Annotated in this window: 55 protein-coding genes, 1 tRNA gene and 1 rRNA gene (1 of these 57 running past the window's edge); 30 read left to right on the top strand and 27 right to left on the bottom strand. The window is 33.0% G+C overall.

The genetic code is table 11. The features are described from left to right. Nucleotides 1-82: ribosomal RNA gene (gene rrf / locus BUC29_RS14965) — 5S ribosomal RNA — on the top strand; the annotation flags it as partial. A 190-nt stretch (nt 83-272) separates the two neighbouring features. Beyond that, nucleotides 273-1,892 (top strand): alkaline phosphatase PafA, encoded by a 1,620-nt coding sequence (pafA, locus tag BUC29_RS14970; protein WP_073416994.1) that lies wholly within the window; start codon nt 273-275, stop codon nt 1,890-1,892. Between the two features lie 113 nt (nt 1,893-2,005). On the opposite strand, the gene ald is transcribed toward pafA, so the two are convergent. Then, nucleotides 2,006-3,124, bottom strand: coding sequence for an alanine dehydrogenase (ald, locus tag BUC29_RS14975; RefSeq protein ID WP_073416995.1), 1,119 nt, complete (start codon nt 3,122-3,124; stop codon nt 2,006-2,008). A gap of 199 nt (nt 3,125-3,323) precedes the next feature. Here ald and BUC29_RS14980 point away from each other — a divergent pair, with 199 nt between their 5' ends. After that, entirely contained in the window at nt 3,324-3,782 is a 459-nt protein-coding gene (locus BUC29_RS14980) for an Lrp/AsnC family transcriptional regulator (protein WP_073416996.1), read from the top strand. A 59-nt stretch (nt 3,783-3,841) separates the two neighbouring features. Here the strand turns inward: BUC29_RS14980 and BUC29_RS14985 are convergent, their stop codons facing one another. Beyond that, a complete protein-coding gene (locus BUC29_RS14985) occupies nt 3,842-5,290 on the bottom strand; it encodes a glyceraldehyde-3-phosphate dehydrogenase (protein ID WP_073416997.1) in 1,449 nt (482 codons plus the stop codon). A 207-nt stretch (nt 5,291-5,497) separates the two neighbouring features. Then, nucleotides 5,498-6,898 (bottom strand): Do family serine endopeptidase, encoded by a 1,401-nt coding sequence (locus BUC29_RS14990; RefSeq protein ID WP_073416998.1) that lies wholly within the window; start codon nt 6,896-6,898, stop codon nt 5,498-5,500. 173 nt (nt 6,899-7,071) lie between these two features. Between BUC29_RS14990 and dapF the strand changes: the two genes are divergently transcribed. From dapF to BUC29_RS15015, 5 genes are all read left to right on the top strand, one after another. Beyond that, a complete protein-coding gene (gene dapF, locus BUC29_RS14995; protein WP_073416999.1) occupies nt 7,072-7,854 on the top strand; it encodes a diaminopimelate epimerase in 783 nt (260 codons plus the stop codon). 59 nt (nt 7,855-7,913) lie between these two features. Next, the gene (locus BUC29_RS15000; RefSeq protein WP_073417000.1) at nt 7,914-8,447 is read left to right on the top strand and encodes a GNAT family N-acetyltransferase; all 534 of its coding nucleotides are present in this window, start codon (nt 7,914-7,916) and stop codon (nt 8,445-8,447) included. A gap of 10 nt (nt 8,448-8,457) precedes the next feature. Further along, nucleotides 8,458-9,498, top strand: coding sequence for an endolytic transglycosylase MltG (mltG, locus tag BUC29_RS15005; protein WP_073417001.1), 1,041 nt, complete (start codon nt 8,458-8,460; stop codon nt 9,496-9,498). Between the two features lie 2 nt (nt 9,499-9,500). Beyond that, a complete protein-coding gene (locus BUC29_RS15010; protein ID WP_073417002.1) occupies nt 9,501-10,418 on the top strand; it encodes a DUF2279 domain-containing protein in 918 nt (305 codons plus the stop codon). Nucleotides 10,419-10,517: 99 nt separating this feature from the next. Next, entirely contained in the window at nt 10,518-11,162 is a 645-nt protein-coding gene (locus BUC29_RS15015; RefSeq protein ID WP_073417003.1) for a peptidoglycan-binding protein LysM, read from the top strand. A 52-nt stretch (nt 11,163-11,214) separates the two neighbouring features. Here BUC29_RS15015 and scpA read toward each other — a convergent pair whose 3' ends face one another. The 10 genes from scpA to dnaA form a co-directional block, all read right to left on the bottom strand. Continuing rightward, entirely contained in the window at nt 11,215-13,347 is a 2,133-nt protein-coding gene (gene scpA, locus BUC29_RS15020; protein WP_073417004.1) for a methylmalonyl-CoA mutase, read from the bottom strand. 222 nt (nt 13,348-13,569) lie between these two features. Beyond that, entirely contained in the window at nt 13,570-14,931 is a 1,362-nt protein-coding gene (locus BUC29_RS15025) for a methylmalonyl-CoA mutase subunit beta (RefSeq protein WP_073417005.1), read from the bottom strand. Nucleotides 14,932-14,948: 17 nt separating this feature from the next. Beyond that, entirely contained in the window at nt 14,949-15,281 is a 333-nt protein-coding gene (locus tag BUC29_RS15030; RefSeq protein ID WP_011921532.1) for an FtsB family cell division protein, read from the bottom strand. A gap of 107 nt (nt 15,282-15,388) precedes the next feature. Continuing rightward, the gene (gene udk, locus BUC29_RS15035) at nt 15,389-15,997 is read right to left on the bottom strand and encodes a uridine kinase (protein ID WP_011921531.1); all 609 of its coding nucleotides are present in this window, start codon (nt 15,995-15,997) and stop codon (nt 15,389-15,391) included. 252 nt (nt 15,998-16,249) lie between these two features. Further along, nucleotides 16,250-17,131, bottom strand: a complete 882-nt coding sequence (locus BUC29_RS15040) for an SDR family oxidoreductase (protein ID WP_073417006.1) — start codon at nt 17,129-17,131, stop codon at nt 16,250-16,252. 74 nt (nt 17,132-17,205) lie between these two features. Continuing rightward, nucleotides 17,206-18,333: a methionine aminotransferase gene (locus BUC29_RS15045; protein ID WP_073417007.1), complete on the bottom strand. Its 1,128-nt coding sequence runs from the start codon at nt 18,331-18,333 to the stop codon at nt 17,206-17,208. A 33-nt stretch (nt 18,334-18,366) separates the two neighbouring features. After that, on the bottom strand, nt 18,367-18,801 hold the full coding sequence (locus tag BUC29_RS15050; protein ID WP_073417008.1) for an energy transducer TonB: 435 nt from the start codon (nt 18,799-18,801) through the stop codon (nt 18,367-18,369). 23 nt (nt 18,802-18,824) lie between these two features. Next, on the bottom strand, nt 18,825-19,538 hold the full coding sequence (locus BUC29_RS15055; protein WP_073417009.1) for an SAM-dependent methyltransferase: 714 nt from the start codon (nt 19,536-19,538) through the stop codon (nt 18,825-18,827). 61 nt (nt 19,539-19,599) lie between these two features. Continuing rightward, nucleotides 19,600-20,067 (bottom strand): low molecular weight protein-tyrosine-phosphatase, encoded by a 468-nt coding sequence (locus BUC29_RS15060; RefSeq protein WP_073417010.1) that lies wholly within the window; start codon nt 20,065-20,067, stop codon nt 19,600-19,602. 8 nt (nt 20,068-20,075) lie between these two features. After that, a complete protein-coding gene (gene dnaA, locus BUC29_RS15065; protein WP_011921525.1) occupies nt 20,076-21,503 on the bottom strand; it encodes a chromosomal replication initiator protein DnaA in 1,428 nt (475 codons plus the stop codon). Nucleotides 21,504-21,689: 186 nt separating this feature from the next. Between dnaA and BUC29_RS15070 the strand changes: the two genes are divergently transcribed. Beyond that, a complete protein-coding gene (locus tag BUC29_RS15070) occupies nt 21,690-22,094 on the top strand; it encodes an acyl-CoA thioesterase (RefSeq protein WP_073417011.1) in 405 nt (134 codons plus the stop codon). Between the two features lie 31 nt (nt 22,095-22,125). On the opposite strand, the gene BUC29_RS15075 is transcribed toward BUC29_RS15070, so the two are convergent. The 3 genes from BUC29_RS15075 to ribD form a co-directional block, all read right to left on the bottom strand. Beyond that, nucleotides 22,126-22,758: an IMPACT family protein gene (locus tag BUC29_RS15075; RefSeq protein WP_073417012.1), complete on the bottom strand. Its 633-nt coding sequence runs from the start codon at nt 22,756-22,758 to the stop codon at nt 22,126-22,128. 100 nt (nt 22,759-22,858) lie between these two features. Continuing rightward, nucleotides 22,859-23,461 carry an HAD-IA family hydrolase gene (locus BUC29_RS15080; protein WP_073417013.1) on the bottom strand — a complete coding sequence of 201 codons (603 nt, stop codon included), beginning with the start codon at nt 23,459-23,461 and terminating at the stop codon, nt 22,859-22,861. After that, nucleotides 23,454-24,503, bottom strand: a complete 1,050-nt coding sequence (gene ribD, locus BUC29_RS15085) for a bifunctional diaminohydroxyphosphoribosylaminopyrimidine deaminase/5-amino-6-(5-phosphoribosylamino)uracil reductase RibD (RefSeq protein WP_073417014.1) — start codon at nt 24,501-24,503, stop codon at nt 23,454-23,456. The genes BUC29_RS15080 and ribD overlap by 8 nt, the downstream gene beginning before the upstream one ends. Before the next feature lie 126 nt (nt 24,504-24,629). Between ribD and BUC29_RS15090 the strand changes: the two genes are divergently transcribed. Together BUC29_RS15090 and prmC are read left to right on the top strand one after the other, a co-directional pair. Next, the gene (locus BUC29_RS15090) at nt 24,630-25,121 is read left to right on the top strand and encodes a GNAT family N-acetyltransferase (RefSeq protein ID WP_073417015.1); all 492 of its coding nucleotides are present in this window, start codon (nt 24,630-24,632) and stop codon (nt 25,119-25,121) included. A gap of 67 nt (nt 25,122-25,188) precedes the next feature. Next, nucleotides 25,189-26,052, top strand: a complete 864-nt coding sequence (gene prmC / locus BUC29_RS15095; protein ID WP_073417016.1) for a peptide chain release factor N(5)-glutamine methyltransferase — start codon at nt 25,189-25,191, stop codon at nt 26,050-26,052. 60 nt (nt 26,053-26,112) lie between these two features. On the opposite strand, the gene BUC29_RS15100 is transcribed toward prmC, so the two are convergent. After that, a complete protein-coding gene (locus BUC29_RS15100; RefSeq protein WP_073417017.1) occupies nt 26,113-27,357 on the bottom strand; it encodes an ABC transporter permease in 1,245 nt (414 codons plus the stop codon). Nucleotides 27,358-27,598: 241 nt separating this feature from the next. Between BUC29_RS15100 and hisS the strand changes: the two genes are divergently transcribed. The 11 genes from hisS to BUC29_RS15155 all read left to right on the top strand — a co-directional run bounded on the left by hisS (nt 27,599) and on the right by BUC29_RS15155 (nt 37,783). Next, complete coding sequence (gene hisS, locus BUC29_RS15105) at nt 27,599-29,023, top strand: histidine--tRNA ligase (protein ID WP_073417018.1); 1,425 nt, start codon at nt 27,599-27,601, stop codon at nt 29,021-29,023. Nucleotides 29,024-29,144: 121 nt separating this feature from the next. Continuing rightward, a tRNA-Trp gene (locus tag BUC29_RS15110) sits at nt 29,145-29,215 on the top strand. A gap of 314 nt (nt 29,216-29,529) precedes the next feature. Further along, nucleotides 29,530-30,108 (top strand): nucleotide exchange factor GrpE, encoded by a 579-nt coding sequence (locus tag BUC29_RS15115; protein WP_073417019.1) that lies wholly within the window; start codon nt 29,530-29,532, stop codon nt 30,106-30,108. Nucleotides 30,109-30,182: 74 nt separating this feature from the next. Next, nucleotides 30,183-31,289: a molecular chaperone DnaJ gene (gene dnaJ, locus BUC29_RS15120; protein WP_073417020.1), complete on the top strand. Its 1,107-nt coding sequence runs from the start codon at nt 30,183-30,185 to the stop codon at nt 31,287-31,289. 161 nt (nt 31,290-31,450) lie between these two features. After that, nucleotides 31,451-32,380 (top strand): ABC transporter ATP-binding protein, encoded by a 930-nt coding sequence (locus BUC29_RS15125; protein WP_073417021.1) that lies wholly within the window; start codon nt 31,451-31,453, stop codon nt 32,378-32,380. A gap of 79 nt (nt 32,381-32,459) precedes the next feature. Beyond that, the gene (locus BUC29_RS15130) at nt 32,460-33,776 is read left to right on the top strand and encodes an ABC transporter permease (RefSeq protein WP_073417022.1); all 1,317 of its coding nucleotides are present in this window, start codon (nt 32,460-32,462) and stop codon (nt 33,774-33,776) included. 110 nt (nt 33,777-33,886) lie between these two features. Beyond that, nucleotides 33,887-35,050 carry a sigma-54-dependent transcriptional regulator gene (locus BUC29_RS15135; protein WP_073417023.1) on the top strand — a complete coding sequence of 388 codons (1,164 nt, stop codon included), beginning with the start codon at nt 33,887-33,889 and terminating at the stop codon, nt 35,048-35,050. A gap of 98 nt (nt 35,051-35,148) precedes the next feature. Beyond that, nucleotides 35,149-35,811 (top strand): DEAD/DEAH box helicase, encoded by a 663-nt coding sequence (locus BUC29_RS15140; RefSeq protein WP_073417216.1) that lies wholly within the window; start codon nt 35,149-35,151, stop codon nt 35,809-35,811. Between the two features lie 82 nt (nt 35,812-35,893). After that, nucleotides 35,894-36,709 carry an alpha/beta hydrolase gene (locus BUC29_RS15145; protein WP_073417024.1) on the top strand — a complete coding sequence of 272 codons (816 nt, stop codon included), beginning with the start codon at nt 35,894-35,896 and terminating at the stop codon, nt 36,707-36,709. A 25-nt stretch (nt 36,710-36,734) separates the two neighbouring features. Beyond that, nucleotides 36,735-36,953 (top strand): putative signal transducing protein, encoded by a 219-nt coding sequence (locus tag BUC29_RS15150; RefSeq protein WP_073417025.1) that lies wholly within the window; start codon nt 36,735-36,737, stop codon nt 36,951-36,953. A 26-nt stretch (nt 36,954-36,979) separates the two neighbouring features. After that, complete coding sequence (locus tag BUC29_RS15155) at nt 36,980-37,783, top strand: Cof-type HAD-IIB family hydrolase (protein ID WP_073417026.1); 804 nt, start codon at nt 36,980-36,982, stop codon at nt 37,781-37,783. 83 nt (nt 37,784-37,866) lie between these two features. On the opposite strand, the gene BUC29_RS15160 is transcribed toward BUC29_RS15155, so the two are convergent. Beyond that, the gene (locus BUC29_RS15160) at nt 37,867-38,391 is read right to left on the bottom strand and encodes a hypothetical protein (protein ID WP_073417217.1); all 525 of its coding nucleotides are present in this window, start codon (nt 38,389-38,391) and stop codon (nt 37,867-37,869) included. A gap of 500 nt (nt 38,392-38,891) precedes the next feature. On the opposite strand from BUC29_RS15160, the gene mtaB reads away from it, so the two are divergent. Next, on the top strand, nt 38,892-40,226 hold the full coding sequence (mtaB, locus tag BUC29_RS15165; RefSeq protein WP_073417027.1) for a tRNA (N(6)-L-threonylcarbamoyladenosine(37)-C(2))-methylthiotransferase MtaB: 1,335 nt from the start codon (nt 38,892-38,894) through the stop codon (nt 40,224-40,226). Nucleotides 40,227-40,336: 110 nt separating this feature from the next. On the opposite strand, the gene BUC29_RS15170 is transcribed toward mtaB, so the two are convergent. From BUC29_RS15170 to BUC29_RS15200, 7 genes are all read right to left on the bottom strand, one after another. After that, the gene (locus BUC29_RS15170) at nt 40,337-40,846 is read right to left on the bottom strand and encodes a hypothetical protein (protein ID WP_073417028.1); all 510 of its coding nucleotides are present in this window, start codon (nt 40,844-40,846) and stop codon (nt 40,337-40,339) included. Between the two features lie 74 nt (nt 40,847-40,920). Beyond that, on the bottom strand, nt 40,921-41,637 hold the full coding sequence (locus tag BUC29_RS15175) for a 3-ketoacyl-ACP reductase (RefSeq protein ID WP_073417029.1): 717 nt from the start codon (nt 41,635-41,637) through the stop codon (nt 40,921-40,923). 110 nt (nt 41,638-41,747) lie between these two features. Next, a complete protein-coding gene (locus BUC29_RS15180) occupies nt 41,748-42,335 on the bottom strand; it encodes an LURP-one-related/scramblase family protein (RefSeq protein WP_073417030.1) in 588 nt (195 codons plus the stop codon). Nucleotides 42,336-42,387: 52 nt separating this feature from the next. Then, on the bottom strand, nt 42,388-44,559 hold the full coding sequence (locus BUC29_RS15185) for a VWA domain-containing protein (protein WP_073417031.1): 2,172 nt from the start codon (nt 44,557-44,559) through the stop codon (nt 42,388-42,390). 80 nt (nt 44,560-44,639) lie between these two features. Beyond that, nucleotides 44,640-45,614, bottom strand: a complete 975-nt coding sequence (locus BUC29_RS15190) for a hypothetical protein (protein WP_073417032.1) — start codon at nt 45,612-45,614, stop codon at nt 44,640-44,642. Between the two features lie 2 nt (nt 45,615-45,616). After that, entirely contained in the window at nt 45,617-46,117 is a 501-nt protein-coding gene (locus BUC29_RS15195) for an RNA polymerase sigma factor (RefSeq protein ID WP_073417218.1), read from the bottom strand. A 373-nt stretch (nt 46,118-46,490) separates the two neighbouring features. Next, nucleotides 46,491-47,327, bottom strand: coding sequence for a DUF6929 family protein (locus BUC29_RS15200; RefSeq protein WP_073417033.1), 837 nt, complete (start codon nt 47,325-47,327; stop codon nt 46,491-46,493). A gap of 89 nt (nt 47,328-47,416) precedes the next feature. Between BUC29_RS15200 and BUC29_RS15205 the strand changes: the two genes are divergently transcribed. From BUC29_RS15205 to BUC29_RS15215, 3 genes are all read left to right on the top strand, one after another. After that, nucleotides 47,417-48,295, top strand: coding sequence for a PPK2 family polyphosphate kinase (locus tag BUC29_RS15205; RefSeq protein WP_073417034.1), 879 nt, complete (start codon nt 47,417-47,419; stop codon nt 48,293-48,295). A gap of 287 nt (nt 48,296-48,582) precedes the next feature. After that, nucleotides 48,583-50,037, top strand: coding sequence for a PhoX family protein (locus BUC29_RS15210; protein WP_139260528.1), 1,455 nt, complete (start codon nt 48,583-48,585; stop codon nt 50,035-50,037). A 93-nt stretch (nt 50,038-50,130) separates the two neighbouring features. Further along, on the top strand, nt 50,131-51,903 hold the full coding sequence (locus BUC29_RS15215; RefSeq protein WP_073417035.1) for a cytochrome-c peroxidase: 1,773 nt from the start codon (nt 50,131-50,133) through the stop codon (nt 51,901-51,903). Between the two features lie 160 nt (nt 51,904-52,063). Here BUC29_RS15215 and BUC29_RS15220 read toward each other — a convergent pair whose 3' ends face one another. After that, the gene (locus BUC29_RS15220; protein WP_073417036.1) at nt 52,064-52,585 is read right to left on the bottom strand and encodes a hypothetical protein; all 522 of its coding nucleotides are present in this window, start codon (nt 52,583-52,585) and stop codon (nt 52,064-52,066) included. 189 nt (nt 52,586-52,774) lie between these two features. On the opposite strand from BUC29_RS15220, the gene BUC29_RS15225 reads away from it, so the two are divergent. The 4 genes from BUC29_RS15225 to BUC29_RS15240 all read left to right on the top strand — a co-directional run bounded on the left by BUC29_RS15225 (nt 52,775) and on the right by BUC29_RS15240 (nt 57,261). After that, complete coding sequence (locus BUC29_RS15225; protein WP_073417037.1) at nt 52,775-54,160, top strand: MATE family efflux transporter; 1,386 nt, start codon at nt 52,775-52,777, stop codon at nt 54,158-54,160. 118 nt (nt 54,161-54,278) lie between these two features. Beyond that, nucleotides 54,279-54,506 carry a hypothetical protein gene (locus tag BUC29_RS15230; RefSeq protein WP_026984926.1) on the top strand — a complete coding sequence of 76 codons (228 nt, stop codon included), beginning with the start codon at nt 54,279-54,281 and terminating at the stop codon, nt 54,504-54,506. 47 nt (nt 54,507-54,553) lie between these two features. Beyond that, entirely contained in the window at nt 54,554-56,497 is a 1,944-nt protein-coding gene (locus tag BUC29_RS15235) for an LTA synthase family protein (protein WP_073417038.1), read from the top strand. A 227-nt stretch (nt 56,498-56,724) separates the two neighbouring features. Further along, a complete protein-coding gene (locus BUC29_RS15240; protein ID WP_073417039.1) occupies nt 56,725-57,261 on the top strand; it encodes a hypothetical protein in 537 nt (178 codons plus the stop codon). Between the two features lie 14 nt (nt 57,262-57,275). Here BUC29_RS15240 and meaB read toward each other — a convergent pair whose 3' ends face one another. Continuing rightward, nucleotides 57,276-57,671 carry the 3' portion of a methylmalonyl Co-A mutase-associated GTPase MeaB gene (gene meaB, locus BUC29_RS15245; RefSeq protein WP_073417040.1) on the bottom strand. Its footprint extends 696 nt past the window's final position, so only the last 396 of its 1,092 coding nucleotides appear in the window; the start codon falls outside the window, past its right edge; it ends in the stop codon at nt 57,276-57,278.

Genomic DNA, 57,671 nt, shown 5'->3' on the forward strand with positions numbered 1-57,671 from the left:
TCTTCCCATCCCGAACAGAGAAGTTAAGCCCGCCTGCGCAGATGGTACTGCAGTATTGTGGGAGAGTATGTCGTCGCCTTTCTTTTAAAAACCCTATCCTAATCGGATAGGGTTTTTTGTTTTTAATCTTTTTTGTTTTATATAATTTAAAATCTATTTTTAAACATAGACTAAACTGTTAAATTAAAGTCAATTGTTTGTTCTTCTTCATTTATACTTTAGAATTTTAAAATTTGAATGAGTATTTTTGTGCTTATATTATTTATTTAAACATGAAGAAAAATATTTTACTGTTGGCACTTTTAGTTATAACAAGTTTAAGTGCACAACAACGTCCCAAACTAGTTGTAGGTATAGTAGTTGATCAAATGAAAATGGAATATTTATATCGATTTTCAGATGATTTTTCCTCGAATGGTTTTAAGAAATTAATGAATGATGGATTTGTTTTTCAAAACATGCATTATAATTATATGCCAACCTATACTGCACCAGGACATGCTTCAATATATACTGGTACTACGCCTGCTACACATGGAATTGTAGGTAACGAGTGGTTTAGCAGGACTCTTGGTAAAGAAATGTATTGTACAGATGACGCTGGTGTAAAAACTGTTGGTGACGGAACAGTAGAAGAAGGCGCAATGTCTCCTAAAAATCTTCAAAGTACAACGATTACTGATGAAGTTAGAATGGCTACTAATTTTGCAGGAAAAGTCATTGGTATGAGTCTTAAAGATCGTGGTGCAATTCTTCCTGCGGGTCATTTTGCGAATTGGGCTTTTTGGTATAGCAAAACAGGTTCGTTTATTTCTAGCACTTTTTATGGAGAAAAATTACCGGAATGGGTATCAGAATTCAATAATGAAAAAAATTACTTAAAATATATCAATAAAAACTGGGATTTATATAAACCAGTTTCAGTTTATAACGAAAGTCTTCCAGATAATAATCCTTACGAAGGTAAGTTATACGGAAGCGCGGCTCCGGTTTTCCCATATGATTTAAAATCAATGTATGAGAAAAATGATGCCGGTATTATCCGTTCAACTCCTTTTGGTAATGATCTTTTAGCTGAATTTGCTAAAAGGGCGATAGAAAAAGAAGAACTTGGAAAAGATAATGTTACAGACTTCTTAACAGTTAGTTTTTCTTCTACTGATTATATTGGTCATTTACTTGGACCAAGATCTATGGAGCTTCAGGATACTTATTTGAGATTAGACCAAACTATTGCCGACTTCTTGGCTTATTTGGATAAAACGGTTGGTAAAGGAAATTATCTTCTGTTTTTAACTGCAGATCATGCTGGAGCTGAAAATGTAATTTATTTAAAAGATCGTAAATATAATGTTGACAACTATCCATCAAAAGAAGTTAAGAAAAGCTTACAAGACTTTTCAATTAAAACTTTTGGAGTTGATTTAATTTTAAACTACTCAAATTTCAATGTTTTCTTTAATAAGCAAATTATAAAAGATAAAGGTTTAGAATTATCAAAAGTTAAACAAACTTTCAAAGAGTTTTTGATTTCTCAGCCACAAGTTAAAAAAGTTTATACTGAGGAAGAGATTTTAGCTAATGCTGGAAATGATTATTCTTTAAATTTTGTTGCTAAAGGTTATGATGTAACACAAAATGGTGATTTGGTTATTGTTGATAAACCTGGAGATATTGAATATTCTACAACAGGAACTTCTCACGGTACAATTTACAGTTATGATACTCACGTTCCGGCATTTTTTTACGGATGGCATATTAAAAAAGGAGAATCTTATGATAAAAAAGTAATTACAGAAATAGCTCCAACAATTGCCCAGAAGATAAAAGTTACTTTTCCTAACGGTACTGAAGCAAAAGTATTGCAGGAGGTTTTAGATGAAAAAAAATAATCATCTATAAAAAAACTGATAGTGTACACTGGATTTTGTAGTATAAAAAAAGGCTTTTCATTATGAAAAGCCTTTTACTTTATTGCTTAGTAAGCACTTATATAATATTGGCACTATGCGTTTGCCAATACTAATTCTTCATTAAAAGGTAAATTCCATGCTTCGGCAACTCCTTTGTAAAGGATTTTTCCATTAGCAACATTCAGACCTTTTTTCAATTCTTCATTTTCTGCACAAGCTTTTTCCCATCCTTTGTTTGCTAATTGTACAGCATATGGCAAAGTAGCATTAGTTAATGCTAAAGTTGATGTATAAGGAACTGCACCTGGCATATTAGCTACACAGTAGTGAACAATATCATCGATAATAAAAGTTGGGTTCTCGTGAGTTGTTGGAGTACAAGTCTCAATACATCCACCTTGATCAACGGCAACGTCAACAACTACAGTTCCCGGACGCATTAACTTAAGCATATCTCGAGTAATTAAGTGTGGTGCTTTTGCTCCAGGAATTAAAACTGCTCCAACAATTAAGTCAGCATCTTTAATTGCTCTTGTAATATTATAATGGTTAGACATTTCTGTATTTACGTTTGCCGGCATAATATCATCTAATTGACGTAAACGTGGCAGACTTAAATCCATAATGGTAACCTGAGCTCCTAATCCTGCAGCCATTTTTGCAGCTTGAGTTCCAACAATTCCTCCACCCAAAACTAAAACTTTTGCTGGTGGAACACCCGGAACACCACCTAAAAGGATTCCTCTTCCTTTTAATGGTTTTTCAAGATATTTAGCTCCTTGTTGAATAGCCATACGACCTGCAACTTCAGACATAGGAACTAACAATGGTAAACTACGATCTGTTTTTTCTACAGTTTCGTAAGCCAAACAAACTGCTCCTCTTTCAAGCATGGCATGAGTCAATTCTTCTGAAGAAGCAAAGTGGAAATAAGTGAATAATAGCTGATCCTTTTTGATAAATGGATATTCAGATGCAATTGGTTCTTTTACTTTGATGATCATTTCTGCAATTGCATAAACCTCTTCAATAGTTGGTAAAATAACCGCACCAGCCTGAGCATATTCTTCATCAGCAAAACCACTTCCTAAACCGGCAGTTGATTGTACATATACAGTATGTCCGTGTTTTTTCATTTCTGAAACACCTGCTGGAGTTAAAGCAACTCTGTTCTCATTATTTTTTATTTCTTTTGGAACACCTATTATCATTTTGATATATTTTTTTGTTTTATTGAAATTGTTTTACAAAGCTACAGAGAGAGAATAAATTATGGTTTAACAGATAATAAATAAGAAAATATTATTTTATTTTTTAATTTTACAGAAATTTATTCTGTTTTAGTGCTTTAAACATTCTTCAAAAAGAAAAAAAGACTGAAAATTCATTCTCAAATAAAACGTTTTCGTTATGGCTTTAGATGAAATTGACAAAAAAATCTTACGTCTTCTTCAGGAAGATGCACATTATACTTTAAAAGACATCGCAAATAAAATAAACTTGTCTTTGACTCCGGTTCATGATCGTGTGAAACGTCTTGAAAAAGATGGAATTATAGAAAAATATGTCACCCTTTTAGATAAAAAAAAACTAGGCAATAATCTGACAGTTTATTGTCAGGTTACATTGACAAAACAAACTTATGATACTTCTGAAGGTTTTAATCAGTCGATTTTAAATTTACCTGAGGTTGTAGAATGTAACTACGTTTCAGGAAATTTTGATTATATGCTCAAAATCATAATTCCCGATATGGAAAGTTACCATCATTTTCATCAAAAGAAATTGTCTATTTTACCGGAAGTTTCTCTTATAAATACTGTTTTTGTGATTTCTGAAGTAAAGAGCACAACAGTTTTACCTATTTAGTAAAGAAAAAACCACCAAGAATGCTTGATGGTTTTGAAAATAGTTAGTTTGGTTGTGAATTAATAATAAGTATAACGTCTTACTTTGGCAATATATTTTGCAAGACGTATAACCTGATGACTGTATCCGTATTCATTATCGTACCAAATATAAAGGACAATATTTTTTCCGTCTTTTGAAACTATTGTGGCATTGCTGTCATAAATAGAGGGAGCCGTAGTTCCAACAATATCAGAAGAAACCAATTCATTATTCAACGAATATTTGATTTGCTCTACCAATTCTCCTTCGAGAGCATATTTTTTCATGATTTTATTAATTCCCGCAATAGAAGTTGCTTTTTTAACTTCTAAATTTAGAACAACTAATGAACCATTTGGAACCGGAACCCTAATTGCATTTGAAGTCAGTTTTCCTTCCAAAGAGGGTAAAGCTTTCGCAACAGCATTTCCGGCTCCCGTTTCAGTAATTACCATATTTAATGCTGCCGCCCTTCCGCGACGGTATTTTTTGTGCATATTGTCAACCAAATTCTGATCATTTGTATATGCGTGAATAGTTTCTAAATGACCTTTTGCAACTCCTAAAGTTTCTTCTATCACTTTCAAAACAGGCGTAATAGCATTTGTAGTACAGGAGGCAGCAGAAAAAATATCATTTTCGTCTGGATTATAATCATTATGATTAACACCGTGAACAATATTTGGAACGCCTTTTCCTGGAGCCGTCAATAAAACTTTGTTTACACCATTCGATTTTAAATGTCTTTTTAAAGCCTCTTCTGTCGTATATGCTCCAGTATTATCGATTACCAGTGCATCGTTAATTTCGTATTGTGTATAATCGATTTCTTCCGGAGAATTTGCAGTAATTATATGAACTGTTGTGCCATTAATTATCAAAGCATTATTTTTTGGATCGGCAATTACAGAACCTTGAAAGTCACCATGAATTGAATCATATCGCAATAAAGAAGCTCGTTTTTCTAAACTTGTAGCATCATTTTTATCTCTGGTCACAATGGCTCTCAAACGTAATTGATTTCCTTTTCCGGTTTTAGACATTAATTCTCTCGCCAATAAACGCCCAATTCTTCCAAAACCATACAAGACAACATCTTTAGGCTGAATCTCCTGAGAGGATTTTGATTTTTTTAATTTTTCAATCACGAAATATCTTGCGTCTGGATATTTTTCATCTTCTAAACGATATTCATACGTTAATTTTCCTAAATCTATTTTTGCAGGCGGAAGATCTAATGATAAAACAACTTTTGCAATTTCTACCGAATCGAAAATGGTAATTGGTTTGCCCACAAATTCACCTGCATATTGATGAAGATTGATAATATCGCTGACATTTTTATCCAATAATTGATTTTTAAATAAAACCATTTCGATGGATTTGTCATACCATAAATCACTTATCACTTTAATTAATTCGACACCAGCTCTTCTTCGGTCGACTTGTAATGATACCTCTTTTTGGTATAAAGAATTTTTGTTCATAATTGATTAAATTGAAATAATAAAACACTCACTTATTTTATAATTTGGCGCAAAAGTATCTATTTCAATCGATTTCGTAAACTATTTTAGCATTTATTTTTATAAAATAAAAAAGCCACCTTAATTTCTTAAGATGGCTTTTTTGTTTTCTGCCTCACTCACAATTTAAAGTTTCAAAGAACTAAATACTGTGGTTGTAAAACGAGACTAAATAATAATTCTAAATATTTCTCCATTTTTGTTGATCATTTCTATACGAACGCTTTGTCCTTCGTCCTTTTTACTTAAAAGTTTAGAAACCGTTTCAACATTTGTCGCTTTTACATTATCAATACTTAAAATAATATTTCCCTGCAATTCATTTTGATACTGCATTAAATTTTCATTTGTGATGTTTTTGATTTTTACACCATAATCAATTCTGAATTTCTTTTTATCTGCAGCATCAATATTTTCTAATTCAATACCTTTAAATTCAGTACTAAAAAATTCATTTTTACTTAAAGTAACCGGAACTGTTTTAGTTTTTCCGTCTTTTATATAAGTTACTTTTACAACATCATTTGGACGTTTTGTATTAATGTAACCTGAAAGATCAGCAAAAGTCGAAATATTCTGCTCGTCCAGTTTTACAATAATATCACCTTTTGTAAGACCTGCTTTTTCGGCGCCCGAGTTTTTAGAAACTTTGTTGATGTAGAAACCTTGGGTTTCAGTAATTCCTAATTCTTTAGATGCAGTACTGTTTAATTCACCTCCTTCAACACCCAAAATTCCTCTTTGTACATTTCCATATTCCATTATATCTTCAATAATTTTTCTGGCAATGTTTGACGGAACAGCAAATGAATATCCAACATACGAACCTGTCATAGAAGAAATCATAGTGTTAATGCCAATCAATTCTCCTCTTGTATTGACCAATGCACCACCAGAGTTTCCTGGATTTACAGCCGCATCAGTTTGTATAAAAGACTGGATTCCGCTTTGGTCTAAATTTCTGGCTTTCGCCGAAACAATTCCGGCAGTAACAGTCGAAGTCAAATTATATGGATTTCCAACTGCCAAAACCCATTCTCCAACTTTTACAGAATCTGAATTTGCAAAAGGAGTATATGGTAATTTTTCGTCAGCATTGATTTTTAATAATGCAATATCCATTTTAGAATCTGTACCAACTAATTTTGCTTTGTATGATTTTTTATTATTTAATGTAATTTCAATTTCAGATGCATCTTTAATCACGTGATTATTTGTTACAATATAGCCATCTTCAGAAATAATAACACCAGATCCGGTTCCTACTTGTTCTTGCTGCTGCTGTCCGCCATATCCGTAGAAAAATTCTAACATTGGATTACTGACTGTTCTTCTTGAAACATTTTTAACGTGAACAACTGTATGAATTGTTTTGTCTGCAGCTTCAGTAAAATCAACTGCTTCGGCAGGTAACCCAACAGTTCGCCCGTATGAGTTAGGAGCAAGGGTAACAACAGAATTTCCTTTTCCAAAAAAAGAATCACTGCCATCAAATAATAACTTGTAAGCACCAAGCGTAGTAGCACCGCTTAGTAGTGAAACTAAAAATAAGGTTGAAAATTTTTTCATATTACAGTTTATGTTTTAAGTTATTTTAGTTATTTGTTTTTAACATTTATAACGTAAAATTATGCCAAAAAATTATTTAGAAAAACGGTTTAACGCTCTTTAACATTGATTAACATTTCCTTAATTAATCTTCATAGTTTCTTCGTACTTTTGTAATTCTTAACGACTAAAAAATGCAAATAGAATTTTATAAATATCAGGGAACAGGAAACGATTTTGTGATGATCGATAACAGATCTGGATTCTTCCCGAAAGACGATGTAGAACTGATTGAACGCTTGTGTGACAGACGTTTCGGAATTGGAGCTGACGGATTAATTTTATTAGAAAATGATTCTGAAACAGATTTTAGAATGGTTTATTATAATTCAGATGGAAACCAAAGTTCGATGTGTGGCAATGGCGGCCGTTGTCTGGTTGCTTTCGCAAATAAATTAGGAGTTATAGATGACAAAACGACATTTATAGCTACCGATGGACTACACCATGCTTCAGTTGGAGATAACTCAATTATTTCACTTCAAATGATCGATGTTGATGAAGTGCAGAAAAAAGATTCTTATACTTTTTTAAATACTGGTTCTCCGCATCACGTACAAATTGTTGACGATTTAGAACATTATAATGTAAAAGAAAACGGAGCAGCAATTCGTTACGGAGAATTATATGGACAAAAAGGAAGCAATGTTAATTTTGTAAAAAAAGTAGATGATGATACTTTCTCATTACGTACTTACGAAAGAGGTGTTGAAGATGAAACTCTTGCCTGCGGAACCGGAGCAACAGCAGTTGCCATTGCTATGAATGCTATTGGACAAACTGACAAAACTTCAATTAACTTAAATGTTGAAGGAGGAAAACTTGTGGTTTCTTTCGATAAATTAGGAGATCATTTTACTAATGTCTTTCTAACAGGACCTGCAAAATTTGTTTTTAAAGGTAGTATTGAAATATAATCAATGATGTCAGTCTGAGCAAGTCGAAGACAAAATCAATTTAAAATCTAAAATTGCAAATGATAACACTCAAAGGCGATAACATTTATCTGCGTGCACTCGAACCAGAAGATCTGGAATTTGTGCATAGCATGGAAAATGACCAGAGCATTTGGGAAGTTAGTAATACCAATACACCTTACAGTCGTTTTTTAATTCGCCAATATCTTGAAAATGCTCAACAGGATATTTATGAAGCAAAACAATTACGTCTGGCGATTTGTCAGGATGAAGATTTTCCGGCCATCGGATTGATCGATTTATTTGAATTTGATCCAAGAAATAACAGAGCAGGAGTAGGCATTGTAATTCAAAAAAATGAAAACAGAGGTCAAAAGATTGGTTCTGAGGCATTAGAACTTTTAATAAAATACTCTTTTTTTAATTTAAATCTGCATCAGCTATATGCAAATATTAGTACAAATAATGAAGCAAGTATAGCTCTTTTTACTAAATTTGGTTTTGAGAAAATAGGAATTAAAAAAGACTGGATTTTGCAAAATAACCACTATCAAGACGAAGCAATTTTTCAGTTAATCAATAAAAACATTTAAACTAATAGCTTTGAAATTAAAAAAAATCATCACCATAACTGCTGTAGCCGTAATTTCTGTTCTTTTGATTTACGGTTTTATTTTAATCAGCCGAATTTTTAGTGCCAATACAAAATTTGAAGAAAAAGAAGTTTACGTTCACGTGCCAACTGGAGCCAATTATAGTGATGTAAAAAAAATATTAGAACCATATATCAAAAATTTTGACAATTTTGAATTGGTTGCAAGCAAAAGAAGTTACCCCGAAAATGTAAAATCTGGTCGTTTTCTTCTTAAAAAAGACATGAACAATATTGATTTAGTTCGCGCTATGCGTTCGAATGTTCCAGTAAAATTAGCTTTTAACAATCAGGAACGTTTAGAAAATTTTGCAGGCAGAGTAGGTTCAGAAATTGAAGCAGACAGTACGTCACTATTAAAAGCTTTTAGAGATTCTACGTTTTTAGCACAAAACGGATTCAATGAAGAAAATGTGTTTGCTATGTTTATTCCAAATACTTACGAAGTTTACTGGAATACATCTGCAGAAAAATTCCGTGATAAAATGATCAAAGAGTATCATAAATTCTGGACACCCGAAAGAATTGAGCAAGCCAAAAAACAAGGTTTAACTCCGGTTCAGGTTTCTATTTTGGCTTCTATCGTTCATAAAGAATCAGTTAAAAAAGATGAAAGACCTCGTATTGCAGGAGTTTATTTAAATCGTCTTCGTTTAGAAATGCCATTGCAGGCAGATCCAACAGTAATTTATGCTTTAAAATTAAGAGACAATAATTTTGATCAGGTTATAAAAAGGGTTTTTTATAATGATCTAATTATGAGATCTCCATACAATACTTATGTAAATGTTGGTCTGCCTCCGGGACCAATTGCTATGGCTGATATTACGGCACTAGAAGCAGTTTTGAACCCAGAGAAAAACGATTACATATATTTCTGCGCAAGTGTTGACCGTTTTGGTTACCATGAATTTGCTTCAAATTATGCAGAACACCAAAAAAATGCAAAAAGATATTCAGACTGGATTGCTAGTCAAGGCGTAACAAGATAGTTTTGAATTTAAGAGAATACCTTTTTTTACCGGTTTTATTTCTACTAAGCTTTCAATCTTTTTCTCAGAATAAGATTGAAAGCTTTTTAACTCCTTCTGATACTTTAAATAAAAAAAGACAAACTACAGTAATTGTAACTGAGACTGCTTTGGCATCAGCGACTTTATTGGGACTCAACCAGCTTTGGTATGCCGATTATCCCAGATCTAAATTTCATTTTATTAATGATAATAATGAGTGGCTTCAAATGGATAAAGTAGGTCACATGTATTCTTCGTATCATTTAGGAAGATTTGGTGCCGAAATGTTAAACTGGAGCGGTGCAGATCAAAAAACGCAATTGATTTATGGTGCTGGTTTAGGGTTTGCCTTTTTAACTGCTGTTGAAGTTTTAGACGGATATTCTTCTGAATGGGGAGCTTCTTCCGGAGATGTTATAGCAAACGCTACAGGAACTGCTTTATATGTTTCGCAGGAATTATTGTGGAACGAACAGAGAATTATTCCCAAGTTTTCGTTTCACACTACACAATATGCCAAAATGCGTCCTAATTTATTAGGGAAATCATTAAATGAGCAAATTTTAAAAGATTACAACGGACAAACCTATTGGCTTTCTGTCAATCTTCATTCTTTTGCAAAAGAAACCAAAATTCCAAAATGGCTGAATGTTGCTTTTGGATATGGAGCCGAAGGAATGATATCTGGAAATGTTCATGATGAAATCCCAGTTTCTGTTCAAAATCCCGATCGATACCGTCAGTTTTTTCTTTCTTTTGATGTGAATTTAGCCAAAATTGACACAAAATCGCATTTTTTGAAAACCGTTTTTTCTGTTTTTAACACGATAAAAATTCCGGCTCCAACTCTCGAATACTCCGCCAATAAAGGCTTTAAAGCACATGCACTATATTTCTGATTTTGGCTAAAGTGCTGATAATTAGATTTTTTTGTTTTTCATTACCTTTGCCCCGTAGAAATTTCAAAAAGGTGACAGCGATTTGAAGAAAAACAATTTATGATAAAGAAGTGGTATTTTTATGCGAGTTTAATCGTAATTATTACATTTTTAAGTTTGGGTTTTAAACCCTTTAGTGTCGAAACCAAACCGTGGTTTCTAACAGAAAAAACAGATGGATCAGAATACATTTATCCATCTTTAGAAAAGGATGATTATCCTAAAGTAAATCTAAACGTCCCATACACTGGAAATCATCTTATCGGTTTTAAAGAAGCAGTTGCTTTTAAAGAATCTCAGGGAAAATACCGAATGGTAAATTCGCTGGGTTACATGGGAAAATATCAATTTGGTTCAAAAGCCTTAAGAGCTATCGGAGTCAGAGATGACAAAGACTTTCTAAAAGATCCTGCATTGCAGGAAAAAGCTTTTGTTGCATTATTATCCAAAAATAAATGGATTTTACGCAATGAAATCAGAAAATATGAAGGTAAAGTTATTAATGGTGTTGAAATTACAGAATCTGGTATTTTAGCAGCTGCCCATCTTGGAGGTGCAGGATCAGTAAAAAACTTTTTTAGAAACGGAGGAAACAGGCATTTTAGAGATGCTTTCGGAACTTCATTAAGAAGTTACATGCGAGATTTTGCCGGCTATGACCTTTCGTTTATTGAAGCAGATAAAAATGCTGCAATAAATGATTAACAATTAAAAAAAATCCCGATTTATAAATCGGGATTTTTTTTATCTCTATAACTTAGTCAATCAATATTTCTAAAATTTGAATAGCAGCTTCGCTAATTTTAGTACCTGGTCCAAAAATCGCTGCAGCCCCGGCATCAAATAAAAATTGATAGTCCTGTGCCGGAATTACTCCGCCCACAATTACCATAATATCTTCACGATCATGCTTTTTAAGTTCTTCAATAACCTGCGGAACCAAAGTTTTGTGTCCAGCCGCAAGCGATGAAACACCTAAAATGTGCACATCATTTTCTACAGCCTGTTTTGCTGCTTCAGCCGGAGTTTGGAATAAAGGACCAATATCAACATCAAAACCAACATCGGCATAACCGGTTGCAACTACTTTTGCACCTCGATCGTGCCCGTCTTGCCCCATTTTGGCAATCATAATTCTTGGGCGTCTTCCTTCTTGTTTTGCAAAAGCATCCGCTAATTGTTTTGCTTTTTCAAAATTTTCGTCGTTTTTTATTGCTGCACTATACACACCGCTAAAGGATTTAATTTGTGCTTTAAACCTGCCGAAAATAGTTTCTAAAGCATCACTTATTTCGCCTAATGTAGCTCTGTTTCTGGCAGCTTCTACGGCAATTTCCAATAAGTTTCCTTCTCCGGTTTTGGCACAATGAATTAATTTTTCCAGTGATTGTTTTACTTTTTCAGAATCTCTTTTTGCTTTAATATCATTAAGTCGTTCAATTTGCTGTTTACGAACCATTTGGTTGTCAACATCTAAAATATGAAGCGGGTCTTCCTTTTCTAATCTATATTTGTTTACACCAACAATAATATCCTGCCCGCTGTCAATTCTGGCTTGTTTTCTGGCAGCAGCTTCTTCAATTCTAAGTTTAGGAATTCCGGCTTCTATAGCTTTCGTCATTCCGCCCAGTTCTTCAACTTCTTGAATTAATTTCCAGGTATTTTCTAAAATCTCATTTGTCAAAGATTCAACGTAATAGCTTCCGCCCCATGGATCAACAGTTTTAGTTATTTTAGTTTCTTCCTGAAGATAAATTTGTGTGTTTCGGGCAATTCTTGCTGAAAAATCAGTTGGTAAAGCAATAGCCTCATCAAGAGCATTAGTGTGCAAAGATTGTGTTCCTCCAAAAGCTGCAGCAGTAGCTTCTATACAAGTTCTGGCCACATTATTAAACGGATCTTGTTCTGTTAAACTCCATCCGCTGGTTTGACAGTGCGTTCTTAATGCTAATGATTTATCGCTTTTCGGGTTAAATTGCTGTATTAGTTTTGCCCAAATCATACGGCCTGCTCTCATTTTTGCAATTTCCATAAAATGGTTCATGCCAATTGCCCAAAAGAAAGATAAACGCGGAGCAAATTCATCAATTGTCATTCCGGTTGATAATCCGGTTCTAATATATTCTAAACCATCTGCAAGCGTATATGCCAGTTCAATATCTGCTGTTGCTCCGGCTTCCTGCATATGATATCCCGAAATAGAAATCGAATTGAATTTCGGCATTTTTTTGCTCGTAAATTCAAAAATATCAGCGATAATTTTCATCGAAGGTGCAGGTGGATAAATATAAGTATTTCGCACCATGAATTCCTTTAAAATGTCATTTTGAATTGTTCCCGAAAGTTTACTAAGTTCAACACCTTGTTCTTCGGCGGCCACAATATAAAAAGCCATAATAGGTAAAACAGCGCCGTTCATGGTCATTGAAACTGACATTTCATCAAGTGGAATCTGATCGAATAATACTTTCATATCTTCGACAGAATCGATAGCAACGCCTGCTTTTCCAACATCTCCAACTACACGTTCATGATCTGAATCGTAACCACGGTGTGTTGGTAAATCAAATGCAATCGAAAGTCCTTTTTGACCTGCCGCAAGATTTCTTCTGTAAAAAGCATTACTTTCTTCGGCAGTCGAAAATCCGGCATACTGGCGAATCGTCCACGGACGTCGAACATACATTGTAGCATATGGGCCACGCAAATTAGGCGTAAAGCCAGCTCCAAAATCCAAAAACTCTAAATCTTCAATATCCTTTTCAGAATATTGTTTTTTGAGTTCGATTCCTTCGGCGGTTGCAAAATTATCTGTCGAATTGTCTAACTTTTGACTTTCGACTTTCGACTTTTGACTTTGAAGATTAATATGTTTAAGGTCTTTTCTCATTTTATGTTGAATGACTAACGAAGATTTTTAAGTGAATTAATCATACTATGCATTATTATATAGTATGGTAAATAATAAAACAATATTCCTAGCACCATGGCTGTAATTCCAATAAAAATCTTTTTATAGTTTTTATATGTAACTCCGATTGTCAAAAAAAATAGACAAGTAACGATCATAATTAATGATAATATCCAAAAAGCAATAAAATAAAATCCCATTTTATTCTTGTTCCAGCCTTTCCTGTTCCAACTTTTCGGCTAATCTTTTTTCTATAATTGGCGTAATTAATGTTTTTCTTGGTTTGATTTTTACAAAAGGAAACAATTCCAGATCATGTTTCATTCTGTCCTCTTTGTTTGGATATTTATTCGTTCCTAATAAAACTTCTTTTTTAGAATCGAATAACTCCTGTTCTTTGTTGGCACTTTCCTGAATTTTCTTTTTGATGGTTCCGTCGTTTAAAAGTTTTAAGAAACCTCCGTTTGCTTCGATATCTTTAAATAAAGCCAAACTTTTTTCTGCCAATTGCATGGTTAAGCTTTCAATGTAATAACTTCCATCTGCCGGATTATCGACTTTATCAAAATAACTTTCGTGTTTTAAAACTAAAAGCTGATTTCGTGCAATTCGATCGCCAAATTCATTGTCTTTGTGATATAACGAATCGTAAGGTAAATTAGCAACAGCATCGGCGCCGCCTAAAATAGCCGACATGCATTCGGTTGTTGTACGCAGCATATTGACATTATAATCGTAAATAGTTTTATTACGTTTTGTTGGTGTAACCAGAAAATGACAATCCAATTCTGGATTATATTCGGCAGCAATTAATTTGAAAAGTATTCGTAAAGCACGAAGTTTGGCGATTTCAAAAAAGTAATTGGTTCCAACAGATATTTCAAAAACTATTGGTTTTGATAAAGCCGGAAAACGATTCAGATATTCATTAGTATGTGCTAAACTGTAAGCAATCTGCTGTGTGATATTTGCTCCTGCATTTTGATATAAACCTAAATCTACACTAAGAAAAGGAAGATTGGTTTGAGTTGAAATTTTTTCAAGCGTTTCAAAATTATTTTTGTCTGATGTTAGAAACCAGTTTCCATCGCGGGCTAATTGTCCAATTGGGTCTAAATTACAGTAGAAAGCTGCCTTTTTCTGAACTGAAATAGTGTCCAGTTTTTTTACGAAATCGATTGAGAGAAAACTTAAATGAAAATAAACAGTTCTCCCTTCTAAAGGAAGATTTTCTAATAATTTTTGAACATCGGTATTTTCGTTTTGAATTGTAAAACGTAAACTTTCAGCACCTCTTTCAATAGTATTTAGGGCTCTGTTAATAGATTTTTCGACATCGTGTACAAATATATTTTGGCAGATTTTAAATTCTGAAGCATTAGTTTGTACAGAAGCAGATTTAGTAAATTCGTCGCTGTGATAAAAAGGTTTTACCTGAATATCTTCGGGAGAATTCCAGATAACAGTTTGGTTGTAATCGGCTCCATCCAATTCAAACTGAATTTTTTGTTTCCATTGTTTGGATGAAATCGGATTAAAATCTTCGAATAGGTTAGTGGCCATTTGGTGTTTTTTCTGAATTATTCTTTTTCCTGAATAGTGTCTCCTTCAAAATGAATGATATAAATATCTTCGCTGTCTTTTTTCATAAAGTACTTTTCGCGAGCGTATTTTTCTATTTGTTCAGGATTTTTAAGTTGTTTGATCTGTTCCTGATCTTTTTTTATTTCTTCCTGATAATATTTTTTATTGTCTTTTAACTCATTGATTTGTCCGTCTAAAAAGCGATGATCAAAATAAGAGTAATTGTCTAGAAAGAGCATCCATATTACAAAAAACAACAATACCCAGACGTATTTATTACCCAGGAATTTAAACCATTTTTTGTCTTTATACGGATTTTTGAATTTCATACAACAGATTATTTCTTTTGAATATGATTGAGTTTTTAGACACTACAGAAAGCAATCCCGATAATTATCGGGAGCTTAAATATTATGGTTTAAATTTACGATAAAAATTATAAAATTCTCTGATTAATTACGGCCCGAACTACATCAATTGCAACGGTATTGTATTTGTCGTTTGGAATAATAATATCGGCAAATGCTTTTGTTGGTTCGATAAATTGCTCATGCATAGGTTTTAAAGTAGTTTGGTAACGGTTTAAAACTTCGTCGATATCCCGTCCGCGTTCAGAAATATCTCTTTTTAAACGACGAATTAATCTTTCGTCAGAATCAGCGTGAACATATACTTTAATGTCAAAAAGTTCTCTTAATTCAGGATTTGTTAAAATTAAGATTCCTTCAACAATCATTACTTTTCTCGGATGTGTCGAAATCGTATCATCGGTTCTGTTATGCTGAATAAATGAATAAACTGGCTGATCGATAGTTTCACCGGCTTTTAAAGCTTTAAGGTGTTTTACTAATAATTCAAAATCAATAGCACGAGGATGATCAAAATTGATTAATGCTCTCTCGTCAAAAGACAAGTTATGGTTTTCTTTATAATACGAATCCTGAGAAATTACGCCAACCTCGGTATCTGGCAATTCGTTCATAATTTGATGTACAACCGTTGTTTTTCCGCTTCCAGTTCCTCCTGCAATTCCAATAATGAGCATAAAATTTTTGTTTGATATTTGTTTGGCAAAAATAATAATTTAACTGAATCGCTAAACATGTAATGTAATTTAACCATATAACTAATATAAGTAAATTTAAGCTGTAGAATGTTTAAACAAAGTGTTACTTAACTGAAATTATATTATTTGTATAGTGAAAAACATAAAAAAAATCCCGAAAGTAAACCTTCGGGATTTGGTGCAATCAGTATAGTTTAAAAAAAATATTCTGAATTTAGTAAGCACTTGTAATTATTTATTCTTTTTTGCTTTAATCATCATTTCAAGCTGATCCCAAAGTTCCTCAGGAATTGCTTCTAATAAATTGAATTGTCCGGCACCTTTTAACCATTCGCCGCCGTCAATTGTAATAACATCACCATTCACATAAGCAGAGAAATCTGAAACTAAATAAGCCGCTAAATTTGCCAGTTCCTGATGGTCTCCAACACGTTTCAAAGGCACTTTTTTAGCCATATCAAACTTTTCAGAAAGATCTCCAGGTAGTAATCTGTCCCAAGCACCTTTTGTCGGAAATGGTCCCGGCGCAATGGCATTAGAACGGATTCCGTATTTTGCCCATTCTACCGCAAGACTTCTTGTCATGGCTAAAACTCCTGCTTTTGCAGTTGCACTTGGCACAACATAAGCAGAACCTGTCCATGCGTAAGTTGTTACAATATTTAAAATCGTTGCCGATGTTTGTTTTGTGTCAATCCAGTGTTTTCCAAAAGCCAGCGTACAGTTTTTAGAACCTTTAAGGACGATATCTATAACAGTATCAAATGCATTTGCAGATAAACGTTCAGTTGGAGAAATAAAATTTCCGGCAGCATTGTTTAAAAGAACATCTACTTTTCCGAAAACTTTTAAAGTTTCCTGAAGCATATTTTCTACTTCTTCGTAATGACGAACATCACATTGAAGCGGTAGACATTTTCCGCCAGTTTGACTTTCAAGTTCTGCTGCAGTAGTTTTTAGCTTTTCTAAATCCCTTGAAGTTATCGCTACCTGAGCTCCTAATTCTAAGAAATATTTTGTCATAGCTTTTCCCAAACCGCTTCCGCCGCCTGTAACTACAATGACTTTGCCTTTTAAAGCATCATCACGTAACATTTTATCTGTATAGCTCATATTTTTCTTTTTTTACAATATTAATTAAAAAAATAGGATGCGTGCATAATATTGTTATAAATTTTTGGTAAAATTTATATTTCGCACAATTTTTTTGCGGCAGACTCTAAAGTGAAATCATCTTTGGCAAAGCAAAAACGTATCAGTTTTTGGTCTTTATGGTCTGAATAAAAAGTAGAAATAGGGATGGCTGCAACGCCATGATTAATAATGAGGTTTTTGCAAAAAGTTACATCATCTTCATCTGAAATATTGGCATAAGAAGCTACCTGAAAATAAGTTCCTTCACAAGGATTTAATTCAAAACGACTATTTTTTAGTAGTTTTTGAAAATAATCTCTTTTTTCCTGATAGAATTTCCCTAAAAGATTTACATCAACAACATCTAAATATTCATTGATAGCAAACTGTGAAATACTGTTTACGCTGAAAACCAAAAACTGATGCACTTTTTTGATTTCTTTCATTAAATGTTCAGGAGCAATGGTGTAGCCAATTTTCCAGCCCGTAATATGAAATGATTTCCCGAAAGAAGAAACCATAACACAGCGGTCTAAAAGAAAGCTTTTGGTATGTGCCGAAATATGTTTTTCTTCAAAAGTAATATATTCATACACTTCATCAGATAAAACTATAATATCAGGATATTTTGAAAGTATTTTTTCTAATTGAAGAAAATCAGCTTCGTTTAAAATTTTTCCAGTTGGATTATGCGGATTATTGATAATCATCATTCTGGTTTTTCCAGAACAAGATTTTTCGATTGTTTCCCAATTTGGCGTATAATCATCATTTAAAGCCACTCGAACTGGTTTTGCTTTACAAAGTAAAACAGGAGATTCGTAAGAATCATAACTTGGATCAAGAATAATTACTTCGTCATTTTCTCTTACTAAAGCCAGAATAGTTGTGAAAATTCCCTGTGTGGCGCCTGCTGTAGCCAAAAGTTCTAAATCAGGATTAATCGTTCTATTGTATGAATCCTGAGTCAGCTTTGCAATTTTATTCATCAACGGCGGAGAACCTGCCATTGGTGTGTATTGATGCACATTTTCTTTAGCTAATCTCGCAACAATATCGGTCAATCTTTCATCTACAGGAAAATTTGGAAATCCCTGCGAAAGATTTATCGCATTATATTCCGCTGCCATTTTTGACATTACCGTGAATATGCTTGTGGTTACGTTTGGGAGTTTACTCATAAAAATAGATTAACGAAAAAGTAACTGAATTGTTTAAATCTGTATAGGAAATACAAGTGAGTACAAAGTTCTAATTTCTTTGTTGTTTTGTTTTCCTGCTTTCCATCTAGGGGATAATTTTAAAACTCTTATTAATTCCTCTTCAGATCCAAATCCAATACCTCGGAGAACTTTTATGTCGCTTAATGATCCATCTTTTTCAATAATAAAAGTAGCAAATAATTTTCCTTGATGGGTTGGTCTTTTGTTTGACTTTTTATAGTTGTCATCTAAAAAATGATTAAACTTAACTCTGCCACCAAGAAATTCGGGTTTAATTTCTATATCTATAGGAATGTAAATTGCATTTTCATCTTGAAGAATCACCTTTCCGTTTTTATCTTTGTGAATATCAGTAATTCTTGTAATTTTTTGAGAAAATATGGTTTGAGTTAAACTAATTAAAATCAAAATTAAAACCTTTTTCATAGGCAATGGATTTTTAATATTAATTACATTTTATGAATAATAAAAATAGCTGGACGCTTGTCAATATCAACTTTTAATTTTTTCCAATCAGAAACTTTTAGGGTTTTAATGAATTCTGTCGGCAAAGTAATATCAGCCGCAATACACAAATGTGTCGACGGATTTAAAATCTGTAAAAGATCTTCGATTAATTTATTGTTTCTATAAGGCGTTTCAATAAAAATCTGTGATTGGTTTTTATCCTGAGATAATCTCTCAAAATGTCTCAATGCAGATTTTTTCTCATCTTTATCAATTGGTAAATAACCGTTAAAAGTAAAACTCTGACCGTTCATTCCAGACGCCATCATAGCCAATAGGATAGAAGAAGGTCCAACTAAAGGCACAACCTGAATTCCTTTTTCGTGTGCCAGTTTTACAATAACCGCTCCTGGATCAGCAACGCCAGGACAGCCGGCTTCGCTCATTAATCCCATATTTGTTCCTTCCAGCAAAGGTTTTATAAAGTCTAAATGTTCGCTTGGTTCGGTTCTTTTGTTTAAAGTAAAAAGAACCAATTCAGATTGTTTTTTTTCCGGATAAACTGCTTTTATAGATTTTCTCGCAGTTTTATCGTTTTCAACAATATAATGGTCGATAACTTCTATCGTTCTTCTAACAGTCTGAGGTAAGACATCCATCGGATCGCTTTCGCCCATTGTAGTTGGAATTAGATATAATTTTCCGAAAGATTTCATGTGCTTTTGTTTAAAATTAAAAAATTCAATTATTTCTTTTTTAGAAACAATTGAATTTAAATTAAGAATGTTTTTTTAGAAGCTGATCAGCTATTAAATCGGTTACTTCGTCCAGCATTTGGTAAACGTTGTCAAAACCGTTTACAGAGCCATAATAAGGATCAGGAACGTCGACATTTTCGTCTGGAAATAATTCGTTTAAAATTAAGCGGACTTTGCTTTTATGTTCAGGAGTTTTGGCTAAATGTATAACATCGCGAAAATTCGAATTATCCATTACATAGATATAATCGAATTCATCAAAATCTGAAGGTTGAATTTGTCTGCCTTTTTGCGCACTAATATTGATTCCGTTTTTGCGGGCAACATCGATAGAACGTTTATCCGGACAATGGCCAATATGCCATGAACCAGTTCCGGCAGAATCTACAATGAATTTATCTGCGGGTAATTTGGATGCTAATATTCCTTCTGCTAAAGGAGATCTGCAGATATTCCCCAAACAAACCATTAAAACTTTTACTGGCATGATTCGCGTTATAGCGTTAGTTTTTTGTTGATGTCTTCGACAAATTTTTTGAATTGTTTGTCTGTAGAAACTAAATTATCAACGGTTTTACAAGCATGTAAAACGGTAGCGTGATCGCGGTCTCCAATTTGTGAACCAATATTTGCCAAAGAAGCTTTTGTAAATTTCTTTGCAAAAAACATGGCCAATTGTCTCGCCTGAACAACGTGTCTTTTTCTGGTTTTTGATTGAAGTGTTTCAATATCAAGCTGAAAATAATCAGACACGATTTTTTGTATATAATCGATAGAGATTTCTCTCTTTACGTTTTTAACAAATTTCTCAACTACGCTTTTCGCTAACTCAATCGTAACTTCTTTTTTATTGAAAGAAGACTGGGCTATTAATGAGATAATAGCACCTTCAAGTTCACGAACGTTAGATTTGATGTTACGCGCAACATATTCCAGAATATCTTCCGGCATATCAACACCATCGCGATATAAAATGTTTTTTAAGATCGAGATACGGGTTTCATAATCAGGCTGGTGCAATTCTGCAGACAATCCCCATTTGAAACGAGATAATAATCTTTGTTCAATGTCCTGCATATCTACAGGAGCCTTGTCTGAAGTTAAAATTACCTGTTTTCCGTTTTGGTGCAAATAGTTGAAAATGTGGAAAAATACGTCCTGAGTTCCTGATTTTCCAGATAAAAACTGAACATCATCAATAATCAAAACATCGATTAATTGGTAAAAGTGAATGAAATCGTTACGATTATTCTTTTTAACCGAATCAATATATTGTTGAGTGAAAATCTCGGCAGAAATGTATAAAACCGTTTTTTCAGGATATTTATCTTTTACTTCAACTCCAATAGCGTGAGCCAAGTGTGTTTTTCCTAATCCAACTCCTCCAAAAATCAATAACGGATTAAATGAAGTTCCACCAGGTTTATTGGCAACAGCCATACCTGCAGACCTTGCTAAACGGTTTGAATCTCCTTCAAGGAAATTATCAAAACTGTAATTAGGATTTAACTGAGATTCAATTTTTAAATTTCTAATTCCGGGAATTACAAACGGATTTTTAAGTTCTGGATTTAAGTTTTTAAACGGAGCGTCAACTTCTTGCGGTTTCATTGGAACTCTGTTGGAACTTGGCAGCTGCTCGGTAAACGGCTGTTTATTTCCATAAGTGTTCTCCATTTTAATTTTATAGAGTAACTTTGCATTTTTTCCCAGTTCTTTGGTAAGCGCAACTTTCAATAATTTTACGTAATGTTCTTCCAGCCATTCGTAAAAAAATTTACTTGGTACTTGAATATATAACGCGTTATCGGTTAGCTCAACTGATTTGATTGGTTCAAACCAAGTTTTGTATGCTTGATCTTGAATATTGTCCTTTATAAAAGACAAACAGTTTTCCCATACCGATTGAGCAGTTTTAGTCATAGATTCAAATAAATTTTTTTATTATTGATAAAGATTCTCCTATAAAAAAGGAGCAAAATTTTTCCGTTTTTCAGGATAACAAATATGTGAACAAATTTCTGTAAAAAAAAATATTTTAGGATCTAATTTTATAAAAAAATGTTGTAAGAGAACTTGAATAATTTAAAATTTTTTAATATATAAATAATGAAAAATCATCAAACGCAAGTGCGTGTTCGTTACTCCGAAACTGACCAAATGGGGGTCGTTTATCACGGAAATTATGTGCCTTATTTTGAAATTGGACGCGTGGAATGGCTTAGAAATAAAGGGATTTCGTATAAAAGTATGGAAGAAAGCGGAATTGGACTCCCAATTGTTTCGATGCAGATCAATTATAAAAAATCGGCTCGTTATGATGAGCTTTTAACAATTCATACAACATTCAAAAGTCAGTCGTCTGTTAAGATCGAATTCGACTGCGAAATCTATAATGAGGCAAATGAGTTATTAACAACGGCAGTGTTTATTTTAGTATTTATTTCGTTAAAAACGGGTCGCCCAACTGCCCCTCCGGATTATATTTTGGAATTGTTTAAAACGCTAACTTAATTGTTAAAACAAAGTGTGATTTAATACTAAATTACACAATTTTAATATCGATTTCAAACATTAAATCAAAAATGTCGAATATTGATTCGGCATTTTTTTTTCGCGTTTTTGTCATTATCTTACCAATTGGAAGACCGGAAATTTCATCAATTTCCATCTCCTGAGATGTGATTTCCAATTTTTTCTCTTTTATAACACGCATTACTTTGTTCATGTTTTTATAATCAAAAGAAATCAAAAAATGCACATCAATTGTTTTTTCAACAATTTCACAAACTTCTAATGTCATTTGTGCCGTTGTTCTGTAAGCGGCAATCAATCCTCCAACACCTAATTTTGTTCCGCCAAAAATACGAACCACAACTATAAGAACGTTTGTTACACCAAAAGATTGTATCTGTCCGTAAATTGGCGCGCCGGCGGTATTACTCGGTTCTCCATCGTCGTTGGCACGATAAGATATTTTTGGCGCCGTGCCCAATTGATAAGCGTAACAATAATGTACAGCATGCGGATGAAGCTTGCGTAAATCCTCAATAATAGGTTTTACTTCATCTTCACTTTCTATAGGAAATGCATAGCCAAAGAATTTACTTCCTTTTTCTTTAAAAAGTACTTCTTCAGATTCTCTGGCAATGGTTTGATACGTATCGTTATATTCCAAATCTAAAATTCTAAATTATTTTTTTGCCACAGATTAAAAAGACTTACACAGATTATATGCAAAAAAATCTTTTAATCCTTTTAATCTGTGACAAGATATTTTATAGTATGTTTTTATCAAACAAATCCACAACATCTTCCTTGCCAACTTGTAAATTCCAAACATTAAAGCCTAATGCTGCTGCGGCATCTGTGTTTTCTTTTTTGTCATCAACAAATAAAGTCTGTTCTGGAACTAAATTATGTTCGTCAATTAAATGCTGAAATGATTCGGCATTTGGTTTTCTTTTTCCAATTTCAAATGAAAAATGAACTTTTTCAAAACAATTATAAAAATCAGTATAAAAAGGAACGCCGACTGTTTTTTCGAAAGTAGCAATATGAATAGCGTCTGTATTGCTCAATAAAAACAAACGGTATTTTTTTGAAAGTTCTTTTAAGAAATCTAATCTATACGAAGGGAAATCAGCTAAAACTGCATTCCATGCTTCCAGAATTTCTTCCATATTAGCATTTGGAAGTTGTTTTTGAAAACCGTCTAAAAAATCATCATGCGAAATATCTCCGGTTTCAAATAATAAATTCAAACGATCACATTCAGAATTCCATTCTGTCATGCCTAATTTTTGCAATCCCGAAATCGTTCCTTGTTTGTTTAAATTGATAAAAATATCTCCAAAGTCAAAAATTATTGTATCAATCATGATTTCTTACATATATTAATTCGTCGTTTTGAATATAAGTTTTAGAGGTTTTTTGCTTTTGAATTTCTGGTGCTTTTGTACCTTTTTTAAAAGTGTTTTTTCCAACAAAAATTCTCGCTTCGTCCCAAATATCTTTATCTATAAACGATTGCAAAGTTTGTCTTCCGCCTTCAATAATTACAGACTGAATTTGATGCTGATGTAAAACAGATAAAATATTTTCAATTAAATTTTTATCAAAATCAATTTTTTCAAAAATTATGTTTTCTTTTGAAATATTATTTTCAGATTTCGAAAGAATAATCGTTTTTACGCTTTCGTCAAAAACAAAACTATCTTTTGAAATTCGGTTATTTTGATCTAAAGCCACCCGAACAGGATTGTTTCCAGACCAATCGCGAACATTTAGTTTTGGGTTGTCATCAATAACGGTTTGAGTTCCAACTAAAATAGCTTGTTCTTCACTACGCCATTTATGAACCAATTGACGCGAATATGTATTGGTAATCCAAACAGGTTTTCTTTCCTGATCAATTTCTTTTTCGGGGGCAAGAAATCCGTCCAGACTTTGGGCCCATTTTAATATAATATAAGGTCTCTTTTTTTGATGAAAAGTAAAAAAGCGTTTATTTAGATCGTTACATTCGTCTTCTAGAATGCCAACAGTGACATTTGTACCGGCTTCAACCAGTTTTTTAATTCCCCTTCCGGCCACTTTTTCATTAGGGTCAACCGTTCCCACAACAACATTCGGAATTTCATTTGCAATAATTAAATCGCAGCATGGAGGTGTTTTTCCAAAATGAGAACAAGGTTCTAAGCTAACATAAATAGTAGCTTTTTTTAATAAAGATTTATCTTTTACAGATCGTACAGCATTGACTTCGGCATGAGGTTCGCCGGCTTTTTTGTGCCAGCCTTCGCCAATAATTTTGCCATCATAAACAATTACACTTCCTACCATAGGGTTTGGATAAGTTGTTCCAAAGCCATTTTTGGCAAGTTCAATGCATCGTTTGATATATTTCTCATGTATATTCACCCTGCAAAAGTAACTATTTTTGAGTTTTAAGTCCAATCTTATCAAGATTGTTGTGAAACATTACAAATTGTTATGAAAGTATCAAAAAAGTATTTTTATTTTTGTAGATACAAGTCAATAAATAAAATGAAAAATTGGGTTATTAGAAAAATTAAAAAAGAAGACAATCAGTCGGTTGCAAAATTAATAAGATCAGTTTTTGATGAAATGGAAATTCCAAAAGTAGGCACGGCTTATGAAGATCCATATTTAGATTTAATGTTTGAAGAATACAGTAAACCAAAATCAGTTTATTTTGTTGTTGAGATTGAAGGCGAAATTTTAGGTTGTGCAGGCATTGCCCCTTTAGAAAATGGAAACCCTAAAATCTGCGAATTACAAAAGATGTATTTTTTGCCAAAAGTGCGCGGATTAGGAATAGGAAGTAAAATGATGGATGAATGTCTGGAACAGGCAAGAAATTTTGGATTTGAAAAATGTTATATTGAAACAATGCCGTTTATGCATGCGGCACAAAAATTATATAGAAAATCAGGTTTCGAATATTTAGACGCTCCAATGGGTTGTACCGGGCATAATTCCTGCCCCGTATGGATGTTGAAAGATTTGCAGAATTAAAAGTCTGCAAAATACTTATGTGAAGAAAATATTGGCTTTAGCTGAAAATAATACTCAATGAACCACAATGAAAATTAAACAATATCGTACTCAGTTTATTAAAGAATTATCCCCTTTGTACGATGCGTACGAGGCCGAGAGTTTTTTCTATTTAATTTTAGAAGACAAACACAAACTTCGTCAAATAGATTTGGCTCTTAATCATGAATTATTTTTTTCTGAATCTGATTTTGCAGTTTGGGATTTGTTATTGGCCCAGCTTAAAAAAGAAGTTCCAATTCAATATTTATTGGGAAAAACCAGTTTTTACGGTTTGGATTTTGAGGTAAACGAAAATGTTTTAATTCCACGACCGGAAACAGAAGAACTGGTTGAATGGATTATCAACGAAAATGCCGCAACTGACAGAATCAAAAAGCTAAGAATACTTGACATCGGAACCGGAAGCGGCTGTATTGCCATTTCGCTCGCTAAAAATCTACCAAATGCAGAAGTGTATGCCATTGATGTTTCAAAAAAAGCTATAGAAACGGCAAAACGAAATGCCAATAAAAATAAAGTCGACGTAACTTTTATGTTTCAGGATATTCTGGAAACTAAAGAATTAAAATGTCAGTTTGATATCATTGTTTCAAATCCGCCGTATGTTCGAAATTTAGAAAAAGAAGAAATCAGGAAAAATGTTCTGGATTATGAACCGCATCTTGCGCTTTTTGTTGATGATAACGATGCTTTGGTTTTTTACAGAAAAATAGCTTCTCTTGCACAAAATAATCTTTTAGATAACGGAAAATTGTATTTTGAAATCAATCAATATTTGGGAAAAGAAATGATTGATCTATTAGGGAAAATGGATTTTATAAACATCGACCTCCGAAAAGATATTTACGATAACGACCGCATGATTTCATGCAAGGTTTCTAAAGCCTAAGTTTAGTTTCAGTCTCAGTTTTTCAGTTGTCATTGAGAAACTGCGACTGAAAACTAAAAATTACTCATATCGCAAAGCTTCGATAGGATCTAATTGAGAAGCTTTAATTGCAGGATATAAACCGGAAACAATTGCAACCATAAAACTGGTTCCAAAAGCGGCCAAAATTGCCATCCATGGAATAACAAAAGCAAAACTCATTGCTGCGGCAAAAGCAAAGCCAATCAGGATTCCTAAAATAATTCCGACAAGACCGCCAATTTGTCCAATTAATAAAGTCTCAATAAAAAACTGAACTGAGATTGTAACTTTTGTCGCGCCAAGGGCTTTTCTAACACCAATTTCGCGGGTACGTTCTGTCACCGAAACAATCATGATATTCATTAAAGCAATTGATGAACCGAGGATTGTAATAATAGAAATAATCCACGATGCCCAGCCTAAATATTTTGTAATACCTAAAATTCTGTTTATTAAGTCATCGCTTCTGCCGATACCAAAATTATTATCCCGAACCGGACTTAGTTTACGAACTCTTCTCATTGTGCTAGTAGCATTGTCAACAGCTTCATCTAAAAGTTCTTTTTTAGAAACCATTACACTTATAGTATAATTGATATTTGGTGCCGTAAATAGAGAACGCGCAACCTGAATAGGAATCAAAACCCGTAAATCCTGACTGTTTCCAAAAGTTGATCCTTTTTCTTTTAAAACACCAATAACTTTAAAACGTGCACCGCGAATCGAAATAATTTTATCAATAGGGTTCACATCTTTTAATAAACCTTTTTCAAAGTCAGAACCTACAACACAGGAATAGGTGTTGTTATCAATGTCAAATTGGTTAAAAGATCGGCCTAAAGTGGTTTCTAAACCAGAATTTGAGATAAAATGTTCGTCTACACCAACAACCGTAATTTCAGGATCAGTTTTAGTGTCTAAATATTTTACTTCGGCTTTTGATGTTGCGATAAACGAAAGTGAAGTTTCAGTAAAAGGATATTTGTATTTGTTTTTAAAAGCCACAGCTTCGGGATACGAAATAATCGGATTTATAACTTCTCGTTCGTTTCCACCACGATTTCGAACCGTATTTTCGTATTGATTAATATTGAATGTGTTAGCTCCCATTGATGCAAAATTGGTCGAAACGGTATTTTCAAGAGCAGTCACAACTGTTAAAATTCCAACCAAAGCGGTAATTCCGATAGCAATAATTAATACAGTAAGAATGGTTCGCAGTAATTGAGTTTTGATGGAACCAAAAGCAATTCGAATATTTTCCTTAAATAATTTTAGCATCATGACCAATTTGTCACGAAAATACGGTTTTTGTTACAAGTTTGTTTTCGAACCGCTGTTATTTATTTTAAAAAGTAAGATATTTGCAGTCGATTTAAATTAAGTCAAAAGTTGGAAGGTCATAAAGTCGAAAGTCTAAAGAGCCAGCAATCAAACAATAATAAATAAATTAATCTTAAAGGTTTTTGAATTTGAGTTTCAAAAGAAATCTAAAATCTAAAATCAACAATCTAAAATAAAAAAGATGGCTTCAAAACCAAGCGTACCAAAAGGAACAAGAGATTTTTCACCTGCTGAGGTGTCAAAACGCCAGTATATTATGCAGACCATAAAAAGGAATTTTGAAAAATTTGGTTTTCAACCGATTGAAACACCTTCATTTGAAAATTCTGATACTTTAATGGGAAAATATGGAGAAGAAGGTGATCGTTTGATTTTTAAAATATTGAATTCGGGTAATTTTTTCTATGATAAAGCTAAAATTGAACTGCCAAAATCAATTGAAGAATTGCTGGTAAATTCTGCTGAAAAAATAAGTTTAGAGCAAAGAATCGAATTAAATAAATTTACAGGAAAAATTTCTGAAAAGGCACTGCGCTACGACCTGACAGTTCCATTTGCAAGATACGTAGTACAGCACCAAAGCGAAATTGTATTTCCTTTCAAGAGATATCAAATTCAGCCTGTTTGGAGAGCTGACAATCCGCAAAATGGGCGTTATAGAGAATTTTACCAATGCGATGCCGATGTTGTGGGTTCAAAATCACTTTGGCAGGAAGTAGAATTGGTTCAGTTATATGATACTGTTTTTACTTCTTTAGGATTAGAAGGTGTTACTATTAAAATCAATAATAGAAAAATATTATCAGGAATTGCTGAGGTAATTGGTGCTTCGGATAAATTAATCGATTTTACTGTTGCCCTTGATAAACTGGATAAAATTGGTGAAGACGGCGTAAAGAAAGAAATGATCGAAAAAGGAATTTCTGAAGAAGCTCTGGTAAAAGTGCAGCCACTTTTCAGCTTTAGCGGAACTTTTTCAGATAAAATTAAGCAGCTTTCAGATTTATTAGCTTCTTCTGAAGAAGGAATGAAAGGTGTAGAAGAATTGAAATTTATTTGTGACAATGTTGCAGGTTTAGGTTTGTCAACCGCAATTTTGGATCTTGATGTAACTTTGGCACGCGGTTTAAATTATTACACAGGAGCTATTTTTGAGGTCGCAGCACCAAAAACAGTTTCTATGGGTTCTATTGGCGGCGGCGGAAGATACGACGATTTGACGGGTATTTTTGGTTTACAAAATATGAGCGGTGTTGGAATTTCTTTTGGTCTGGACAGGATCTATTTAGTATTAGAAAAATTAGAATTATTCCCGGAAACTATTGCAGAAACATCAAAAGCCATATTTTTAAATTTTGGAGATAAAGAAGCTTTGTATGCTTCAAAAGCTATTCAAAAATTAAGACAGGAAAACATAAAAGTAGAATTGTATCCGGATAACGTAAAAGTTGGAAAACAATTTCAATATGCAGATAAACGCTTTATTCCATTTGTTGTATTAGTTGGAGATCAGGAGATTAATTCAAATTCCTATACACTTAAAAATTTAGTGACAGGCGAGCAGGTTTCTGTTGATTTCGAAGGATTAAAAAATGCTTTGATTTAAGAGATTGACTTAAAATATTGTTTTTCAGGTATTCCCAGTAAATATTGGGAATATCTGCTAAAACTTCATAAAATAATTGCAGGAAAAAGAAAAAAAAGCCTTTAATTTGCGACCTCAAGTTACGGGCGTAGTTCAAGGGTAGAATAGCGGTCTCCAAAACCGTTGATGGGGGTTCGAATCCCTCCGCCCGTGCAATAAAATTTAAAACATAAAAAAAAGCTTCGTCTTTCTGTAAGGCGAAGCTTTTTTTAATATAAGGTAAACTTGAATTAATAATTATTTAGAGGCCTAAGCCAACCCTTAAATTCAATTTTGATAGGTAATAAATTTTGTTTTCCAATTTGGATATCAAAGATACGACAAACTAAAACGTAATAGTCTTAAAATTATAATAAAATTTTATTGTCTATTTTCGCTTTTTAAAACACTCATAATTAATAAAGTGACAATTTGACATTTTGCAAGATTTGGCAGTACTTTTGCAATCCAACAGAAAGAAATAAAAAATGAAGTTTAAGAATATTTTTAAAAATAAAAGTAATATGACTACGGAAAATACAGAATTCGATCAGGAATTAGACGATGTAACGTTAGAGAACAATGCAAACGGAGAGCAGTTAATTGTTGAAGAATTAAGTGTTGAGGAGCAATTAGCTCAAGACTTGGCTCGCGAAAAAGATAAGTTTTTGAGATTATTTGCAGAATTTGAAAATTACAAAAAAAGAACTTCAAAAGAGCGTCTTGAATTATTTAAAACAGCAAACCAGGAAGTTTTGTTGGCAATGCTTCCAGTTTTAGATGATTTTGACAGAGCAGCTGTAGAGATCAACAAATCTGACGATGAAAATTTGAAAAAAGGTGTTGAGTTGATTCATGAAAAACTGAAAAGTACTTTAATTTCTAAAGGTTTAGAGCAAGTTGAAATTCAGGCAGGAGATGCTTTTAATGCTGATATTGCTGAAGCAATTACCCAAATTCCAGCACCATCTGATAAATTAAAAGGCAAAGTTGTAGATGTTATTGAAAAAGGATACAAATTAGGAGATAAAATTATTCGTTACCCTAAAGTTGTAGTTGGAAACTAAAAGCAATTAAGATTCTGTAATTCAGTTTAAATATTAGAATTTGGAATTTTAAAATTTAGAATTTTACCTAAATTATGAAAAAAGATTTTTACGAAATACTGGGCATTTCAAAAAATGCTGACGCTGCCGAAATAAAAAAAGCATACAGAAAAAGTGCGCTTAAATACCACCCTGATAAAAATCCAGGCGACAAAGAGGCAGAAGAAAACTTTAAATTAGCAGCTGAAGCTTATGAGGTTTTAAGTGATCCGCAGAAAAAAGCAAAATACGACCAATACGGACATCAGGCATTTGATGGTTCTGGCGGATTTGGCGGTCATGGTGGTATGAATATGGATGACATTTTCAGCCAGTTTGGTGACATTTTCGGAGGCGGATTTGGCGGTTTCGGAGGTGGAGGCGGAGGTCCGCGTCGTGCAAAAGGAAGTAATCTTCGAATTAAAGTAAAACTAACTTTAGAAGAGATTGCAAATGGTGTTGAGAAAAAAGTAAAAGTAAAACGTAAAGTTCAGGCAAAAGGTGTAACATATAAAACTTGTACGACTTGTAATGGTCAGGGACAGGTTATGCGTGTAACCAATACCATTTTAGGAAGAATGCAGTCTGCGTCAACTTGTCCTACTTGTGGTGGTTCTGGTCAGATTTTAGACAAAAAACCTGCCGAAGCTGATGCACAGGGAATGGTTCAGGAGGATGAAACTGTATCAATCAAAATTCCTGCAGGAGTTGTTGACGGAATGCAGTTGAAAGTTTCTAACAAAGGTAACGATGCACCAGGAAACAGTATTCCGGGAGATTTAATTGTTGCTATTGAAGAAATTGAACATGAATTCCTGAAACGTGAAGGAGAAAATGTTCATTACGATTTATATATCAGTTTTCCTGAGGCTGTTTTAGGAGCTTCTAAAGATATTGAAGCAATCAACGGAAAAGTTCGTATTAAACTGGAAGAAGGAATTCAATCTGGAAAAATCTTAAGATTAAAAGGAAAAGGAATTCCAAGTATCAATGGTTACGGAAGTGGAGATTTACTAGTTCACGTAAACGTTTGGACGCCAAAAACATTAAATAAAGAACAAAAACAATTCTTTGAAAATGCTTTAAATGACGAGCATTTTGCTCCAAGTCCTGAAAAATCAGAGAAATCATTCTTTGAAAAAGTAAAAGATATGTTCTCATAATCTAAAACTTTTTAAAGATAAAAATAAATTCAAAACCCATTCTGTATATAAATAGAATGGGTTTTTTGCGTATTATTATGCAGATTCGCTACTAATTATTTACTTTTACAGACTGTTGGCAGAAATTGCAAAAGCCATCACATGAAAATCTAAAAAACAAAATGAGCAACTTACTCGAAGTACATAAAGTCGTAAAACAATATGGCGATTATGTAGCGCTTAACGAAGTTTCATTAAATGTGCCAAAAGGCAGTATATATGGACTTTTAGGTCCCAATGGAGCTGGAAAAACTTCCTTAATTAGAATTATAAATCAAATTACACTGCCTGACAGCGGCGAAATAATTTTAGATGGAGAAAAACTGCAGCCCAAACACGTGCAGACCATTGGTTATCTTCCGGAAGAAAGAGGCTTGTACAGTTCTATGAAAGTAGGAGAGCAGTGTTTGTATCTCGCACAAATGAAAGGACTTTCTAAAGCCGAAGCCAAAAAGCAGCTGGATTATTGGTTTGACCGTTTGGGAATTCAGGGCTGGTGGAACAAGAAAATTCAGGAACTTTCTAAAGGTATGGCCCAAAAAATTCAGTTTGTGGTTTGTGTTTTGCATAAACCAAAACTGCTCATTTTAGACGAACCTTTTTCTGGATTTGACCCTGTCAACGCCAATATTATAAAAGACGAAATTTTGGCTTTAAAAGAACAAGGTTCAACAATTATTTTTTCGACACACCGTATGGAAAGTGTAGAGGAACTTTGCGAAAACATTGCTTTAATTCACAAATCAAATAAATTGATAGAAGGCAAAGTTGCAGATGTAAAACGTCAGTTTAGAACCAATAGTTTTGAAGTTGGAATTCTAACCAATAATGTTGAAGGCTTAATGTATGATATTACACAAAAATTTACGGTTTCGCCTGCCAGTTTCAAATCATTAAATGATGATTTAAAATTGAATATTCAGATTGGTAACGCGACGCCAAATGAATTATTGAATGTTTTAACACAACGAGGACAAGTAACACATTTTGTAGAAAAAATTCCAAGCATAAACGATATTTTTATTCAAACAGTTACTGAAAATAAAGTTTAGATTTCAGATTTTAGATTTTAGAGTGAAGACCTAAAATCTAAAAATCTAAAGTCAACAATCTAAAATCTAAAATCAAGAAATGAGTATTATTTCATTAATTATAAAAAGAGAATTTATTGCCAAAGTCCGCAATAAATCTTTTGTTGTTATGACTTTTTTGAGTCCGCTTTTATTTGTTGCCATTGCTGTTTTTATTGGCTATTTAAGCACAATGAAAGCCGAAACGAAACGTATTGCGATCCATGACGAAACGGGGCTTTTTGCTGCCGATTTTTTAAAAGAAAATAAAAAAAGTGCTGAATTTAAATATCTAAATTTATCTGAAATTGATGTAAAAGCTTTAAAAGACAGTATTACAAAAGAAAATTTCAACGGATTAATTGTTATTCCAAAAACAAACGATGCAAAAGATTTAGAAAGTAAAATAGAATTTATATCCAATAATAGTCCAAGTATTTCTTTTGTCGAAAATACACAGGATATTATTGCATCAAAAATTACAAAACTCAATTTGCAAAGTGCTAAACTGGATACTTTGGCGATTCAAAAAGCACAATCAAAAGTTAATATACATTTGGTAAAAGCTTCGGGGGAGGAAAGTTTAAAAGGATTAAACGAAGTAAAAATAGGCATTGGCGGTGCATTTGGTTATCTGATCATGATGTTTATTATCATTTACGGAAATATGGTAATGCGAAGTGTGATCGAAGAAAAAACAAACCGAATTATCGAGATCATTATTTCATCTGTAAAACCATTTCAGTTGATGATTGGAAAAATTGTTGGAACTTCATTGGCAGGAATTTTACAATTTACGATTTGGGCTATTATTGGTTTAAGTTTAATGTTTACCGCATCGGTATTTTTTGATGTGAATGTTGGCACAACAGCTAAAATTCCACCAGTATTAATGCAGTCAGCACAACATGATTTTTCGGGAATTATACAAATGGGATTAAGAGAAGCATGGAATCTGCCTATTGCAAGTATCTTAATTGGATTTGTAATTTATTTCATTGGAGGTTATTTTTTATACAGTTCGTTTTATGCGGCAATTGGAGCAGCCGTTGATAATCAAACTGATTCTCAGCAGTTTTTGCTTCCAATATTAATGCCTTTAATTTTAAGTGTATACATCGGATTTTTTACCGTTGTTAATGATCCGCACGGAACTGTGGCCGTTGTATTTTCAATGATTCCGCTTACTTCGCCAATTGTTATGTTAATGCGTATTCCATTTGGCGTGCCTTGGTGGCAAATCGCAATTTCGGTATCATTATTGTTTGCTACATTTTTCCTTGTCGTTTGGTTCGCTGCAAAAATTTACCGAATAGGTATTTTAATGTATGGCAAAAAACCAACGTGGAAAGAATTGTATAAATGGCTAAAATATTAATTTTTTAAAGGTGCTAAGGCACTAAGGTTCTGAGATGCTAAGTTTTTTTTAGCTTCTTGCAGAAAAACCTCAGTACCTTAGCAACTTAGAACCTTAGAATCTCAAAAAAAATGAGTAAAATACTAATTATAGAAGACGAAGCGGCGATTAGAAGAGTTTTGGTAAAAATTTTATCAGAAGAGAATGATTCCTATCAGGTTGATGAAGCCGAAGATGGTGCTGCGGGTCTTGAAAAAATAAAAAACAACGATTACGATTTGGTTTTGTGCGATATTAAAATGCCAAAATTAGACGGTGTTGAGGTTTTAGAAGAAGTAAAAAAGATAAAACCAGAAATTCCGATGGTGATGATTTCTGGGCATGGGGATATGGAAACGGCAATTAATACTATGCGTTTAGGTGCTTTTGATTATATCTCAAAACCGCCAGATTTAAATCGTTTATTAAATACAGTTCGTAATGCTTTAGACAAAAAACAATTAGTTGTTGAAAATAAAATCCTAAAGAAAAAAGTTAGTAAAAATTACGAAATGATCGGCGAGAGCGAATCTATTAATCATATAAAAGTGATGATTGATAAAGTTGCTCCAACCGAAGCCAGAGTTTTGATTACGGGACCAAATGGAACCGGGAAAGAATTAGTTGCACATCAGTTACACGAAAAAAGTGAGCGAGCAGGATTTCCTTTAATTGAAGTAAACTGTGCCGCGATTCCGAGTGAATTAATTGAAAGTGAATTATTCGGACACGTAAAAGGTGCATTTACATCGGCAGTGAAAGATCGTGCCGGAAAATTTGAAGCGGCAGATAAAGGAACTATTTTCCTGGATGAAATTGGAGATATGAGTCTTTCGGCGCAAGCCAAAGTTTTACGTGCCCTTCAGGAAAGTATGATTACAAGAGTTGGTGCTGATAAAGATATAAAAGTGGATGTACGTGTTGTTGCTGCAACCAATAAAGACTTAAAAACAGAAATTGCTGAAGGTCGTTTCCGCGAAGATTTATACCATCGTCTGGCTGTAATTTTGATTAAAGTTCCACCTTTGAATGAAAGACGTGATGATATTCCTGCTTTGATAAAACATTTTGCTGAGAAAATTGCTTCAGAACAAGGTACGGCAGTTAAAATGTTTTCTTCACAAGCTATACAATTATTGCAGGAATATGACTGGACAGGAAATATTCGTGAACTTCGAAATGTGGTAGAAAGATTAATCATTTTGGGAGGAAACGAAATCTCCGAAAGTGATGTAAAAATGTTCGCCAGCAAGTAATGCTTCGGGCTGCAGGCTATAAGCTTTAGGCTTTACGCTTTTAAAATATAGATAACTTTTGCTTACAGCCAATGGCTTATAGCTTAAAGCTAAAAAAAATGAAACTAAAAAAAATAAACGAAAAGTTACAAGACGGATTAATTGAAAATGGTTTAACCGAAGCAAATGCTTTGCAGATGGAAACTTTTTCGACCATAAAAAGCGGCGCCGACTGTATAATTATTTCTCCAAACGGAACGGGAAAAACAACTACAATTGTTTTAAATGTAATTCAGCAATTGGCAGGGAAAAATGAAGAATCACCTCGAGCGTTAATTATTGTTGAAGACAAAGATAGGATGACAGCAATGGTAGAACTTTTTGAGAAGTATGGAAAATATACTAACCTTGAAGTTTATGGAGTACATGACAAAGGCGATATGGATTATGACAAAAATTATATTTCTACAGGAATCGATGTTTTAATTGGAACTCCAACTAAATTAAACGATATGTTTAGTACTGCAGGATATAATGTAAACCGTTTAAAAATGTTCATTCTTGATGATGCAGATCCGATTTTAAAACTGCGTCATGAACCAAAAATTATGCGTATTTCAAATAGTATTGCCAAAACGCAGCGATTAATTTTTGCAGAAACTTTGACTGAGCGCATCGAAATCCTGGCAGATAAAATGTTAATCGAACCTTATTTGTTTGATATGGATGAAGAAGGTGAGGAGGAACTCGATGAGGAAGAAGACGATATTGAAGAAGAGTAAATAGCAGCAGTTTTTAGTCACAGCTTTTAGTTACAATATAAACTGGAAATTTTCACTTCGACTGAAAGTTAAAAAATAATGTATGGAAATATTCAAAACACTTAAATTCTTGTCAATCGTACTTTTGTGCTTTTTTCTAATTATTTATTTTCTCGTAATTTCCTATATTTATTTAAATCAGGTTGGGCTGGTTTTTCATAGTTCAAGGCTTCCAAAAGATTACAAGTTTGATTATCAACAGAAATTTGAAGAGATAAATATCAAGTCGTTTGACGGAAATATTTTGAATGGTTTGTTATTTAAAGCTGAACATTCTAAAGGTTTAGTTTTTTATCTTCACGGAAATGCCGGAACGCTTGAAACCTGGGGAAAAATTGCAAAAGTTTATACATCATTAGGATATGATATCTTTATTTTAGATTATAGAAGCTTTGGGAAAAGTGAAGGTGAAATCGAAAACGAAGAGCAGTTAAGTAAGGATATTTCGATTGTATACAAATCAATTTCTAAAAAATATACTGAAAATAAGATCATAATTGCAGGATATTCTATTGGTTCGGGATTTGCGGCTAAACTGGCTTTAGAAAATAAACCAAAAGCCTTACTTCTTCAGGCACCATATTATAATTTTTTAGAATTGTCAAGTTCAAAAGTCCCGCTTTTTCCTGATTTTATGAAAAAGTTTAGTTTAGAGACAAATCTATATCTTCCAAAAATAAAAGCTCCAATTTATCTTTTTCACGGGACTGCCGATCAATTGATTCCTTTTGATAATTCGGTTCGGTTAAAAAATCTTTTAAGCTCAAATGCTTATTTATATCCGCTGAAAAATCAGGAACATATTGGCATAAATGAAAATGAAAGTTTTCAAAATAAATTAAAAACTATATTGGAATAAATTAATAATTAATAAAATAAATGTTATGGGATTAATGAAGGTGTTTTCGGGTAGTGAAGTATTAGCTATTGCTTTGCAGGAAAGATTAATAGAAGCGGGAGTAGAAACCGTGAAAAAAGATAATATTCAATCAGCTCGTTTAGGAGGTTTTGGCGGTACAGATCTGGCTGTTGAGGTTTTTATTCAGGAAACAGATTTTGCAAAAGCAAATCCTGTTATTGAAGAATTTAGAATGAGTATTTAAAAAGTAATACTGAAAACTAAAAAAAAATGCAATACAAAATGTTAGTTCTCGACATGGATGATACCTTGTTGACAGACGACCACAAAATTTCAGATCTAAATAAGAAAGTATTATTAGAAGCTCAGGCAAAAGGTGTTTATGTTGTTTTGGCTTCCGGACGTCCAACTTCTGCGATGACAGCTTATGCTAAAGAACTGGAACTGGATATAAATGATTCTTACATGATTTCTTTTAACGGTGCTATCATAAGCCGTGTCAAAGATGATTTGGTTTTGTTTGAGCAAAAATTAACGGTAGAACAAATCCAAGCTTTATACGATTACAGCGTTAAAATGAAAACGCATATTATAACCTATTTAGATAATGAAATTATAAGCGAAACCGATTCTCAGTATATCGAAGTCGAAAAGGAAATTACAGGAATGCCGCATCTTAAAGTTGCAAGTTTTAAGGATTATGTAGACAGACCGGCTGTAAAATGCATTTTGCTTCAGGATCCTGATTATTTAAAAGAGATAGAACAAGATTTAATTGAAAAAATGCCGCATTTGAGCGTTTCTATGTCAAAACCTTTTTTCTTAGAAGCTGCACAGCAAGGAATTGACAAAGCTGCCAGTTTAAAACTTTTGGCAGAAAAATTAGGAATTCATCAAAGTGAAATTATTGCCGTTGGAAATGCAGGAAATGATTTAACTATGATCGAATATGCTGGTTTGGGAGTTTGGGTTGATAATGTTAACCCTGAATTACGCCATAGAGCCAACTTAGTTGTTGCTTCAAATAACAATGACGGCGTTGCTGAAGTTGTTCAGAAATATATTTTAAACTAATATAATCTGCTTAAAGAAATGCGTTCCAAATCTTTGAAAACTTTGTAAGTCTGCAAAGATTTGGAAAACGTCGTTTCTTTGAATTATTTTTTTGCTACAGAAACAAAATATTTATTTCCGTCACCCATTGTAAGCTTTACACGTTCGTCGCAAAGGTCGATTGCAAAATTTACACTTTCGTAACAGCTGCAAGTAGTATTTTTGTCTTTAGACATTTCAGTTTTACAATTATTATTTTTGAATGTAGCTAATTGTGGAGTATATAAACTTACTAAGTCTGTAGAAGCCGTTACTAAAGAGATAATACTTGCCGAATTATTGTTAGTAATTCTGTACACAATTCTATCTGTATAGTTTACTTCGTTTACAGTTACTTTACGAATATATGTGTAAGCTGTAGATTCTGCACCCGGTTCCTTTACTTCAAATTTAAATCCAACCGCACGAATGGCAATATCAAATTGAGACTGAGAATTTAAACTTGCCCAACTTGTTAAAGTACTAATAGATGGAAATGGATTAGCAGCTGCAGCTGGTGCATTAGTTTGCGCTTGCGAACTAAAAATGGTTAAGAACATCAAGCAGATCGTGGGTAAAAATGCTTTCATAGTGGAGTTTTTAATTTTTAATTTTTGCCTACTCTTTCTGGTTTTCGGCGTTCCCATTCTTTTTTAATAACAAAACAACAACATAACGATCGAAATTCAAAATTGTTTTATATGAATTGTTATAATATTAATATTCTCTTTTAAAATCTGTAAAAACTCAATTTAAAGTTGAAATTTTCTAAACAAAGTTAAATGTAAGAAAAATTTAATTTAAACAATAAAAAAATGTATTTAATCGATAAAATTTGCACTTAATCGATATTTTTGTCGTTTTATTCTTATTGAAATAAAATTTTATCTTCTCCTAAAACATTAAATTTAAGAAATAATTGAATTATCTTTTAATTTCTTAATACGTTTTAAAATAGATGTTTAATGCAAAATATTGATATATAGTGTATTATTGATTTTATTTTAAAGAATATTGTATGTAAATTTGCAAACTCTTTAATAGAGATGTAAATATAATATCTTACTACTTATAAATGTAGTGCATTCCTATGGAAAATAGAAAAAAAGTTGCTTTTTATACGCTTGGCTGCAAACTGAATTTTTCAGAAACATCAACCATTGCCAGAAATTTTAATGATGAAGGTTTTGATCGTGTCGATTTTGAAGAAATTGCAGATATATATGTAATCAATACTTGTTCTGTAACTGAAAATGCAGATAAGCAGTTTAAGCAAGTCGTAAAAAAAGCAATGAAACTTAATGATAAAGCTTTTGTCGCCGCAGTTGGATGTTACGCACAGTTAAAACCAGAAGAATTAGCTGCTGTTGATGGTGTTGATTTGGTGTTGGGAGCTACAGAAAAATTTAAAATCACCGATTATATTCATGATTTGAGCAAAAACGATATGGGTGAAGTTCATTCATGCGAAATTGCCAAAGCTGATTTTTATGTTGGAAGTTACTCAATTGGCGATCGTACACGTGCTTTCTTAAAAGTTCAGGACGGATGCGATTATAAATGTACCTATTGTACAATTCCATTGGCAAGAGGAATTTCCAGAAGTGATGCTTTAGAAAATGTTCTAAAAAATGCCAAAGAAATTTCAGAACAAAATATCAAAGAAATTGTTTTAACCGGAGTAAATATTGGTGATTACGGAAAAGGTGAATTCGGAAACAAAAAACACGAACATACTTTCCTGGATCTGGTTCAGGCTTTAGATAAAGTGGAAGGAATCGAACGCCTTCGTATTTCATCAATCGAACCAAATTTATTGAAAAATGAAACTATAGAGTTTGTTTCAAAAAGCCGCACTTTTGTACCACACTTTCATATTCCGCTGCAATCAGGAAGCAACGATATTTTAAAATTAATGAAACGCCGTTATTTACGCGAAGTTTATACAGATCGTGTAAATAAAATTCGTGAAGTAATGCCGCACGCTTGCATTGGTGTTGACGTTATTGTTGGTTTTCCTGGTGAAACAGATAAACATTTCTTAGAAACGTATCATTTTTTAAATGAATTGGACATTTCGTATTTACACGTATTCACATATTCTGAAAGAGATAATACCGAAGCTGCAGAAATGCCGGGAGTTGTTCCTGCAAATGTAAGAGCAAAACGAAGCAAAATGCTTAGAGGTTTATCGGTTAAAAAACGTCGTGCTTTTTACGAAAGTCAATTAGGAACCAACAGAACGGTTCTTTTTGAAAGCGAAAATAAAGAAGGTTACATTCATGGTTTTACCGAAAATTACGTAAAAGTAAAAACTCCGTGGAATCCTGAATTAATAAATACCTTGCACGAAATCAATTTAACGAAAATTGATGAAGACGGAAGTGTTCGTATGGAGTTTGTAAATAAGCTGGCAGAAGCGTAAAAGATATAGAGTTTTAACTTTGTCAAAGTTTTAAACTTTGAAAAAGTTCTAATCGTTACATAAATGACAAAAAAGCCCTTTGTAAAAAGGGCTTTTTAATTATCAAAATTCTATTTCTGATTTTCGGGAATAACTAATTTCAAAGAATTAATATAATCGGTATCAAATTCAATAACCCGAATTTTTTCAGGATTAAAACTCAATTCGCCGCCAAACTGACCTCTGGTATCCAGAAAATCTATTGTAAGCTCTTCATCTGTTAAAGAAATTAATTTTCCTAAATAAGCTGACTTTGCAGACTTTTTAGAAATCTGAAAAATGCCATGCTGATTGTTGATAAAACTTAAAATTGAATTCAAATCCCGAATTGGGATAATATCTTCAGAATTTGTTTTTAAACCTTTTAAACGAATTACTTTTTCTGTAAAAGCCAAATCCTGATCTCTATGAACAGCTTCAATATTTTTATTTTTCAGAATTACATAACCATCCAAAATATAATCAACAGGATTGTTTCGAAGTAAAATCCAATCATCAGAATAATCAATAAGAAAACCTGTAAAAATTTCCTTTTTATCCTGAAATTCTATGGCAATTAATTGTCTTAAATATTGTTCCATTTGATTTTATGTTAAGGCTGTTAGGAACTTTGCCAAAGTTTTAAACTTTGCCAAAGTTGTCAGAGAAATGTTTTTTAAGGATTAGTAGACCAAATGCTGCTGTTTTTTATAAACACTCTGCGATTTAATTTTAGCTGAGCGATAATTAATTCGGCCAGATCTTCAGACTGCATAACTTTTTCGGGATTTCCGTCGGTTAATTTTAAGTCGATTGCCAAATCGGTTGCTACTGTGCTTGGTGTTAAAGCAGTAACACGAATATTGTGTTTTCTCATTTCCTGCATTAAAGAGTCTGTTAAACCTAGAACAGCAAATTTTGATGCGCTATAGGCACTTGTAACAGCATTTCCGTTTAATCCCGCTGTAGAAGAAATATTAATAATATCACCTGTTTGTCTTTCGATCATTTGGGGAATTACGGCACGGGTTGTATAATACGTTCCCATTAAATTTACCTGAATAATTCTTTCCCAGTCGGCAGGTTCCAATTCCATGAATTTTCCAAAAGCACCAATCCCGGCATTGTTGATTAAAATATCGATAGTTTTAAATTCTGTTAAAGCTTTTTCAACAGCTGCATTTACAGAATTAATATCAGAAACGTCTGCGGATAAAGCCAGAGATTTTACGCCCAACTTATTAGTTTCAACTGCCAGCTGGTCAACATCGGTCTGAGTTCTTGCTAATAAAATTACATTTACGCCTTCTTTTGCCAAAGCAATTGCAATAGCTTTTCCAATTCCTTTTCCAGCGCCGGTAATAAGCGCATTTTTATTTTTTAAGTCTGTCATGATTTATGTTTAGAAATGCAAAAAGCATCATTTTAAGTATAACAAAAATAAAGCTTTTGTAAACTAAAATGATGCTTTTAGGTGTTTTCTTAATCTAAGTTTAACAACTTTTATTCTTTCAAAACCATATCGATACACATTACTGCAGCAAGAATTAATTGTCTAATTGGGCTGTCTGGAGCTACAGTTTCTTCTATTTGAAGAACATAATTATCAGCACTTGTAAAAAACTCTTTTCCTAATCCTGCCCATTTTTTACTTACCTGCGCAAGTTGTTTGTTTTCGTGAGAAAATTTAAAATCCCAGCCAGTCCATTTTCCCTGCAAAGTTGCCGCAGGTTTTTCGTTTTTATCCAGAATATCAAATTTACCACCTATAGAAAAGAACTTTTGTTTGAATGTACCTATCAATCTGTCTTTTTCGTCAAACACTTCGACGGTCGAACGAAAAATTGCGATTCCTCTTTTTACAGAAATTAATTTTTCTCCTGCAGCAGTTGTGATTTCAATATCAAAAGGCGTTGCTCTTTTATAATCTGTAAAACGAAATATTTTAGTAAAGAAACCCAAATTGTTTTCTCTGCAGTTCATAATAATCTGATTCGTTTCCGGATCGTAAATATCATAGTTGTTTGCGGCTTTAAACATTCCGATATGTTCTTTTACTAAAAATAAATTCTGGCTTAAAATTGGATTCATGCGTTTATTAAATTAATGATTCGTTTAAAATCCAAATGTAAATAAATATTTATTAATTATACTGTTTTGCACCTTCAACAAGACGTATAAATTCAGCTTTATAGCCTTCACTGTCGTTTGAGTTTCCTTGTTTTGCCAATTTCACAATTTCTTCAGAAGATTTATCAGCAATGAGTTTTGAATCTCTCAATTTTAATCCAAACCAGGCCACAGCCGAACTAAATTTCATATCGTCACTTGCTTTCTCTAAAGCAATCGATTTATTGTCAATTACCTGAACCATTTCGATGCTTTTATCTCCATCTGGTTTTTTGTAACGAAATTTTATCGTTGCCAGTTCACCGCTGTAATTGTTTGAAGTTGTTTCTGTTTTAGTATATTTTAAATCATCTGGCTGAACGTTTAAATAATCGCTTTTTACACCAGCCGGAATAATTTCATACAAAGCCGTAACGGTATGATTACTTCCTAATTCTCCCGCATCAATGGCGTCATTTTTAAAATCTTCCGGACGAAGTTTTCTGTTTTCATAACCAATCAATCGATAGGCCTGAACTTGTTTTGGGTTAAATTCAATCTGGATTTTTACATCTTTTGCAATGGCAAACATTGAACCTTTGAACTCTTTTCCTAAAAAACGATTTGCTTCCTGAATGTTATCGATATAGGCATAATTTCCGTTTCCTTTATCGGCAAGAATTTCCATTTTGCTGTCTTTATAATTTCCCATTCCGTAACCTAAACAAGTTAAGAGAACGCCGGTTTTTCTTTTTTCTTCAATGAGTTTTTCCATATCAGAATTTGAAGAACTTCCCACATTAAAATCGCCATCAGTTGCCAGAATTACACGATTGTTTCCGCCTTTTATGAAATTTTCTGCTGCAGTTTTGTAAGCCAGTTCAATTCCTGCTCCACCAGCCGTGCTTCCGCCAGATTGTAAATTATCCAGAGCATCGATAATTGTTTTTTTCTCATCTCCGGAAGTTGGAGGTAAAACCATTCCTGCAGCTCCTGCATATACTACAATGGCTACTTTATCTTTTGAACGTAATTCGTTTACCAGTATTTTCATCGATTGTTTTAACAATGGCAGTTTATTTATGTCGCTCATTGAACCCGAAACATCAATTAAAAAAACAAGATTTGAAGCTGGTAAATCGTCTGTTGGGATATTTTTTCCCTGTAAACCAATTTTTAGGATTTTGTTTTTTGAGTTCCAAGGTGAATCGCTTACTTCAGTATTAATAGAAAACGGATGTTCGTTTTTTGGCTGCGGATAAGTATATTTAAAGAAATTTACCATTTCTTCTACACGCACAGCATCTTTTGGAACTTGTTGTCCGTTATTCAAAAAACGTCTGATATTGGTATAAGAAGCATTATCAACATCAATAGAAAAAGTAGAAAGCGGAGCCGTTTTTGGACTTTCGAAAGCATTTTCTACAAAAGTATCGTAATCTTCCTGAGTTGGTTCAACAGGGCGAATAGGAGTAATTTGGTTTAATTTTTTATCCAATTCTTTTTCAGATAGATTTTTGTAAATCTCGTTTTTGGTCGAAATTACTACAACACCATTTGAAGCTTTGCTGCCATAAATTGAAGTTGCTGCCGAATCTTTTAAAACCGATACGTTGTCAATATCGTTCGGATTAATTTTTGCCATTTGATCTGCTTTTATTGTAACTCCGTCGACAATATATAGAGGTTCGTTTTTTTGAGAAACAGATATAATTCCGCGTATTGCCACACTCTGACTTGGACTAGCCATATATCCAATATTGTTTTGAATCTGAACTCCCATAACTTTTCCTTGAAGTGCTTTAGTAACTGATTTGTCAGCTTTTCTTTTTTCAGAACGTGCATAACTTTGATCTTCAGCAGGAGCATCGTTTGAATTATATCCCACTGTAACTACTTCTTGTAATTCAACAATATTACTTTTTAATTTCACATTGATAACATTGGAATTTTTAACAAAAATAGTTTGAGTATCCATACCTATATAGCTAAAAACAAGAGCATCACCTTTTTTAGCCTGAATAGTATATTTTCCATCAAAATCAGTTTGGGTATTTTTTTTAGTGCCTTTAATTTGCACCGTAACACCTGGCAGCGCCACATTGGCCTCATCTGAAACAATTCCTGTAATCGTTCTTTCTTGTGCCATGGTTACGAAACATATAAGCATAGCAATGGCTGATGAAATAAGTTTTAGACTTTTCATGATAATAAGTTTTAAATTAATGTTCGGATTTTTTCTTTGTCAAAGTTTTAAACTTTGACAAAGATGTTTTGTGTTTTTGGCTATTTCTTTTGAGCCGGTTTTCCTGTTTTAGTAGTAATTATGACAACTCCTTTTTTTCCTCTTTCGCCATATTTTGCTGTGGCCTCAAGATCCTGAAGAATTGTTATGGTTTTAATTTCCTGCTCGTTTAATGGTGCGTAGGGACTAGTTGGATTTGAACCGAATAAATCATTTTCTGAATAATAAATTCCATCAATAATATATAATGGCTCATCTAAAATTACCAGCGATTCTACATTTTCCGGACTTAGATTAGGAAGTTCTTTCTGCATCATTTTGTCTCTTTTTGCATCGTCGCTGTGAGCCACTGCATTTCCATTAAGGATTACCAAAGGAGCACTTTTTTTAGCTTTAGGAGCTTGTAATTCTGCAGAATTAGATTTAAAAGTTTCTCTTTCTATTTTTCGTGAATATCCAGAAACTATATCTACTTTGTCTTTTGCTTTGGAAACTTCCGTATCTTCTTCATAATATTCTGGTTCTGCAGCTGCGGGAGCAGGCGCTGCGTCTAGTGCAGGCATTGAATTGTCACTTGATATTATTGCTTCCTCTACTATAACGGGAGCTGGAACTTCGTGTATCGCAACTTTCTGCTGCTGCTGAATTTGTTTTTCCAGAATTTTAGCAGCTTCTTCTTTTGAAACCAATTCTGAATCTGATGAAACCAAAGCTTTACTTTTTTCTAAATCAGAATTTTTAATTGTTTCTTTTTCAGATTCTGTAACCACAACTTTTGGCGTTTCGATAATTGCTTTTTTGTTTGTTTTTAAGAACTGATATCCTAAAGAAATTACCAATAAAAGTGAAGCGGCAACGGCAATTTTTTTCCAGAGAGAAATTGTTTTTTTATCTTCTTTTCTGTCGAGTTTATCTTCTAGGCGCGACCAGACTTTTTCCATTCCCGGAAAATCTTTGGTTTCTGCATTATCCGCAGCTTCCTTAAATCTGTTGAATATTTTATCTTGATTGTCCATGACTATTTTGCTTTTTGATAATATAATTTACTAACCAGTTCTTTTAGTTTGGTTTTAGCCGCATTTAACTGCGATTTTGAAGTGCCTTCAGAAATGTTAAGCATTGCAGCTATTTCCTTGTGACCGAAACCTTCAATAACAAAAAGATTAAAAACGGTTTTACAGCCATCAGGAATGTGGTTTAATAAATTAAGTAAATCTTCTTCTTCTAATGTGTTCATTTCATCTGTAAAAGGCTGTGAAAGCACTTTTACATCATCAAGATACATGTTGAAATTGGTATTTTTCTTGATGGAAGCCAAACAGTAATTAACGGCAATTTTTCTAGCCCAGGCTTCAAAGGCTTTTTCTTCCTTTAACTGATCTAATTTTGTGAAGATGGTATAAAAAGCGTCGGCCAGAGCTTCTTCAATTTCTTCTTCTTTCTTTAGGTATCGTTTGCAAACGCGATACAATTTAGGAGCCATGTGCTCATAAACCTGACGCTGAGCATCTCGGTTCATTTTTTTGCAGTTAGAAATTAGCGTTTCGTTTATCACAATGTTGGTCTTTATTTATAAAGAGAGATAAAAAGATAAAAAGGTTGGGAGAAGGGTGAAAAAAAGTTTTTTTTAAGGTTCAAAGATTCAAAGTAGCATAGGTTCAAAGTTTTATTGTAGAGACGCACCGCAGTGTGTCTAACGTCTCGTAAATCTACAATTTGTCATCAATCATTTTTACATTCTTTGCAGAGACGCACTACTGTGCGCCTCTACGTTACTACTGGAATCGAAATTTTTTGTGAACCTTTGCGAAAAACCTTTGCGAATCTCTGTGTTATAATTTTACCGCAAAGATTCACAAAGGTTTTTCGCAAAGCTGCACAAAGCTAATATCTTATTTAATAGGCAAACTCAACTTAAAAACCTTAGTTTCCAACAATTCCGTATCATTATCCTCGCAAAGTAAAAACTCAATTTTGTTATTTTCTTTTTTGTAAAAAGTTAAGCCTTCAAATTTATTAGTAGAAGTTATTTTTTGAGTAAAATCGATTTTCATGGTTTTAAGATCAATTCTTCCAATAAAACTTCCAAGGATTTCGCCATCATCATAAGTTGATTTTGTATCTTCGGCAGTAGAAAGAAAATAGATTTTATCTTCAACCAAAACAGCATCGGTAAAACTGGAACGAACGCCTTTTATTTTTGGCAGTTTATAATTGGTAGCAACTAAAGCAAATTCATCTCCCAAACTTTTAGCATGAATGGTAAAAATGGTGTTTTTGTTTGAAATTCCGTTTCCGCGGTTGAATAAATACCAGTTTTCTCCATCGAAAATAGCACCTTCAATATTAAAATCTTCTGGTTTTATAGATCCGAAATTCTGCATTACGGCATATAAATCGACTAAATTATTTTTCTGTAAAACGGTTTTTGATTTAAGATCAAACTCTATCATTTTATTTCGGTTTTCGGTAGAACCAGAACCAAAAACATAAAGCGTATCATTGTGATGTGTAAGAGATTCAAAATCGGGTTTTAAGTTTTTCGGAATATTCTGCGTCGGATTGTCAATTAAAGCATGTTGGCTTAACTGCTGATTCTGCATATTGTATTCGTATAGAAATCCGCTGTTGTCGCCAATAATATAAAGTGCATCATTATTGTAAAATAACCCTGATGCAGAACCTATTCCGATGATTTGAAATAATATTTCTAAGGTGAATTTTTCCATGAATGTTGTTTTGAAAAGCAATGAATAACAATTCCGATAACTATCGGAACCAGTAAAATTACTATATTTATAATACAAAATTTGAAAATATGAAATCAATAGATCCGAAAGATTTTAAAGTTACAGATAAAATTAAACTGAGTAAACTTCCGACTTTATTAAAAGTTGATGCAGATGATGACGAAAAAGAAGATAAACTTGAAAAAGTAAAAGAAAAACTGAGTGATTTTCAGGATATAATGTATGCTCACAATAAATATGGAGTTTTGATTTGTCTGCAGGGAATGGACACTTCAGGAAAAGATAGTTTGATTCGAGAAGTTTTTAAAGAATTTAATCCGCGTGGGGTTGTCGTACATAGTTTTAAAACGCCAAATTCTACTGAATTAGAACATGATTATTTATGGCGTCATTATATTGCCTTGCCGGAAAAAGGAAAGTTTGCTATTTTTAACCGAACACACTATGAAAATGTTTTGGTAACGCGCGTGCATCCTGAATTTATTTTGGCAGAGAATTTACCGGGAATAAATTCTGTTGACGATATTAAACCTAAATTCTGGAAAAACAGAATTGAACAAATTAATAATTTTGAAAAACATATCGCCGAAAACGGAACGATTGTCATGAAGTTTTTTCTGCATTTGAGTAAAGACGAACAAAAGAATCGTTTATTGCGTCGTTTGGAAGAAGGAAAACACAATTGGAAATTTTCTCCTGGCGATTTAAAAGAGCGTGAACATTGGGATGAATATCAACAATATTATGAAGAAGCCATAAATGAAACTTCTAAAGAACATGCACCTTGGTATGTAATTCCGGCTGATGATAAAGATATGGCACGTTATATTGTTGCGAAAATTATTTGGGAAGAAATGAAAAAATACACCGATATTCAGGTTCCCGAACTTCCTAAAGAAATTAAAAACAATTTTGAGACTTATAAGAAGACTTTGGAGAAAAGTTAGTAATTAGATAATGTGTCAATTTTGATAATGAGATAATTTCTTCAACACTAACCCTACAGGTTTTTAAAATCTGTCGGGTTTATTTTTGGTTATTAATTTAAAATTCTTTTTTTATTTGAATGTTATTCTAAGTTTACGTGTATTTTGTATTACTAAATTAATGTTAATTTTTTTAACTTATAAAGCTGTTTTTTTGAAAAGTCTTCTTTTTTTGATAATACGAAAGTCATTTTAAGTTAAAGAGTAGGGATTTACTTTGTAAAAAATAAAAACCAAAATTTAGCTAAATGAAACGAATTATTTTACCTCTACTAATTTTAGGTTCGGTTATTACATCTTGTAATAATAACGATTCTAAAGATGAAACAGAAACAACAAGCGTTGTATTAAAAGATCAATCTGTAACGCCAAGTTTAATAAAGGCACAGACAGGTTTTGAAAATCTGAAAATTTATTCTCTTTTTAGTTCAGATGATGTTTTTGCAGACAGTCCAAACTATGTTTTTGGAGGTTCTGCAGATGGTTCTGGTTTATTGAAAAATACAGACGGAACTTTTACTTTTTTGGTTAACAATGAAGACAATTTTGCCGTTTCGAGAATTACACTTGATAAAACATTCAAACCTGTAAAAGGAGAATATTTATTAAACTCAAGCGGAGGAACATGGAGATTGTGCGGTGCTACAATGGCAACGCTGGCCGAACACGGTTTCGGACCTGTTTACTTAACTTGTGGAGAGTCTGGAGAAGAATCTCGTACACATGCTTTAGATCCTTACGGAAATGCAAGTTCTGCATCAGTTTCTAAAGAATTAGCAGGTTTTGGACGTTTAAGTGCCGAGAATGCTTTACCATTACGCACTTCTGCTTACAAAGGAAAAACCGTAGTTGTTATTGGCGATGACGATTCTGGAACTTATGGAGGACAGGTTTTTATGTATGTATCAAATACAGTGGGTGATTTAACAAACGGTTCTTTGTATATGCTGAAAAGAAACGATGATAATCAAAGAGAAAAAGATATGGAGACTGGTAAAACCTATCCGGTATCTTTCGTAAAAATTGATAACCATACTACGCTTACAGGAGCGCAGATTAATGCATCTGTAAATACTTTAAAAGCAATCAAATTTGGTCGTGTAGAAGATTTAGATTACCGTAAAGGCGGTGCAGCTGCTGATCGCGAATTGTACTTTAATGTTACAGGACAAGATGTTACCGGAACTAATGCTGATGGTTCAAGAACTAAATACGGCAGAGTTTACAGATTAAATCTTGATGCTGCTGATCCGTTAAAGGGAACTTTAGAAGTTATTCTTGATGGAGATAACCGTTCTGGAGCTGCTGGTAAATTTCAAAATCCGGATAATATTTGTGTAACAAAAAATTACGTGTACGTTCAGGAAGATGCTAACGGTTACGGAGATGAAACTCACGACGCATATATCTATCAGTACAATATTGCTACAAAAGATTTAAAAGTGGCCTTAGCATTAGACCACCGTCGTACAGCAGCAGATGCTGCAAAATATAATGTTGGAGGAACATCTAAATTTGGAAGCTGGGAGTACGGAGCTTTAATAGATGTATCTGAACAATTAGGCATTGATGATACTTTTATGCTTAGCATACAGCCACATACCTGGACTGGTGCAAAATATAAAGGTGTTGATGGAGGAACAAACCGTCCTAACGAGCAACAAGCAAGTCAAATTGTGGTTATTAAAGGTTTAGCAAGATAAATTTTAAGTACCAGAAAAAACAGTTCCACTATTTCAATTTGAAGTAGTGGTTTCTGCTTTTTTAAATACTCCTCTCTTAATCGTTATTACATCATGAAAAAAATATATTGTTTGTTATTCTTGTTTGCCTTTGCGGCATGTCAGAAAAAAAACAGGCATCAGGAAATCAATAAATTGTTTCAAAAAGACATTACTTTTTTAATCGAAAAAGTTGCCGAACTAAAGCATTCAGTTGAATCTGATTCAGCAGAAACGCAAATTCAAAAACAATTTCTGGAAGCACATAAAAGTTATAAAAAAGTCGAGTTATTAAGCGAGTATTATTCTCCCGCTGTTTCTAAGTCGATCAACGGACCGGCTATTCCTGAATTTGAACAAAACGATAATATAACTGTTCCGCCAGAAGGGTTTCAGGTTATTGAAGAATTGGTTTTCCCAAAATATAATAAGAAAAATAAAAAAGAACTACTTCAGGAAATAGGTATTTTATCTGCAAATTTAATTCGGTTAGAAAAGGTTTCAAATTCAAATGAATTGACAGATGCGCATGTTTTTGATGCCATGCGATTAGAGGTTTACAGAATCATTACTTTAGGAATTACAGGATTTGATTCGCCGGTTGTGTTAAATTCGCTTCCGGAAGCAAAAGTATCCTTAGAAACAATCGAAAAATATTATCAGGTTTATATTGAAAATAGTGAAGTTTCAAATTCAAATGAAGTTTTAGGAATTTTAAAAAAAGGGAAAAAATATTTGCAGGCAAACAACAACTTTAATGCATTTGACCGGGCTTATTTTATTAAAGAAATTTTAAATCCGTTAAGTAAAGATCTTTTTAAAACGCAAAGCGAATTAGGAATTCCGTTAATGAAAGAGCAAAGGGGTTTAAAAGTCAATGCCCAAACTTTATTTGATAAAGAAGCCTTTGATACCGAAGCTTTTTCAGGTTTCCCTGATTATCAAACAACACCCGAAAAAATTGCTTTAGGAAAAAAACTATTCAACGATCCTGTTTTATCCGGCAATAATACACGTTCCTGTGCATCTTGTCATCATGCTGACAAAGCTTTTACAGACGGATTAGAAAGAGCAGTTTCATTAGATGGAAAATCAATGATTCAGCGTAATACACCTACACTTACAAATATTGCTTTTCAACGCGTATTTTTTGCAGATTCGCGCGTAAGTTATCTCGAAGATCAGGCCGTGACTGTAATTAAAAATGAAAACGAAATGCATGGATCTTTAGAAAAATCGGCTTTGGCAATTCAAAAAAATGCTGTTTATGTAAAAGATTTCAAAAAAGCTTTTACAAAAGGAGAAATAAACGAATTTACAATCAAAAATGCATTAGCGTCTTACATTCGCTCATTAAGCCAATACGATTCTAAATTTGATAATTACATGCAAAATAAAACAGCATTTACAGCCGATGAAAAAGCAGGATTTAATTTATTTGCCGGAAAAGCCAAATGTGCAACCTGTCATTTTATTCCGCTTACAAATGGAACTGTTCCGCCCAATTTTGACAGATCTGAAAGTGAAATTCTCGGAGTTCCTAACAAAAATAAAAAGCTTGATGGCGATTTAGGTAAATATGTTATAACGCAGGCTGCAATTCATAAAAATTCCTTCAAAACGCCTACAATTAGAAATATTGAACTTACTGCTCCGTATATGCACAATGGCGTTTATAAAACCCTTGAAGAAGTTATAGATTTCTACGATCAGGGCGGAGGATTAGGTTTAGGATTTGATCTTCCTAATCAAACTTTGCCAGAAGACAAATTGAATTTATCTGATAAAGAAAAAAAACAGCTTATTGCTTTCATGAAAACTTTAACCGATAAAAAGTACGTGAAGTAATTAGATAATTTGTCAATTTTGATGATGAGATAATTTCTTCAATTATATCTGCAAAGATCTTTATATCTACCATCTTCTATAAAATACAAAACCCGGAAGACTATGAAAACTTCCGGGGTTTGTTACCAAAAACAAAAAAATAAAATAAACCTTTTCTTTATTATAGATCAAAACCATAGGCTACACGCAGAGCCACCTGATTGGTATTGAACTTATCATAATCTTCATAACGAAGACTAATGTCAATGTATTTATTAGCATAACCAATTCCTGGAGCCCATAAAAATGTAGTGTCATTATAACCGTTTGTCACTGCAAAACCGGCACCTACTTCACCAAGAACATAAAATTGATCTTCCCAGAAAAAAGCTTTAAAACCAGCTTTTGCAGGAATAAATCCTAAATCTTTTATGTTATTTCCTAAATCATCTTTTCCTAAAAACAAGTTTGTAAAACCTGTTGTCAATGTTAAAGATGTTCTTTTAGATAAATCATATTGTAAACGAACGTCTCCACCAAGTGAGAAATCATAATCATCACTATCAGTCGGGATACCACCATTTAAACCAATTCCTAATCTAAAACCCTGATCGTAATTTGTTGCTGCATTGTCTTGAGCAAAAGTTGTGTTGGAGTATAAAAATGCAAAAGCAGCTAGGCATATAAATTGTAATTTTCTCATGGCAAATATTTTTGAATTATTAATAATGTAAAAGTAGAATAGAGGCCGACTGAGCTTGTTATATAATTTTTAAAAATCGTTATATAATATTATGGTATACTGATTTTACTCTTAAAATTGGCTTATAATTTTATTAATAGGACAGAATTCGAAGCTTCTGACTATCTTTGCGCACTAAAAAGAATTAAATTGAATTTAAAGCAGTACACAAAGGAGTTTTCGTATAATTTAAAACTGGCATATCCTGTTATTTTAGGAATGGTCGGCCATACTTTAATTGGTATAGTTGATAATATAATGGTTGGAAAATTAGGAAGTACCGAACTTGCCGCGGTTTCTCTTGGAAACAGTATGATTTTTATTGCTATGTCTTTAGGAATTGGATTTTCGACTGCCATAACTCCAATTGTAGCCGAAGGCGATGCAGAGAAAAACTATACTAAAATTCGTTCGGCATTTCATCACGGATTATTCTTATGTACAATTTTAGGATTATTTCTTTTTGGCGTAATTATTCTGGCAAAGCCAATAATGGAATTGCTTCATCAACCCGCAGATGTTATCAAATTGGCTAAACCCTATTTAGGCTGGGTAGCTTTTTCTTTGATTCCTTTAATAATGTATCAGGGCTATAAACAATTTGCAGACGGAATGTCGCTTACAAAATATTCGATGTATGCAATGGTTATGGCAAACGTACTGCACGTAGGAATTAACTATGTTTTGATTTACGGAATTTGGTTTTTTCCAAAAATGGGCATTATCGGAGCGGCACTTGGAACTGTAATTTCGAGAATATTTTTGGTAATGTTTATGCATATTATGCTTTCAAGAAGAGACGATTTAAAACGTTTTTTCAAAAATTTCAGTTTTGATGAAATCAAGAAAGCAACAATAAAAAAAATAATCAGCATTGGATTTCCGTCAGCAATGCAGATGCTTTTTGAAGTCGTTTTGTTTACGGCTTCGATCTGGCTTTGCGGAAATATCGGCAAAACCAGTCAGGCGGCCAATCAAATAGCTTTGAGTTTAGCATCTATGACTTTTATGTTTGCCATGGGTTTAAGCGTAACGTCTATGATTAGAGTGAGCAATCAGAGAGGATTAAATGATTTTAAAAAATTGGTTGTCGTTGCACGTTCTATTTTTTTACTGGCCATTATATTAGAAACCGTATTTGCAATATTCTTTATTGTATTTCATAATTATTTGCCGCATATCTTTTTGAATATGGAAAATACAGGGCAAATTTTAGACAATACAGAAGTAATTGCAATTGCCTCAAAACTGCTTATAATAGCAGCTGTTTTTCAAATTTCAGATGGAATTCAGGTTGTAGTTTTAGGAGCTTTACGCGGATTGCAGGATGTAAAAATTCCAATGTACATTACATTTGTAGCCTATTGGGTTATTGGATTTCCAATTTCATATTATTTGGGAGAATATACAGAATTGAAAGCACAGGGAGTCTGGATCGGACTTTTGGCAGGATTAACAGCGGCCGCTGCTTTTCTGTACATTCGTTTTCATTATCTAACAAAGAAATTAATCACAAATTCATTTTCAAATAATTAAATTTGAATCTTAAAATACAGGCCGCAGATTATAAAGATTAAAAAAATAAGCATTTAAATCTATGCTGAAAAGTCTGCTGACAGACAATTATAAATTTTAAAAAATAAACTTAAATAAAATGGAATTACCTAAATTTTTACTTGGAGACAATACTGATTTTCCAGATGATATTTTTATCATTCACCTGGATTATCCACGATTTATAATCAACCTAAAAGATGATGAGGTTGAGTTTTTAGAAGAAGCTGAAGATCTTGATGAAGCTGAATTAAATGCAGAAATGGAAGGTTTGATCGAAAAAGCAAATGACTTTTACGACAGAGAAATAAATCGTTACGAAGAATAAAAGATATTCTTGACGTTTACTTTCAATAAAAAAATGCTAATCATTCAATGAAAAAATTAAGTTATTTAAAACCTGTTTTCAATTTTATATTGATCGGTTTACTAATTACAACTTTAAGCCGAATATTTTTATTTTTTCTTTTTAAAGAAAGAGTAGAACAAACACCGGATTTTTGGTATATTTTTCCAATCGGTCTTCGAATGGATTTAATTTTGCTTTGCTATTTGTCATTTCTTCCAGCCGTTTTAATTACTTTTCTCCCAAATAACGCAATTAAATTCACCAATAAATTTCTGGTTATTTACAGTTTCTTATTTCTGTTTTTGATTCTTTTTGTAGAATTGGCTTCACCAGATTTTGTAAAACAATACGACACAAGACCAAATAAGATTTTCTTAGATTATCTTATTTATCCAAAAGAAGTAGTCGGAATGCTTTTAAAAAGTTATCTGACTTCGATTATAGTCACGTTCCTGATTCTTGGAGTTGTAATTTATTTTGCTTTCAAAAAAGGAAAAAAATATTTCCATACAACAAGCACTCAATATAAATTTAAATTAATGGTTTTTCCATTATTAGCATTTTTATTGTTTTTTGGAGCACGTTCAAGTCTTACTTCAAAACGACCTATTAATGCAAGTAATGCTGTTTTTTCAACAGATCAGTTAACAAATACTTTGGGATTGAATTCATTTTATACCGTTGCATTTGCTGCATATTCAATTAAAAATGAAGGAAATACCAAAATGTACGGTAAAATGGATGAAGCCGAAGCTATTGCCCGTGTAAAAAAATATATGACTGTTGGTCCAGATGGTTTTACAGATAAAGAAATTCCGTTTTTGCATGTTCAGCAGCCAGATTCAGTTAAGAAAAAGCCATACAATTTGGTTATTTTTTTACAGGAAAGTTTAGGAGCAGAATATGTTGGAATTTTAGGAGGAAAACCGTTGACACCGGAATTTGATAAATTATCAAAAGAAGGTTTATTGTTTACCAATTTATACTGTACAGGAACCAGAAGTGTTCGCGGAATCGAGGCCGTTGTAACCGGATTTCTGCCTTCGCCATCAGAAAGTGTTGTGAAACTTGGAAACTCTCAGCAGGGATTTTTTACCCTTGCCGATGCTTTAAAACATAAAGGTTACGATACGAGTTTTATTTATGGCGGAATGGCCAATTTTGATAATATGGCTTCGTTTTTCAACGGAAATGGATTTACTGATATCGTAGACCAAACCGATTTTGAATCAGACGGAAATAAATATGCTTTTAAAGGAACCTGGGGTTATTCTGATGAAGATTTGGTTACAAAAGCCAATAATTATTTCAAATCAAAAGGAGATAAACCGTTTTTCTCTTTAATGTTTTCAACGTCAAATCATGAGCCTTTTGAATATCCTGCCGGAAGAATAAAACCTTATGATAAAAAAGCGGCAACAGTAAATAATGCAATGAAATACGCCGATTTCTCAATTGGAAAATTCTTCGAAATGGCTAAAAAAGAACCATATTTCAAAAATACTATTTTCATTGTAATTGCAGATCATAACACGAGAACGTACGGAAAGAATTTAGTACCAATCAATAAATTCCACATTCCTGCATTTATTATGGGGCCGGGCGTTCCAAAAGGTGCAGTTTATGACAAACTGGCAAGTCAGATTGATATCCCACCAACATTGTTAAGTTATTTAGGAATTCCGTTTGAAACACCAATGGTGGGAAGAAACCTAAATAAATTAGATCCAAAAGTTCAGGGAAGATCTATTATGCAGTTTAATGATATCAATGCTTTTAGAGTCGAAAATCAGGTTGTTATTATGCAGCCAAATTTGAAACCGCTGCAATTTGAAATCAAAAATGATACAACTTTAATTCCGGTAAAATTAAACGAAGAATTTGCAAAAGATGCCTTGGCACATGTAATTACTGCGGGAAATTTATATAAGGAGAATAAATATAAGCTTAGAGGAAAAGGTTCTAAGTAGCTGAGTTTTTAAATAATATTTAGAAAAAGCTTAGCACCTTAGTACCTAAGTATCTTAGTCCTTTAAAAAAAGCTGTTAAGTATGTAATTTCATACTTAACAGCTTTTTTTTGTATTAAAATTCAAACGAAAAGGGTAACAAAAAAATAATTTAATTGATATATACGAAATCAAAAGGCGTAACCCGAAAAGCCAGCGATAGAGTAGGGACAATTAAATTATTTTTTTATGAAAAATTTACAACAAAAAAAATCTGAAGTATTAAAAGTAATGTTAGTTTTTGCGTTTGCCGCTTTTTTTATAAGCTGTAATAACGATTCTAGTGAAGATCAAAATGCTCAATCATCAAACACTGAGCAGCACAATCAACCAAATACTCAAAAGTATTTACCTCATTACGAAGGGTTTATTGTGCGAGCCTGGGGAGCACATAATGTTGACTGCAGTCAGCCGGAAGGGTTTTGTAATTTTGTTGTTTATAACTGGATGACCTATGGCTTTGCGAAACCAAACTCTGACGGAACACCAGTACGTGTTGAAAATGAAGCCGATAAATTTGTTATGACAATTCAAAAAAGTGCTTTAACCGAAGAACATAAAAAAGGGTTATTACGAAATGGAGACATTTATATAATACCGGAAGGGCAAACTATACTTCCGGAATTAGTTAAATCTTTAAAATTCAATTCAGATATTTTAGTTCCTGGTAAATATCCTATTCAGGATAGTGAAGATACTTATACAATTTCGATTAATGTGAAATAAATATACTTAAGTAATTAGAAACCTTTTTTATACTCATTTAATAAAAACTGAGCGGCTGCAAAAGGTGATATTTCATCATTTTGCACCGCTTTTTTAATTTGTTCCATTTGTGCAATAATTCCTGGCTGATTGTAAAAGTTTGATTTCAATTGTTCATTGATAGTTTCCATCATCCAGAAATGATTTTGTTCGTTTCTTTTTTCCTGAAAAAAACCAGATTCTTTTGTCATTTCAAAATAATCAGAAATGGTGTTCCAGATATCCGAAATTCCATCTTTGGTAATCGCACTGCAAGTCGTAACCTTTGGCTGCCAGTTTGATTTTTTTGGAGGAAATAAATGCAAAGCTCTGTTAAACTCCAATTTCGCCTGATTCGCTTTTTTGATATTATCGCCGTCAGCTTTATTGAT

The organism is Flavobacterium defluvii (assembly GCF_900129555.1).
Classification (GTDB): Bacteria; Bacteroidota; Bacteroidia; order Flavobacteriales; family Flavobacteriaceae; genus Flavobacterium; species Flavobacterium defluvii.

Excerpts from the sequence above, each read along its gene's own strand:
- pafA (WP_073416994.1), top strand. The coding sequence starts at position 273 with ATGAAGAAAAATATTTTACTGTTGGCACTTTTAGTTATAACAAGTTTA.
- ald (WP_073416995.1), bottom strand. The coding sequence starts at position 3,124 with ATGATAATAGGTGTTCCAAAAGAAATAAAAAATAATGAGAACAGAGTT.
- BUC29_RS14980 (WP_073416996.1), top strand. The coding sequence starts at position 3,324 with ATGGCTTTAGATGAAATTGACAAAAAAATCTTACGTCTTCTTCAGGAA.
- BUC29_RS14985 (WP_073416997.1), bottom strand. The coding sequence starts at position 5,290 with ATGAACAAAAATTCTTTATACCAAAAAGAGGTATCATTACAAGTCGAC.
- BUC29_RS14990 (WP_073416998.1), bottom strand. The coding sequence starts at position 6,898 with ATGAAAAAATTTTCAACCTTATTTTTAGTTTCACTACTAAGCGGTGCT.
- dapF (WP_073416999.1), top strand. The coding sequence starts at position 7,072 with ATGCAAATAGAATTTTATAAATATCAGGGAACAGGAAACGATTTTGTG.
- BUC29_RS15000 (WP_073417000.1), top strand. The coding sequence starts at position 7,914 with ATGATAACACTCAAAGGCGATAACATTTATCTGCGTGCACTCGAACCA.
- BUC29_RS15015 (WP_073417003.1), top strand. The coding sequence starts at position 10,518 with ATGATAAAGAAGTGGTATTTTTATGCGAGTTTAATCGTAATTATTACA.
- scpA (WP_073417004.1), bottom strand. The coding sequence starts at position 13,347 with ATGAGAAAAGACCTTAAACATATTAATCTTCAAAGTCAAAAGTCGAAA.
- BUC29_RS15025 (WP_073417005.1), bottom strand. The coding sequence starts at position 14,931 with ATGGCCACTAACCTATTCGAAGATTTTAATCCGATTTCATCCAAACAA.
- BUC29_RS15030 (WP_011921532.1), bottom strand. The coding sequence starts at position 15,281 with ATGAAATTCAAAAATCCGTATAAAGACAAAAAATGGTTTAAATTCCTG.
- udk (WP_011921531.1), bottom strand. The coding sequence starts at position 15,997 with ATGCTCATTATTGGAATTGCAGGAGGAACTGGAAGCGGAAAAACAACG.
- BUC29_RS15040 (WP_073417006.1), bottom strand. The coding sequence starts at position 17,131 with ATGAGCTATACAGATAAAATGTTACGTGATGATGCTTTAAAAGGCAAA.
- BUC29_RS15045 (WP_073417007.1), bottom strand. The coding sequence starts at position 18,333 with ATGAGTAAACTCCCAAACGTAACCACAAGCATATTCACGGTAATGTCA.
- BUC29_RS15050 (WP_073417008.1), bottom strand. The coding sequence starts at position 18,801 with ATGAAAAAGGTTTTAATTTTGATTTTAATTAGTTTAACTCAAACCATA.
- BUC29_RS15055 (WP_073417009.1), bottom strand. The coding sequence starts at position 19,538 with ATGAAATCTTTCGGAAAATTATATCTAATTCCAACTACAATGGGCGAA.
- BUC29_RS15060 (WP_073417010.1), bottom strand. The coding sequence starts at position 20,067 with ATGCCAGTAAAAGTTTTAATGGTTTGTTTGGGGAATATCTGCAGATCT.
- dnaA (WP_011921525.1), bottom strand. The coding sequence starts at position 21,503 with ATGACTAAAACTGCTCAATCGGTATGGGAAAACTGTTTGTCTTTTATA.
- BUC29_RS15070 (WP_073417011.1), top strand. The coding sequence starts at position 21,690 with ATGAAAAATCATCAAACGCAAGTGCGTGTTCGTTACTCCGAAACTGAC.
- BUC29_RS15080 (WP_073417013.1), bottom strand. The coding sequence starts at position 23,461 with ATGATTGATACAATAATTTTTGACTTTGGAGATATTTTTATCAATTTA.
- BUC29_RS15090 (WP_073417015.1), top strand. The coding sequence starts at position 24,630 with ATGAAAAATTGGGTTATTAGAAAAATTAAAAAAGAAGACAATCAGTCG.
- prmC (WP_073417016.1), top strand. The coding sequence starts at position 25,189 with ATGAAAATTAAACAATATCGTACTCAGTTTATTAAAGAATTATCCCCT.
- BUC29_RS15100 (WP_073417017.1), bottom strand. The coding sequence starts at position 27,357 with ATGATGCTAAAATTATTTAAGGAAAATATTCGAATTGCTTTTGGTTCC.
- hisS (WP_073417018.1), top strand. The coding sequence starts at position 27,599 with ATGGCTTCAAAACCAAGCGTACCAAAAGGAACAAGAGATTTTTCACCT.
- BUC29_RS15115 (WP_073417019.1), top strand. The coding sequence starts at position 29,530 with ATGAAGTTTAAGAATATTTTTAAAAATAAAAGTAATATGACTACGGAA.
- dnaJ (WP_073417020.1), top strand. The coding sequence starts at position 30,183 with ATGAAAAAAGATTTTTACGAAATACTGGGCATTTCAAAAAATGCTGAC.
- BUC29_RS15125 (WP_073417021.1), top strand. The coding sequence starts at position 31,451 with ATGAGCAACTTACTCGAAGTACATAAAGTCGTAAAACAATATGGCGAT.
- BUC29_RS15130 (WP_073417022.1), top strand. The coding sequence starts at position 32,460 with ATGAGTATTATTTCATTAATTATAAAAAGAGAATTTATTGCCAAAGTC.
- BUC29_RS15135 (WP_073417023.1), top strand. The coding sequence starts at position 33,887 with ATGAGTAAAATACTAATTATAGAAGACGAAGCGGCGATTAGAAGAGTT.
- BUC29_RS15140 (WP_073417216.1), top strand. The coding sequence starts at position 35,149 with ATGAAACTAAAAAAAATAAACGAAAAGTTACAAGACGGATTAATTGAA.
- BUC29_RS15145 (WP_073417024.1), top strand. The coding sequence starts at position 35,894 with ATGGAAATATTCAAAACACTTAAATTCTTGTCAATCGTACTTTTGTGC.
- BUC29_RS15150 (WP_073417025.1), top strand. The coding sequence starts at position 36,735 with ATGGGATTAATGAAGGTGTTTTCGGGTAGTGAAGTATTAGCTATTGCT.
- BUC29_RS15155 (WP_073417026.1), top strand. The coding sequence starts at position 36,980 with ATGCAATACAAAATGTTAGTTCTCGACATGGATGATACCTTGTTGACA.
- BUC29_RS15160 (WP_073417217.1), bottom strand. The coding sequence starts at position 38,391 with ATGAAAGCATTTTTACCCACGATCTGCTTGATGTTCTTAACCATTTTT.
- mtaB (WP_073417027.1), top strand. The coding sequence starts at position 38,892 with ATGGAAAATAGAAAAAAAGTTGCTTTTTATACGCTTGGCTGCAAACTG.
- BUC29_RS15170 (WP_073417028.1), bottom strand. The coding sequence starts at position 40,846 with ATGGAACAATATTTAAGACAATTAATTGCCATAGAATTTCAGGATAAA.
- BUC29_RS15175 (WP_073417029.1), bottom strand. The coding sequence starts at position 41,637 with ATGACAGACTTAAAAAATAAAAATGCGCTTATTACCGGCGCTGGAAAA.
- BUC29_RS15180 (WP_073417030.1), bottom strand. The coding sequence starts at position 42,335 with ATGAATCCAATTTTAAGCCAGAATTTATTTTTAGTAAAAGAACATATC.
- BUC29_RS15185 (WP_073417031.1), bottom strand. The coding sequence starts at position 44,559 with ATGAAAAGTCTAAAACTTATTTCATCAGCCATTGCTATGCTTATATGT.
- BUC29_RS15190 (WP_073417032.1), bottom strand. The coding sequence starts at position 45,614 with ATGGACAATCAAGATAAAATATTCAACAGATTTAAGGAAGCTGCGGAT.
- BUC29_RS15195 (WP_073417218.1), bottom strand. The coding sequence starts at position 46,117 with ATGAACCGAGATGCTCAGCGTCAGGTTTATGAGCACATGGCTCCTAAA.
- BUC29_RS15200 (WP_073417033.1), bottom strand. The coding sequence starts at position 47,327 with ATGGAAAAATTCACCTTAGAAATATTATTTCAAATCATCGGAATAGGT.
- BUC29_RS15205 (WP_073417034.1), top strand. The coding sequence starts at position 47,417 with ATGAAATCAATAGATCCGAAAGATTTTAAAGTTACAGATAAAATTAAA.
- BUC29_RS15210 (WP_139260528.1), top strand. The coding sequence starts at position 48,583 with ATGAAACGAATTATTTTACCTCTACTAATTTTAGGTTCGGTTATTACA.
- BUC29_RS15215 (WP_073417035.1), top strand. The coding sequence starts at position 50,131 with ATGAAAAAAATATATTGTTTGTTATTCTTGTTTGCCTTTGCGGCATGT.
- BUC29_RS15220 (WP_073417036.1), bottom strand. The coding sequence starts at position 52,585 with ATGAGAAAATTACAATTTATATGCCTAGCTGCTTTTGCATTTTTATAC.
- BUC29_RS15230 (WP_026984926.1), top strand. The coding sequence starts at position 54,279 with ATGGAATTACCTAAATTTTTACTTGGAGACAATACTGATTTTCCAGAT.
- BUC29_RS15235 (WP_073417038.1), top strand. The coding sequence starts at position 54,554 with ATGAAAAAATTAAGTTATTTAAAACCTGTTTTCAATTTTATATTGATC.
- BUC29_RS15240 (WP_073417039.1), top strand. The coding sequence starts at position 56,725 with ATGAAAAATTTACAACAAAAAAAATCTGAAGTATTAAAAGTAATGTTA.